Annotated in this window: 45 protein-coding genes and 1 other RNA gene (2 of these 46 only partly in view); 11 read left to right on the forward strand and 35 right to left on the reverse strand. The window is 56.9% G+C overall.

What is annotated here, in order from left to right:
* On the reverse strand, positions 1–621 hold the 5' portion of the coding sequence (locus tag A377_RS0102545; RefSeq protein WP_019894569.1) for an N-acetylglutaminylglutamine amidotransferase. 1,236 nt of this gene lie to the left of the window's left edge; 621 of the gene's 1,857 nt are visible here — the first part of the coding sequence; it begins with the start codon at positions 619–621; the stop codon falls past the left edge of the window.
* A gap of 114 nt (positions 622–735) precedes the next feature.
* On the opposite strand from A377_RS0102545, the gene coaE reads away from it, so the two are divergent.
* Entirely contained in the window at positions 736–1,365 is a 630-nt protein-coding gene (gene coaE / locus A377_RS0102550) for a dephospho-CoA kinase (protein ID WP_019894570.1), read from the forward strand.
* Between the two features lie 2 nt (positions 1,366–1,367).
* Here the strand turns inward: coaE and A377_RS0102555 are convergent, their stop codons facing one another.
* A complete protein-coding gene (locus A377_RS0102555; protein WP_019894571.1) occupies positions 1,368–2,315 on the reverse strand; it encodes a Nudix family hydrolase in 948 nt (315 codons plus the stop codon).
* Between the two features lie 186 nt (positions 2,316–2,501).
* On the opposite strand from A377_RS0102555, the gene A377_RS12930 reads away from it, so the two are divergent.
* The 4 genes from A377_RS12930 to hisC all read left to right on the forward strand — a co-directional run bounded on the left by A377_RS12930 (position 2,502) and on the right by hisC (position 11,221).
* Positions 2,502–4,772, forward strand: a complete 2,271-nt coding sequence (locus A377_RS12930) for a methyl-accepting chemotaxis protein (RefSeq protein WP_019894572.1) — start codon at positions 2,502–2,504, stop codon at positions 4,770–4,772.
* A 198-nt stretch (positions 4,773–4,970) separates the two neighbouring features.
* Complete coding sequence (locus tag A377_RS0102565) at positions 4,971–7,235, forward strand: HAMP domain-containing methyl-accepting chemotaxis protein (RefSeq protein ID WP_019894573.1); 2,265 nt, start codon at positions 4,971–4,973, stop codon at positions 7,233–7,235.
* Positions 7,236–7,427: 192 nt separating this feature from the next.
* Positions 7,428–10,022 (forward strand): methyl-accepting chemotaxis protein, encoded by a 2,595-nt coding sequence (locus A377_RS0102570; RefSeq protein WP_019894574.1) that lies wholly within the window; start codon positions 7,428–7,430, stop codon positions 10,020–10,022.
* A 140-nt stretch (positions 10,023–10,162) separates the two neighbouring features.
* Complete coding sequence (gene hisC / locus A377_RS0102575) at positions 10,163–11,221, forward strand: histidinol-phosphate transaminase (RefSeq protein WP_019894575.1); 1,059 nt, start codon at positions 10,163–10,165, stop codon at positions 11,219–11,221.
* A 529-nt stretch (positions 11,222–11,750) separates the two neighbouring features.
* Here hisC and argJ read toward each other — a convergent pair.
* From argJ to A377_RS0102645, 14 genes are all read right to left on the reverse strand, one after another.
* Positions 11,751–13,004, reverse strand: coding sequence for a bifunctional glutamate N-acetyltransferase/amino-acid acetyltransferase ArgJ (argJ, locus tag A377_RS0102580; RefSeq protein WP_019894576.1), 1,254 nt, complete (start codon positions 13,002–13,004; stop codon positions 11,751–11,753).
* A gap of 66 nt (positions 13,005–13,070) precedes the next feature.
* Entirely contained in the window at positions 13,071–15,812 is a 2,742-nt protein-coding gene (gene secA / locus A377_RS0102585) for a preprotein translocase subunit SecA (protein ID WP_019894577.1), read from the reverse strand.
* Between the two features lie 43 nt (positions 15,813–15,855).
* Positions 15,856–16,776 (reverse strand): UDP-3-O-acyl-N-acetylglucosamine deacetylase, encoded by a 921-nt coding sequence (gene lpxC / locus A377_RS0102590; RefSeq protein WP_019894578.1) that lies wholly within the window; start codon positions 16,774–16,776, stop codon positions 15,856–15,858.
* A gap of 331 nt (positions 16,777–17,107) precedes the next feature.
* Positions 17,108–18,361, reverse strand: a complete 1,254-nt coding sequence (gene ftsA, locus A377_RS0102595) for a cell division protein FtsA (RefSeq protein WP_028485205.1) — start codon at positions 18,359–18,361, stop codon at positions 17,108–17,110.
* A 104-nt stretch (positions 18,362–18,465) separates the two neighbouring features.
* Positions 18,466–19,194 (reverse strand): cell division protein FtsQ/DivIB, encoded by a 729-nt coding sequence (locus A377_RS0102600; RefSeq protein WP_019894580.1) that lies wholly within the window; start codon positions 19,192–19,194, stop codon positions 18,466–18,468.
* A 2-nt stretch (positions 19,195–19,196) separates the two neighbouring features.
* Positions 19,197–20,171 carry a D-alanine--D-alanine ligase gene (locus A377_RS0102605; protein ID WP_019894582.1) on the reverse strand — a complete coding sequence of 325 codons (975 nt, stop codon included), beginning with the start codon at positions 20,169–20,171 and terminating at the stop codon, positions 19,197–19,199.
* Positions 20,168–21,589: a UDP-N-acetylmuramate--L-alanine ligase gene (gene murC / locus A377_RS0102610; protein WP_019894584.1), complete on the reverse strand. Its 1,422-nt coding sequence runs from the start codon at positions 21,587–21,589 to the stop codon at positions 20,168–20,170. Before murC ends, A377_RS0102605 begins: the two co-directional genes overlap by 4 nt.
* 61 nt (positions 21,590–21,650) lie before the next feature.
* Complete coding sequence (locus tag A377_RS0102615) at positions 21,651–22,082, reverse strand: hypothetical protein (RefSeq protein WP_019894586.1); 432 nt, start codon at positions 22,080–22,082, stop codon at positions 21,651–21,653.
* Positions 22,083–22,219: 137 nt separating this feature from the next.
* On the reverse strand, positions 22,220–23,452 hold the full coding sequence (locus tag A377_RS0102620) for an aminotransferase class V-fold PLP-dependent enzyme (protein WP_019894587.1): 1,233 nt from the start codon (positions 23,450–23,452) through the stop codon (positions 22,220–22,222).
* A complete protein-coding gene (sufD, locus tag A377_RS0102625; protein WP_019894588.1) occupies positions 23,449–24,891 on the reverse strand; it encodes a Fe-S cluster assembly protein SufD in 1,443 nt (480 codons plus the stop codon). Before sufD ends, A377_RS0102620 begins: the two co-directional genes overlap by 4 nt.
* Positions 24,892–24,939: 48 nt before the next feature.
* Positions 24,940–25,707, reverse strand: coding sequence for a Fe-S cluster assembly ATPase SufC (gene sufC / locus A377_RS0102630; protein WP_019894589.1), 768 nt, complete (start codon positions 25,705–25,707; stop codon positions 24,940–24,942).
* Positions 25,708–25,789: 82 nt separating this feature from the next.
* Entirely contained in the window at positions 25,790–27,259 is a 1,470-nt protein-coding gene (gene sufB / locus A377_RS0102635; RefSeq protein WP_019894591.1) for a Fe-S cluster assembly protein SufB, read from the reverse strand.
* Between the two features lie 186 nt (positions 27,260–27,445).
* Entirely contained in the window at positions 27,446–28,210 is a 765-nt protein-coding gene (locus A377_RS0102640; RefSeq protein ID WP_019894592.1) for a hypothetical protein, read from the reverse strand.
* Positions 28,207–29,142, reverse strand: a complete 936-nt coding sequence (locus A377_RS0102645; RefSeq protein ID WP_157760700.1) for a zinc ABC transporter substrate-binding protein — start codon at positions 29,140–29,142, stop codon at positions 28,207–28,209. Before A377_RS0102645 ends, A377_RS0102640 begins: the two co-directional genes overlap by 4 nt.
* Positions 29,143–29,355: 213 nt before the next feature.
* Here A377_RS0102645 and A377_RS0102650 point away from each other — a divergent pair, with 213 nt between their 5' ends.
* Together A377_RS0102650 and A377_RS0102655 are read left to right on the forward strand one after the other, a co-directional pair.
* The gene (locus A377_RS0102650; RefSeq protein ID WP_028485207.1) at positions 29,356–30,123 is read left to right on the forward strand and encodes an ATP-binding cassette domain-containing protein; all 768 of its coding nucleotides are present in this window, start codon (positions 29,356–29,358) and stop codon (positions 30,121–30,123) included.
* On the forward strand, positions 30,120–30,926 hold the full coding sequence (locus tag A377_RS0102655) for a metal ABC transporter permease (RefSeq protein ID WP_019894595.1): 807 nt from the start codon (positions 30,120–30,122) through the stop codon (positions 30,924–30,926). The genes A377_RS0102650 and A377_RS0102655 overlap by 4 nt, the downstream gene beginning before the upstream one ends.
* A gap of 506 nt (positions 30,927–31,432) precedes the next feature.
* Here A377_RS0102655 and A377_RS0102665 read toward each other — a convergent pair.
* The 4 genes from A377_RS0102665 to lgt all read right to left on the reverse strand — a co-directional run bounded on the left by A377_RS0102665 (position 31,433) and on the right by lgt (position 36,399).
* Positions 31,433–33,895, reverse strand: coding sequence for a methyl-accepting chemotaxis protein (locus tag A377_RS0102665; protein WP_019894597.1), 2,463 nt, complete (start codon positions 33,893–33,895; stop codon positions 31,433–31,435).
* A gap of 257 nt (positions 33,896–34,152) precedes the next feature.
* Positions 34,153–34,728 carry a dihydrofolate reductase gene (locus tag A377_RS0102670; RefSeq protein ID WP_019894598.1) on the reverse strand — a complete coding sequence of 192 codons (576 nt, stop codon included), beginning with the start codon at positions 34,726–34,728 and terminating at the stop codon, positions 34,153–34,155.
* Positions 34,725–35,558, reverse strand: a complete 834-nt coding sequence (locus tag A377_RS0102675) for a thymidylate synthase (RefSeq protein ID WP_019894599.1) — start codon at positions 35,556–35,558, stop codon at positions 34,725–34,727. Before A377_RS0102675 ends, A377_RS0102670 begins: the two co-directional genes overlap by 4 nt.
* 1 nt (position 35,559) lies before the next feature.
* Entirely contained in the window at positions 35,560–36,399 is an 840-nt protein-coding gene (gene lgt / locus A377_RS0102680; protein WP_051083162.1) for a prolipoprotein diacylglyceryl transferase, read from the reverse strand.
* Between the two features lie 394 nt (positions 36,400–36,793).
* On the opposite strand from lgt, the gene A377_RS0102685 reads away from it, so the two are divergent.
* Entirely contained in the window at positions 36,794–37,399 is a 606-nt protein-coding gene (locus tag A377_RS0102685; RefSeq protein ID WP_019894603.1) for a hypothetical protein, read from the forward strand.
* A 110-nt stretch (positions 37,400–37,509) separates the two neighbouring features.
* On the opposite strand, the gene A377_RS0102690 is transcribed toward A377_RS0102685, so the two are convergent.
* The gene (locus A377_RS0102690) at positions 37,510–38,085 is read right to left on the reverse strand and encodes a chemotaxis protein CheW (protein ID WP_019894604.1); all 576 of its coding nucleotides are present in this window, start codon (positions 38,083–38,085) and stop codon (positions 37,510–37,512) included.
* A 144-nt stretch (positions 38,086–38,229) separates the two neighbouring features.
* On the opposite strand from A377_RS0102690, the gene A377_RS0102695 reads away from it, so the two are divergent.
* The gene (locus tag A377_RS0102695) at positions 38,230–39,108 is read left to right on the forward strand and encodes an HDOD domain-containing protein (protein ID WP_083919074.1); all 879 of its coding nucleotides are present in this window, start codon (positions 38,230–38,232) and stop codon (positions 39,106–39,108) included.
* A 14-nt stretch (positions 39,109–39,122) separates the two neighbouring features.
* Here the strand turns inward: A377_RS0102695 and A377_RS0102700 are convergent, their stop codons facing one another.
* From A377_RS0102700 to rnpB, 14 genes are all read right to left on the reverse strand, one after another.
* On the reverse strand, positions 39,123–41,144 hold the full coding sequence (locus A377_RS0102700) for a methyl-accepting chemotaxis protein (protein ID WP_019894606.1): 2,022 nt from the start codon (positions 41,142–41,144) through the stop codon (positions 39,123–39,125).
* 112 nt (positions 41,145–41,256) lie between these two features.
* Entirely contained in the window at positions 41,257–42,054 is a 798-nt protein-coding gene (locus A377_RS0102705; protein WP_019894607.1) for an SDR family NAD(P)-dependent oxidoreductase, read from the reverse strand.
* Entirely contained in the window at positions 42,051–43,142 is a 1,092-nt protein-coding gene (gene murG / locus A377_RS0102710; protein ID WP_019894608.1) for an undecaprenyldiphospho-muramoylpentapeptide beta-N-acetylglucosaminyltransferase, read from the reverse strand. The genes A377_RS0102705 and murG overlap by 4 nt, the downstream gene beginning before the upstream one ends.
* Entirely contained in the window at positions 43,135–44,394 is a 1,260-nt protein-coding gene (ftsW, locus tag A377_RS0102715; protein ID WP_083919075.1) for a putative lipid II flippase FtsW, read from the reverse strand. Before ftsW ends, murG begins: the two co-directional genes overlap by 8 nt.
* The gene (murD, locus tag A377_RS0102720) at positions 44,369–45,718 is read right to left on the reverse strand and encodes a UDP-N-acetylmuramoyl-L-alanine--D-glutamate ligase (protein ID WP_019894610.1); all 1,350 of its coding nucleotides are present in this window, start codon (positions 45,716–45,718) and stop codon (positions 44,369–44,371) included. The genes ftsW and murD overlap by 26 nt, the downstream gene beginning before the upstream one ends.
* 46 nt (positions 45,719–45,764) lie before the next feature.
* On the reverse strand, positions 45,765–46,850 hold the full coding sequence (mraY, locus tag A377_RS0102725) for a phospho-N-acetylmuramoyl-pentapeptide-transferase (RefSeq protein WP_019894611.1): 1,086 nt from the start codon (positions 46,848–46,850) through the stop codon (positions 45,765–45,767).
* Positions 46,844–48,280, reverse strand: a complete 1,437-nt coding sequence (locus A377_RS11675; protein ID WP_019894612.1) for a UDP-N-acetylmuramoyl-tripeptide--D-alanyl-D-alanine ligase — start codon at positions 48,278–48,280, stop codon at positions 46,844–46,846. The genes mraY and A377_RS11675 overlap by 7 nt, the downstream gene beginning before the upstream one ends.
* Complete coding sequence (locus A377_RS11680) at positions 48,267–49,952, reverse strand: UDP-N-acetylmuramoyl-L-alanyl-D-glutamate--2,6-diaminopimelate ligase (RefSeq protein WP_051083135.1); 1,686 nt, start codon at positions 49,950–49,952, stop codon at positions 48,267–48,269. The genes A377_RS11675 and A377_RS11680 overlap by 14 nt, the downstream gene beginning before the upstream one ends.
* A gap of 1 nt (position 49,953) precedes the next feature.
* Positions 49,954–51,783, reverse strand: coding sequence for a peptidoglycan D,D-transpeptidase FtsI family protein (locus A377_RS0102740; RefSeq protein ID WP_019894615.1), 1,830 nt, complete (start codon positions 51,781–51,783; stop codon positions 49,954–49,956).
* Positions 51,784–51,791: 8 nt separating this feature from the next.
* Positions 51,792–52,166 carry a cell division protein FtsL gene (gene ftsL, locus A377_RS0102745; protein ID WP_019894616.1) on the reverse strand — a complete coding sequence of 125 codons (375 nt, stop codon included), beginning with the start codon at positions 52,164–52,166 and terminating at the stop codon, positions 51,792–51,794.
* A 29-nt stretch (positions 52,167–52,195) separates the two neighbouring features.
* Positions 52,196–53,389 carry a cell division protein FtsZ gene (gene ftsZ / locus A377_RS0102750; RefSeq protein WP_019894617.1) on the reverse strand — a complete coding sequence of 398 codons (1,194 nt, stop codon included), beginning with the start codon at positions 53,387–53,389 and terminating at the stop codon, positions 52,196–52,198.
* An 80-nt stretch (positions 53,390–53,469) separates the two neighbouring features.
* The gene (rsmH, locus tag A377_RS0102755; RefSeq protein WP_019894618.1) at positions 53,470–54,420 is read right to left on the reverse strand and encodes a 16S rRNA (cytosine(1402)-N(4))-methyltransferase RsmH; all 951 of its coding nucleotides are present in this window, start codon (positions 54,418–54,420) and stop codon (positions 53,470–53,472) included.
* Positions 54,420–54,845, reverse strand: a complete 426-nt coding sequence (gene mraZ, locus A377_RS0102760) for a division/cell wall cluster transcriptional repressor MraZ (RefSeq protein WP_245546760.1) — start codon at positions 54,843–54,845, stop codon at positions 54,420–54,422. Before mraZ ends, rsmH begins: the two co-directional genes overlap by 1 nt.
* Positions 54,846–55,439: 594 nt before the next feature.
* Positions 55,440–55,813: RNase P RNA component class A (gene rnpB / locus A377_RS12885), an RNA gene on the reverse strand.
* Positions 55,814–55,843: 30 nt separating this feature from the next.
* Here rnpB and A377_RS0102765 point away from each other — a divergent pair.
* Positions 55,844–56,419 (forward strand): DUF2062 domain-containing protein, encoded by a 576-nt coding sequence (locus A377_RS0102765; protein ID WP_083919078.1) that lies wholly within the window; start codon positions 55,844–55,846, stop codon positions 56,417–56,419.
* Positions 56,419–57,671, forward strand: partial view of a diguanylate cyclase domain-containing protein gene (locus tag A377_RS12640; RefSeq protein ID WP_051083136.1) — the 5' portion only. Its footprint extends 646 nt past the window's final position; 1,253 of the gene's 1,899 nt are visible here — the first part of the coding sequence; it begins with the start codon at positions 56,419–56,421; the stop codon falls past the right edge of the window. Before A377_RS0102765 ends, A377_RS12640 begins: the two co-directional genes overlap by 1 nt.

A 57,671-nucleotide genomic window follows, 5' to 3' on the forward strand; every position in this document is an offset into this window, starting at 1 on the left:
CATCCACTGCCCCGGTGCCAGTTTGCGCACACCTTTGAGCACGGTATGCGGTGCCGGCACCACCCCATGCAGGGTAAACTGATGGTGCAGCCCCACCGGGTCCAGATCGATATTGACCCCACCGGCGGCCAGCAAGGCCTGGGTATTGGAGGCAAAACGCACCCCGCCTTCAACCGGCGCGTAATACAGCGGCTTGATCCCAAAACGGTCCCGCGCCAACATCAACTGATGTTGGTGATCGTCCCAAAGCGCAAAGGCGAACATGCCTTCAAACCGGGTCACGCACTCCATGCCCCACTGACGATAAGCTTTGAGAATGACTTCGGTGTCGGAATGCGAGCGAAACGCATGCCCCAGTTCGATCAACTGTTCGCGCAATGCCACGTAATTATAGATGCAGCCATTGAACACCAGCGTCAGTTCTTCGTCCACCATCGGCTGATGTCCGGCGTCCGAGAGGTCAATGATCGACAGTCGCCGATGCCCCAGCCCGACCTGATTCTGCAACCAGATCCCGCCGTCATCGGGCCCGCGCTTGGCCAGCTTTTCCAGCATTGGTGCCAGGGTGGCCTCGCTTGCCTTTTGCCCGTCCCAGTAAATTTCACCGCAAATCCCACACATGCTCTCATCCTATTGCTTATCACGACGCCCGCTATTCTAACCAAAAACGTTCTAACCAAAAACGCATTTGGTGTAGTGCTGCAATCGCCAAAGATTCGTCGTACACTAAGTCGCATGAAAGTTTATGGATTAACCGGCGGTTTGGGCAGTGGCAAAAGCACCGTGCGCGCGTTGTTTGAACAGCTGGACGTGCCCGGTTGCGACGCCGATCAGGCCGCACGCGACGTGGTGGCCCCGAATTCACCAGGCCTGGTCAAAATCCGCTCTGCGTTCGGCCCACAAGTGTGTGCGCCTGATGGCACACTCGACCGCGCCCGAATGCGCCAGCGTATTTTGGATGACCCCAACGCCAAACGCACCCTGGAATCGATCACCCACCCCTTGATCCGCCAAAGGCTGGCCGACTGCGTGGCGCAGCTCAAAACCCAACACCCCAAAGCCATTGTGGTGGAAATCCCGCTGCTGGTCGAGACCGGAAAACCGGACTTCATCGACCAGGTGATCGTCTGTGATCTGCCCGAATCACTGCAGAAACAACGCGCACTGGCACGAGCCAGAACGCAAAAAGAGGCACAGAAAAACGCAGGGAAAAACACCATGACTCCGATTCAAGTGGATGCCATTCTCAAAAGCCAGGCCAGTCGGGCAGATCGACTGGCTCAGGCCGACTGGGTTATCGACACCAGCCAACCCAAAAAAGCGGTACTCGAACAAATCAAAGAACTGCTGGCTGCCAACACCTAACCTCACATAGGCTGCGGCCAGAGGCCGGAAATGGCGGCGATGCCCTGTCCGCCGCTGGATCGGGTCTGATCCACGTCCCCAGACTTTACGCCACCCAAGGCGTAAACCGGCACCGGGCAATCTTTGACCCACTCGGCAAACTGCGCCCAGCCCAATGGCGTCATCTCCGGATGCGACGCGGTTGGCTGCACCGGCGACAGCAACACACAATCGGCCTCCAGTTCCAACGCTTTGGCCAGTTCGGCCTGGGTATGCACCGACGCACTCAACCATTTGCCCCGGCTTTGTGCTGGCCGCTCGGTCAAGGCCATCAGCGCCTGAGACGACAACTGCAGTCCGTCCGCTTCCGGCAAGGCCGCCAACCATTTGGCCGGGCCATTGATCAGCACCTGGGCCCCGTATTCATGACACCGCTCTATCGCTTCTCTGGCCCAGGCCATGAATGGCGCTTCGTCCAGATGCTTGGCCCGAAGCTGAACCAGACGCACCCCCTCTTCCAGCGCCGCGTTCAATCGGGCCAGCCCGTCTTCGAAGTCGGCGAAGCGTCCGCTGATCATCATGGTGTGCGGCAATTGCAATGCCGCCAGAATGCCTTGATTGGCAGGCGGAAACCCATACTCAGTCAGTTTCGCCAACGGACACCACTTCAGTGTCTGGCCTTCCTCACCGACAGGCGTTCCCTCAAACCGATCGGTCTGATACACCTTCAGCCGTACCGACCGCGTTTCGTACACCCAGGGAATCTCGATCAACGGCCGCCAGCCATGGGTCGCGACCCCCACTTCCTCTTTGAACTCCCGAATCAAAGCGTCCTCCGGAACTTCCCCCGGTGCGATCTTCCCGCCCGGAAATTCCCACAAACCGCCCAGATGCTGATGCGCCTGACGTTTGGCAATCAAGCAGGCGCCATCCTGCACCAACACACCAACCGCAATCTCTTTCTCCGACATCTTCCTTCCTCTCGTTTGTCTGTCCATCGTGATCTCAACATCATCTCAAATCCTGCTGAGTGCGGCAAACATGACCGGGCTCCACACCCTCACAGCAAATACATTCACAATTCCGATTCAAAACCTATACAATATTTATTTAACGGTTTTCCAAATTCAACCTTACACCAGTTACATAGGGGTAGCATGAACAACTTGAACATTTCCACACGCCTGATCCTCGGCTTTGCCCTGATCTTACTGTTAATGGTCGCTCTGGTCGTAATCGGTCTGCAAAGGGTCAATATCATTGACAATAACATGCAATTTGTCGGGCAGATGGAAGCGCCCAAACAACGCGCCGCCATCAACTTTCGAGGCAGCGTGCACGATCGGGCCATCGCCCTGCGCGACTTGGTGTTGACGGAATCCGAGTCTGAGGCAAAGCAGCATTTGAAAGACATCAAGCAATTGGCCAAAGCCTACACCCAGGCAGAAGAAAAGCTGCAAACCCGTCTTGACATGAGCGCCATTTCGGCAACCGAACAGAAACTGATCGATCGTATTTACGCCATTGAAAGCGAAGCGCTTCCTCTGACAGACAGGCTGATTGAAACCAGAATGCGCGGGGAAATTGACGCCGCCAGAGCGTTTATGAGCAAGGAAACGGCCGGGGCTTACACGGAATGGCTGGCCAGAATCAATGCGTACATTGATTTCAAGGAAGAAGCCATTGCCACTCAGGTCGATGAAGTCGAAACCGTTGCCACCACGTTTGCCCTGATCATGATCATCACCACACTGGTGGCATTGATGTTCGCCATGTTCATCACTTTTTACATCATCCGCTCCATCAGACGCCCGATCAACAATCTGGTCGAAAGTCTGACTGCGGTTGAGAACCAGGGCGATTTCAATACCCGCGCCACCGTTATGGGCAACGACGAACTGGGCATTCTGGCAGAGTCTTTCAATCGCTTTATTGCCAAAACACAAACCGCCCTGAAAGAAGTCAATACCGTTGTGGCGGACATGGCAAATGGTCGATTTGAAAAACAGGTGGAGACAGACGTTGTCGGCGACCTTGGCCGCCTAAAACAAGGCGTGAACGAATCCACTCAATCGGTGGCTGAGACGATGGGCGAGTTGCACAAACTGCTCAATGCCATGAGCGATGGCAAATTCGATGTGCGCATCGATGCCGATGTCAAAGGCGAATACCTGGAACTGGTCAATTTTGCCACCAATACCATGGAAGGCCTCGATCAGACCATCGATGGCATCATTGATGTGATGCAGTCAATGGAAAAAGGCGAATTCGATCAGCGCATCCACACCCAAGCCAAAGGCGATCTGTTGAAACTCAAGGACGGGGTCAACAATTCAATGGAGGCGATTGAAGCGGCGATCAAAGAGGTCACCGAGGTGGTGGTCGCCCAATCACACGGCGATCTGACCCAGTCGATCAAAGGCAACTATCACGGCGATCTGAAAACCCTGAAAGACTCGGTCAACAAAACCACCGACCGTCTGCTGGACGTGGTCAAAAAAGCACTGAACGCCACCCAGATTGTCAATGGGGCTTCTTCGGAAGTGTCACAGGGGTCTCAGGATCTGAGCCAGCGGGTGCAGGAACAGGCGGCGTCGGTGGAAGAAACGTCCGCCACCATGGAGCAGATGAATTCGGCGGTGCAGAACAATGCCAATCACGCCAAGGATGCCACCCGTGTGGCCCATGAGGTGCAGGAAAAAACCACCGAGGGCACGCGCGTGATGCAGAAAACCGTGGAGGCGATGTCGGCGATTCAGGAATCGAGCCACAAGATTTCCGACATTGTGACCCTGATTGATTCGATTGCGTTTCAGACCAATCTGCTGGCGTTGAACGCGGCGGTGGAAGCGGCACGGGCCGGAGAACACGGTCGTGGCTTTGCGGTGGTCGCAGGTGAGGTGCGTGCGCTGGCACAGAAGTCGGCGGATGCGGCCAAGGAAATCACCGGACTGATCAATGAAAGTGTGACCCGCATTGATGAGGGCACCAAGCTGGCGTCGGAGTCGGGTGAGATGCTCGACACCATCGACAAGTCGGTGGACGATGTGGCCAATATGATCGAGCAGATCTCAGCGGCGTCCACCGAACAGATGACCGGAATCGAACAGGTCCACAAGGCGATCAGTCAGATTGACGAAGTGACCCAGCAGAATGCGGCGCTGGTGGAAGAGACCTCGGCGGCGGCCGAAAGCATGAGCGAGCAGGCGGGGATTCTGGACAAGGACATGTCGTTCTTTAATACCGGACAGGCTGGCAGCGCGCCTCAAAGTAAGCCGGCACCGAAATCGGTGCCCAGATCGGAACCGAAACCGGCGTCCAAGCCCGCATTGCCGGCAAAGTCGTCGCCATCAGGAACAAGCCAGCCAAAACCAGAACCTGACTCCAAACCTAAGAGTCACAAAGGCGATGAGTGGGCGGAATTCTGATTCCACCCGTTCCTTTTGATTGTTGAAACCGGCCATAGGCCGGTTTTTTGTTTGGTTTTTTTCCAGTCTGGCAACAATCATGCTTGACCTGTCAGGTACAATTTGTCATCAAACCATGATATTCGCCTTCATCATTTTGGCTAGGATACACCCGCAGGCCGAACACCTGCCCTGAATCAAGCAAGAGGATTTTTTCAGATGAGCGTCAAAAACCGTATTCTGACACTGACCGGCATTCTGCTGGCATTTGCCCTCCTGGCGATCATCGCCGGTCTGGTCAACATGAACAGCAACAACAAAACGTTCAATGCGCTCTATAATGATCGCATTGTGCCGTTGGAAGATCTGAAAAACATTGCCGACGCCTATGCGGTCAACATCGTGGACACCAACCACAAACTGCGCAATGGCAATATTGACTGGGCGCAGGCGGAAAAAAACATTCGCTCGGCGGAAAAACAGATTCAGACACTCTGGTCGGGCTACATGCAAACCACCCTGACCTCAAAAGAAGCGCAACTGGCCGAAAAGGCCCAAGGGCTGATGCAGACAGCCGATCAGGCAGTCAAACGCCTATTGACACTGGTCCAACAGCGCGATCAGCAGGCCATTACCCAGTTCAGCATCGAACAGTTGTATCCGGCCATCGACCCGATTTCGGACGCCATCACCAATCTGGTCTCTCTGCAATTGCGTGAGGCCGAAAAAATGCAGCAGAGACAAAAAGCCGCCTACGACACCACTCTGACGGCGGCCATTGTGATTGCCCTTCTGGTGTTTCTGGCGGTGCTCTGGCTGGCGCGTCAGACCCTGCTGGCGATTACCCGACCGCTCAACGAATTGGTGGCCGTTTCCAAAACCGTGGTCACGGAAGGCGACTTTTCCCGACGCGTGCAAGTCTCTCGCCAGGACGAAGTGGGTCAGGCCGCGCAAGCGTTCAACCATCTGCTGGAAAAAACCGCCGACGCCATTCAGGATGCCAATCATGTGGTGGATGCCATCGCCCAGAGCGACTTTGATCAACGCATCAAACGTCCATACAGCGGTGACCTGGATCGTCTCAAGCAAGGCATCAACAACTCGGCGGAAAGCGTGAGCTTTATGATGTCGGAACTGGAACGGATTATGAACGCGCTGGCCAATGGCCAGCTTGACGCCAAAATGGACGAGCAAGTGCCGGCCAATTTCCGCAACAAGGTGGAAGGCGCTTTGAGCGTGACCAACGACGTGGTTCAAAACATTATTGCCGTGATGAACAGAATCGACGAAGGCGAATTTTCAGAGCGCGTCACCGTCGATGCCAGAGGGCAATTTGGTTCCTTGAAACAGGCCATCAATTCGTCCATGGAAGACCTCAACAAAGCCATTGATGAAGTCACGGACACGGTGGTTTCCCTGTCTCATGGAGATTTAACCCAAAAAATCAACGGCCAGTACAAAGGCGATCTGAAAACCCTGAAAGACTCGGTCAACAAAACCACCGACCGTCTGCTGGATGTGGTCAAAAAGGCGCTGAATGCGACCCAGATTGTCAATGGGGCTTCTTCGGAAGTGTCACAGGGCTCGCAGGATCTGAGCCAGCGGGTGCAGGAACAGGCGGCGTCGGTGGAAGAAACCTCGGCCACCATGGAGCAGATGAATTCCGCAGTGCAGAACAACGCCAATCACGCCAAGGACGCCACCCGTGTGGCCCATGAGGTGCAGGAGAAAACCACCGAAGGCACACGCGTGATGCAGAAGACTGTGGAGGCGATGTCGGCGATTCAGGAATCGAGCCACAAGATTTCCGACATTGTGACATTGATTGATTCGATTGCGTTTCAGACCAATCTGCTGGCGTTGAACGCGGCGGTGGAAGCGGCACGGGCCGGAGAGCACGGTCGAGGCTTTGCGGTGGTCGCAGGTGAGGTGCGTGCGCTGGCGCAGAAGTCGGCGGACGCAGCCAAGGAGATCACGGCGCTGATAAATGAGAGTGTGACCCGCATTGATGAGGGCACCAAGCTGGCGTCGGAGTCGGGTGAGATGCTCGACACCATCGACAAGTCGGTGGACGATGTGGCCAATATGATCGAGCAGATCTCGGCGGCCTCCTCCGAGCAGATGACCGGCATTGAGCAGGTGCACAAAGCGATCAGCCAGATTGACGAAGTGACTCAGCAGAATGCGGCTCTGGTGGAAGAAACCTCGGCGGCGGCCGAAAGCATGAGCGAGCAGGCCGCGATTCTGGACAAGGACATGTCGTTCTTTAATACCGGGCAGCCCAAATCGTCGGCTCAGGAAAAGTCGGCCTCAAAAGTGGCCAAAACGCCTCACAAACAGGCGGCGGCGAATACGCCCAAACAGGCGGCTTTGCCCAAGGCCAGTCCGACAGAGGCCCGGCCTGCCAAAGACGCGGGCCAGGCATCAAAGCCCAAAGAAGCATCCGCTCAAAGCGGCAGTGGTGATGAGTGGGCCGAGTTTTAACCAGGCCTGGTCAATTTGTTCTATCCATCCAAACCGGCTTTCAGCCGGTTTTTTAATGGCTCTCACGGCCAGCTGGCCTACTGCTTGCTTCTCAGTTCTCATTAGTTTTTTTAATACGAACCCTTGTTCGCTATGACAATTTGTTATAGCATGAGCAAAGATACCAATTCCTGACCAAAAAACGGGGTTATTATGTTCAAGACGATTCGCGCCAAACTGATTGCCAGTTTCAGTTTATTAACCATCTTGGTCATAGCCATGGCCGTATTCAGTATTTATGAAATTAACAAATCCGCAGACGGGTTTTCCGATTATCGGGCAATCGCCAAGGACTCATTGCTGGTCAGCAATGTTCAGAGCGACATGCTGATGGTGCGAATGAATGTCAAAGACTATCTGAACAACCCGGTCCAGAAAGAAGTGGATGAGTACACAGACTATTTTAATCGAACCAACGAATTGCTGACCGAAGCCCAGACCCAAATCCAGAACCCGCAACGAGCAGAATGGGTAGACCGCATGGACAATACTCTGGACAAATACCATGAAGCGTTTGGCCAGGTCCAGGCATACATGGCTCAGCGCAATGACATCGTCCACAACACCCTGAATGTCGACGGCCCTGAAATGGAGCAATTGCTGACCAAAATAAAGCGTACGGCCTATCGGGATGGCGATGTCCCGGCAACCATTGCCGCTGCGGACGGCCTGCGCACCCTTTTATTGGCTCGCCTCTATACCGTCAAGTTCATTGAAGACAATACCCAGGCATCGATGGAACGGGCTCTTGAAGAATTTGATGCGCTTGATGGCAACATGAAAACCTTGTTGGCCGAGGTTCAGGACCTGACCCGCCAGCAACAGCTTCAACGAGTGCTTGAATTGGAAAACAATTACGTTAAGAACGTACAGCAACTTGACCAGGTAATTAAAGACCGCAATGAGGTCATTGATAACACCCTCGACCAATTAGGGCCTGAGATTGCCGAACTGGCGGAAAACATCAAAGAGTCGGTCAAAGCCGATCAGGATCGCATTGGTCCGGAAGTGCAGCAACTGAACGACAGCATTATCTCGGTATTGATTGTGGTCGCAATTGTGATCGCCCTGTTTGCCATTGCCACCGCCATCTTTATTCCCCGTTTGATTGCCCAAGGCATTCAATCCATTCAGACCCAACTGGGCAAACTCAGCCAGACCGGTGACTTTGCCATTCGTGCTGACGAGCAGCGCCAGGATGAAATCGGGGACATGGGCAAAGCGGTCAACAAACTGCTGTCCGACATGCAAACCGCGATCAGGGAAGCCAATGACGTGGTCTGCGCCATGGCAGACGGCCAGTTTGACCAACGGGTTAAGGCCGACCTCAATGGTGACTTGAAAGCACTCAAGGACGGCATCAACGAATCCGCTGACTCCGTGGCCGAAACCATGGGCGAGCTTCGCAAACTGCTCAACGCCATGAGCGACGGCAAATTCGATGTGCGCATCGATGCCGATGTCAAAGGCGAATACCTGGAACTGGTCAATTTTGCCACCAATACCATGGAAGGCCTCGATCAGACCATCGATGGCATCATTGATGTGATGCAGTCGATGGAGAAAGGCGAATTCGATCAGCGCATCCACACCCAAGCCAAAGGCGATCTGTTGAAACTCAAGGACGGGGTCAACAATTCAATGGAGGCGATTGAAGCGGCGATCAAAGAGGTCACCGAGGTGGTGGTCGCCCAATCACACGGCGATCTGACCCAGTCGATCAAAGGCAACTATCACGGCGATCTGAAAACCCTGAAAGACTCGGTCAACAAAACCACCGACCGTCTGCTGGACGTGGTCAAAAAAGCACTGAACGCCACCCAGATTGTCAATGGGGCTTCTTCGGAAGTGTCACAGGGGTCTCAGGATCTGAGCCAGCGCGTGCAGGAACAGGCGGCATCGGTGGAAGAAACGTCCGCCACCATGGAGCAGATGAATTCGGCGGTGCAGAACAACGCCAATCATGCCAAAGACGCCACCCGTGTGGCCCATGAGGTGCAAGAGAAAACCACCGAGGGCACACGTGTCATGCAGAAGACTGTGGAGGCGATGTCGGCAATTCAGGAATCGAGCCACAAGATTTCCGACATTGTGACCCTGATTGATTCGATTGCGTTTCAGACCAATCTGCTGGCGTTGAACGCGGCGGTGGAAGCGGCAAGGGCCGGGGAACACGGTCGTGGCTTTGCGGTGGTCGCAGGTGAGGTGCGTGCGCTGGCACAGAAGTCGGCGGATGCGGCCAAGGAGATTACGGCGCTGATCAATGAGAGTGTGACCCGCATTGATGAGGGCACCAAACTGGCGTCGGAGTCGGGTGAGATGCTCGACACCATCGACAAGTCGGTGGACGATGTGGCCAATATGATCGAGCAAATCTCGGCGGCGTCCAGTGAGCAGATGACCGGGATTGAACAGGTGCACAAAGCGATCAGCCAGATTGACGAGGTCACGCAGCAAAACGCGGCGCTGGTGGAAGAAACCTCGGCGGCGGCCGAAAGCATGAGCGAACAGGCCGCGATTCTGGACAAGGACATGTCGTTCTTTAATACCGGGCAGTCTGGAGGCAGCACTGCGCACAACAAACCCGCGCCGAAATCGGTATCCAAACCGAAACCGGCGTCCAAACCAGCGTTGCCGGCTCAGTCGTCGCATTCGGTAGCAAAGCCGACCCCTAAGTCGGAATCGAAGTCGCCCGCCAAACCGGAAACCACCAAAAATGACAGTGGCGATGAGTGGGCGGAATTCTGACAAAAACCACTCGCATGCAACCAAAGCAAACCGGCCTCTGGCCGGTTTTTTATTGCCTGACGAACGCTTAAAAGATGCTCTGAACGAGTGGCTTGGTTACAATAGGCCACATCCATGTAATCGAAAGCCAAAGGACCACCATGCCGCGTTTCTGGAACCCGACCATCGATGCTTTGACCCCCTACACGCCGGGCGAGCAGCCCAAAGTCGCCAATCTGGTCAAACTCAACACCAACGAAAGCCCTTACCCGCCTGCGCCGGGGGTGCTGGACGCGATCCATGCGGCAACGGACGACGCGCTGCGTTTGTACCCCGACCCCAATGCCACCCCGCTCAAACAGGCGCTGGCCGATTATTACCGACTCTCCACCGATCAGGTGTTTGTGGGCAACGGCTCGGACGAAGTGCTGGCCCATGCGTTTCTGGGTCTGCTCAAGCATGAGGTGCCTTTGCGCTTTCCGGACATTTCCTACAGCTTTTACCCGGTCTACTGCGGACTTTATGGCATTGCCCCCCAAAAAATTCTTCTCGATCCGACCTTGGCGATTGATCCCGATGACTATCAGGGCGACTCGGGGCCGATCATTTTCCCCAATCCCAACGCCCCCACGGGGCGCTTGTTGACACTTGATCAGATTACACGGATTCTGCAACAGAACCCATCCCATGTGGTGGTGGTGGACGAAGCCTACATTGATTTTGGCGGCGAGTCGGCCACCCAATTGATTGCGCGTTACCCCAACCTGCTGGTGACACAAACCTTTTCCAAATCCCGCGCCCTGGCCGGTCTGAGACTGGGCATGGCGTTCGGTCAGGCCCACCTGATCGAAGCGCTGGAGCGGGTCAAAAACAGCTTCAATTCCTATCCAGTGGATCGACTGGCCATGGCCGCTGGCATCGCGTCTTTGCAGGAAGAAGCCTATTTCGCCGAAAGCTGTCGCAAAGTGATGGCCACCCGTCAGGCTCTGACCGAATTTTTGCAGGAAAAAGGGTTTGATGTGGTGCCGTCTCACGCCAACTTCGTGTTTGCCCGCCACCCGGAACATTCGGCCAGCGAACTGGCGCAACAGTTACGCGATCGGGCGATCATCGTGCGTTACTTTGACAAGCCTCGGATTGATCAGTATCTGCGCATCAGCATTGGCTCGGAGGAAGAGAACCGACGCCTCTGCGATGCACTAAGCGAGATTTTGGGATAAGTGTTGGCCCATCAGCGCTTGCCAGGCGTTGAAAGATCAGATATGTCAGAAATGACAGAATCCCAAGCCAGCCTTTCTGTCACCCCAACCAAACACTTGTCATCCCGACCGAACACTTGTCATCCCGACCGAAGCGGAGGGATCTTTGAAGCCCGGCCTTGTCTTAAAAAGATCCTTCGGCTTCGCTCAGGATGACAGTGTTTTATCATCCGGCGGCTTCTTTCCCCATCACAAAGATTTCGTCGTGCTTCTTAGGCCTGTCACAGGAAATGCCCCTTGCGCTGTCCGAGCGAAGCGAGTTCGCAAGGGCCCTGTGACAGGGCTTAGAATGCACAGAAAGCGTGTGCTGGGTGTGCTTTTTTGGTTCGTTTTTTACACAAGTAAACGAAGAACTCGGCGCCCGCAGGGGTAAGCCGAGAAAAAATGAACACATCCAGGATCGCATAACCATAAAGTGTCTGCACCCCAGCAAACATGATCAAAGAAACAATTCACCAGGCCTGGTCAATTTTGGGATGAATACGCCCGTTCAGGTACGGTATTCGGCGTTGATTTTGACGTAGTCGTAGGAAAAATCCGACGTCCAGACGGTCTCGGACACCGCACCGCGATGGAGCACAATGCGAATCGTGATGTCGGTCTGATCCATCACCGCCTGGCCGGCGGCCTCCGTGTAACTGGCCGCCCGTCCGCCCTGGGTGACCAGCAGAACGTCGCCCAGATAAATCTCCACCGCTTCAATATCAAAATCTGGGCTGGTCGCGTCCTCGCCCACACCGGCACGACCCACTGCGGCCAGAATCCGTCCCCAGTTGGGGTCACAGGCAAACAGAGCGGTTTTCACCAGAGGCGACAAGGCCACCGCGTGCGCAACCTGCAGACATTCCTCGGAATCCACACCCTTTTCCACCTGCACCGCCACAAATTTGGTCGCGCCTTCGCCGTCGCGCACAATTTCATGCGCCAGATGCTGCATCAGTCTGGCCAGACCGGTTTCAAAAGCCTGGTAGGCCGGACTCTCAACATCATCGATCCAGGGCATATCAGCCTGCGCCGTGGCCGTCAAGGTGCAGGCATCGTTGGTGGAGGTATCGCCATCGATGGTGATGCGATTGAAGGAACGGTCCGACGCGTTTTTCAGCGCCTGATCCAAGCAGGCCTGGTCAATTCTGGCATCTGTGGCCACAAAGCCGAGCATGGTGGCCATATTGGGATGGATCATGCCCGAGCCTTTCGCCATGCCCGTCAACAACACCCGATGACCGTCAATGTCCAGTGCCAGACTGGCCACCTTGGCGTAGGTGTCGGTGGTGCGTATCGCTTCGGCCGCGCGCTCCCAGCCGCTGATGGACAGATCGGCCAGCGCATCGGGCAACCCGGACTGAATTTTGTCCATGCTCAACGGCTCACCAATCACCCCGGTGGAAAAGGGCAAAACCGCGTCGGCCGACAGGCCCAGCTCTTCGCCCAGCCACTGACAGGTCTGCTCGGCGTCTTTGAGGCCCTGAGCCCCATTGCCGGCATTGGCATTGCCACTGTTGATCACCAGACACTGAGGCGACCCGGCGTTGAGATGGTTTCTGGCCATCACCACCGGGGCAGCGCAGAATGCATTGCGGGTAAACACGGCCGCGGTGCGCGCGCCTTCCGCCAACTGCAACACCGTCAGGTCCAGCGCCCCACTTTTTTTGAGACCACAAGCCGTGGCCCCCAGATACACTCCGGCAATCGGATGCGGCCGGGTCAGCACGCCCGTGTCTGTCTGTTCTTTGGGTTCAGCCATGCGGCTCTCCTTCTCCAGCCAATGGTCCAGTCAGCGCCAGCTCCCGGCGCGGATCCGGCAGCGGGTTTATTGCAGCCGCCCGCAACACTGTTTGTATTTTTTACCGGAACCGCAGGGGCAAGGGTCATTGCGCCCCACTTTGGGCACATCGCGACGGAAGGTACCCGGCTTCTGCTCGTCCTCCGACTCCGCTTCGGCCTTTTCTTCCGGTTGAACCGCCTGTGCAATCGACTGGGCCGCCGGATGCGTGGCTTCGAGCTGATCCGGGCGCTCGTCCAGTTGCTGTTGCTCGTAGGCATTCACGTCATCACGGCCCTGAATCTGCACCAGCGACAGCGTCTGAACCGTCTCGAACATGACTTCGTCCAGAAACGCTTCAAACATGCTGGCAGCGGTTTTGCGGTATTCCTGGAAGGGGTCTTTCTGGGCAAAGCCTTTCAGGTGAATCCAGCGACGCAGATAATCCATTTCATTCAGATGCCCGCGCCATTGCTTGTCAATGGTGCGCAGCAACACTTCTTTTTCAAAATGATGGCGGGTCTGTGGGTCCACCACCTGCATTTTTTCTTCGTAGGTAGCTTTGGCGGCCTCGACGATTTTTTCGCGCAGGGTTTCCTCATAAAGCGACTTGTCCGCTTCCAGCCAATCCTGAATCGGCAGATCCACACCGAAATCTTCGTGCAACTGTCGGGTCAGGCCCGGAATATCCCACTGCTCATCCAGGCTGCCCGGCGGGACGAATTGCGCCATCGCATTCTCAATCACCGTTGCGCGCAGGGAATCAATGATCTCGGAAACGTCCTCGACTTCCATCAGTTCATTGCGCTGGGTGTAGACCACTTTGCGCTGTTCGTTGGCAATGTTGTCGAACTTGAGCAGGTTGGCCCGCTCGTCCTGATGCATGCGCTCCACCTGTTTCTGGGCCCGTTCGATCGACTTGGAAACCATGTTGTGTTCGATCGCTTCGTCCGACTTCATGCCCAGACGCCGCATCATGCTCTTGACCTTGTCCGAGGCAAAGCGTCGCATCAGGTCATCGTCCAGCGACAGATAAAAACGGGTGACGCCGGGATCGCCCTGACGCCCGGAACGCCCACGCAGCTGATTGTCAATGCGGCGCGACTCATGCCGCTCGGAACCGATCACCATCAGACCGCCCTTGTCCAGCACTTCCTGGTGGCGTTTCTGCCAGTCGGCCTTGACCTGAGCCACCGTGGCTTCGTCCTTGTTTTCCAGCCGTTCCAATTCCATGTCCAGATTGCCGCCCAGCACGATGTCGGTGCCGCGCCCGGCCATATTGGTGGCGATGGTCACCGCGCCCGGCTGACCCGCCTGAGCGATGATGTGGGCTTCTTTTTCGTGCTGTTTGGCATTGAGAACCTTGTGCGGAATACCGGCCTTGTCAAAATGCGCTGACAGGACTTCCGACATCTCAATCGACGCCGTGCCCACCAGCATTGGCTGGCCGGTTTTGTGGATTTCCTTGACGTCACGCACCAGCGCGGTCAGCTTGCCTTCCACATCCAGAAACACCAGATCGGGCAGATCCAGACGCTGCGGCGTCTGGTTGGTAGGCACCACCACCACTTCCAACTGGTAGGTGGACAAAAATTCACCGGCTTCGGTGTCGGCGGTACCGGTCATGCCCGACAGGGTTTCGTACTGACGGAAATAGTTCTGGAAAGTAATCGACGCATAGGTCTGGCTTTCCGCCTGAATCGCCACACCTTCCTTGGCTTCGACCGCCTGGTGCAGGCCGTCGCCCCAACGGCGGCCATGCATTTTTCGGCCGGTGAATTCGTCAATGATCACCACCTGACCGTTTTCGACGATGTAGTCCGTGTTTTTTTCAAACAACAGGCTGGCGCGCATGGCGGCGGTGACGTATTTCATCAGACTGATGTGTTCGGCGTCGTAGAGCGAATCCCCTTCTTCCAGCAGCCCGACCTGGGTCATCTTCTCCTCGATCTTGCTGTGGCCTTCGTCGGTCAGGTGAATCTGCTTGCTCTTTTCATCAATGGTGTAATCGCCGCTGGCGGTTTTGGTTTCCGGGTCTTCTTCGCCCCGTTCCAGATCGGTGACCAGCGGGGTAATGGTCTGATAGAGTTCCGACTGGTCTTCCGCCGGCCCGGAGATGATCAACGGCGTACGCGCCTCATCAATCAGAATCGAATCGACTTCGTCCACAATGGCAAAGTTCTGCCCGCGCATCACCCGCTCTTCGGCAAAAATCGCCATATTGTCACGCAGGTAATCAAACCCGAATTCGTTGTTGGTGCCATAGGTAATGTCGGCATTGTAGGCGGCCTTTTTTTCTTCCGGCGACTGACCGGAAAGGATGGTGCCGGTTTCCAGTCCCAGGAAACCGTAAATTTGCCCCATCCATTCCGCGTCCCGGCTGGCCAGATAATCGTTGACCGTGATCACATGCACGCCTTTGCCCGAAAGCGCATTCAGGTAGGCAGGCAGGGTCGCGACCAGGGTTTTGCCTTCGCCGGTGCGCATTTCGGCAATGTTGCCGTGATGCAGCACCATGCCGCCGATCAGCTGGGTATCGTAATGGCGCAGGCCGGTCACCCGCTGCGAGGCTTCACGCACCACCGCAAACGCTTCCGGCAGCAGGTGTTCCAATGAGGTGCCGGACTGATACGCCTGTTTGAACTCGTCCGTTTTCGCCTGCAGGGCTTCATCCGACAGGGCCTGAAGCTCAGGTTCGAATTGATTGATCTGGGCCAGTTTTTTGTCGTATTTTTTCAGCAGACGGTCGTTGCGGCTGCCGAAGAGTTTTTTCATCAGTGTCAGTGGCATAGACTTCCAATCCAGTTAAATTTGTTCGTTTTGCAAAGCGGCATCACATCAGAATTTTGCTGCTGCCATAATGAATCGGTGGTTCGTCCTCGGAAAAAGTCACCACCTCAAACGCATCCGGGTCATGCACCAGCTTGCGTAGCAGTTCGTTGTTGAGGGCATGTCCCGATTTGTGGGCCACAAATTCGCCCAGAATCGGATGACCGGCCATATAAAGATCGCCCACGGCGTCCAGAATCTTGTGGCGCACAAATTCGTCCTTGTCGCGCAGGCCTTCCTGATTCACCACCCCGTCGTCATCGAGGCCGATGGCGTTGTGCAGGCCCGCCCCCAGACCGAGGTTGTTGGCGCGCAACAATTCCATGTCTTTCATAAAGCCAAAGGTCCGGGCACGACTGACTTCCTTGAAATAGGCCGTGGAGGAAAAATCCAGGGTCATGCTTTCCGCGGTCTGGTCAAAGGCCGGATGATCGAAATCAATGGAAAAGGTCAGACGGAAACCTTCCAGCGGTCGAAACTCCGCCCAAGACCCTTTGTCGTTCTGGACGTGAATATGACGTTTGATCCGGATAAAATGCTTGGGCGCTTCCTGCAAACGCACACCGGCCGATTGCAGCAGAAAAATAAAATGCGAGGCACTGCCATCCATGATCGGCACTTCGTCGGCGGTGATGTCGATGTAGAGGTTGTCAATGCCCACCCCAGCCAGTGCCGACATCAGGTGCTCGATGGTGGCAATTTTTGCGGGCCGGGTGGGTGTGTCTTTGACGATGGTGGTGCAAAGCATGGTTTCACGCACCAGATCCGGCGAGACCGGAAACTCGACCGCAGGCGAAAGGTCCACCCGACGAAAGACGATGCCGGTATCGACTGGGGCGGGAGAGAGCGTCATCACCGACTGGTGACCGGTATGCAGGCCGACGCCTTTGGCTTTGATGGTATTGGCTAGGGTTCGTTGCTTCACAGAATGTCTTTCATTGTTGGGTCAAGCCTGACCAGGGCGAATCACAGAGGCGCCCGGAAATGTCCAGAGGCCTTGAAAAAAGCATTATTCTAGCACAGCCCCGAATCCGGCATGACCGGATTGGGTCGCAAAAAGGGTTTGTCACCCTTAACCCGAACATTTCATAAATTTGCACCGATCTCGCTTGCCCCTTGATTCCACAAGAAATATTTTCTCAGTTGGTCGTAATCAAGGATACGACGCGCCTTCTAAAATTTCCTTGTGAAAACAAGTTCCTGCGCGACCTCAGCACAAATTCATGAATCGAAGAAACCGAAGGTAAACATTCGGGTTAGAAATTCTGACTGAACCATTGTTTCATCTGCGCCAGTATCGAGGCCCGGTTTTGAGGAGCGTCACTGGCTGCGCTGGAGTCACTCACCTGACTGGGGTGTTCGCGCGCATACATCAGCAGACCGACGGTGGTGGCATAGGCCGGACTGGCCACCTCTTCCTTCAGACCACTGACATGCTGGGGCGTGCCCAGACGCACCGGCATGTGAAACACCTCTTCGGCCAATTCCACAGCCCCTTCAATCAGACTGCTGCCGCCGGTCAATACAATGCCGGCGGCGATTTTGTTTTCAAAATCGGTGCGACGCAACTCGGCCTGAACCAGTTGGAACAGTTCTTCGTAGCGGGGTTCGATCACCTCGACCAGAGTGTGACGCGACAGACAGCGGGCAGGTCGGTCGCCCACGCTCGGCACTTCGATTTCTTCGTCTTTGGCAATCAGCTGTGCCAGCGCACAGGCATGGTTCTTTTTGATGTCTTCGGCGGCCTGCTTAGGGGTCCGCAAAGCCATGGCAATGTCGTTGGTCACCTGATCGCCCGCCACCGGAATCACCGCCGTATGGCGGATGGCGCCGTTTTGAAACACCGCAATATCGGTGGTACCGCCGCCAATGTCCACCAGGCAGACACCCAGTTCTTTTTCGTCTTCGGACAGCACGGCTTCGGAGGAAGCCAGCTGTTCCAGAATCAGATTATCGACCTTGAGCGAGCAGCGTTCCACGCACTTGGTGATGTTCTGGGCCGCGCTGACCGAACCGGTCACCATGTGCACCTTGGCTTCCAGACGCACACCGGACATCCCGACCGGTTCGCGAATGCCGCCCTGATTGTCGATCATGAATTCCTGCGCCAGAATGTGCAGCACTTCCTGATCACCGGGAATGGCGATGGTCTGGGCCGCTTCCAGCACGCGGGTCACGTCTTCGGCCTGCACTTCCTGATTGCGGATCGCCACCATGCCATTGGAGTTGAAACTGCCAATATGACTGCCAGCAATGCCCACCGACACCGAATGCGCCTTAACGCCCGACATGCGTTCGGCTTCGTCAATGGCGCGTTGAATCGAGTCCACCGTGGCATCAATGTTCACCACCACGCCTTTTTTCAGACCGCGTGACGGGTGCGTCCCCATGCCGACCACCTCAATTTCCCCATCCGGTTTGACTTTGCCGATGATGGCGGCGATTTTGGAGGTGCCGATGTCCAAACCGATGACGATATTGGTTTCTGACATTGCTTGCTTTCTTGCCATGTGCCTCTACTTCCTGATCTGATGCTTTGTTGCGAATCCTTGCACGAAACAAAAACTCGTTGCGTTGGCCGCTTAGGCCGTTATGCCGCTTGGGTCGCAACACATTATGATGCGTTTGATTCGTCGTTTTCCGACAGGCCTTGGCGCTCGGGCGCTGGCTCTGTGTTTTTGCGAATGACAAAACCGTTACTATAGCGCAAATCAAACACCTGTGCGAACTTTCTCAGGTCGGGGTCAATCCGCGGGTAACTTCGCACAAACCGGTCCAGCATGGACTGCGCATTTTCCGCTGGCAGCAACAGGGTCTGACCGCCATCCAGCCTGACCCGCCAGACCCCATCGGCCAGCATGGACAGGGCCGAAATCTGCCAATCCAAAACCTTCAACTGCGATTGTAACTGTTCGAGCTGCTCCAATACCAGTTGCGAGCGCACCGCCGGACCATCCAGACGCACATAGTCCGCAAACGACGCCATCTGAGTGGGGTAAAAAATTTCACCGAACTGATTCAGCAAAGCCTGTTCGCCCCATCTGGCTACTGGGGTTTGCTCCTCTATCCGAATTCGCAACTGATCGGGCCAGCGACGGGTCACACTGACACGGTACACCCACTCCATCCGGGTCAACCGGGCATGCAAGGCTTCGAGATCGGCTTCCCAGAAAGGCTGTCCCAGAAACGGTGCCACCCGCTGGGCCACCTGTGCCTGTTCCACCCGCTCAAAGTCGGCCTGGTAGGTGACGGTGGACAAGGTTTTGCCGGAAAAGAACCAGACCAGCAACAGTCCCGTCCCGACCAGACTCAATAACGAAAGAAGCAGGGCGCGGCGCGTCAAGATCAGCCCCCTTCTGCCTTCGTATCGGGGCCGCCATGCTCCAACGTCAACCCCAACAGATGGCAGACCAGTTGCGAAAAGGACAGCCCGGCCTGTCGCGCCGCCATCGGCACCAGAGAATGGTCGGTCATGCCCGGCGCGGTATTGACTTCAATCAGCCAGGGATTCTGCTGTGCGTCCAGCATGAAATCGACCCGGCCCCAGTGGCGACCACCCACCGCTTCAAAAGCCTGATACACCAGCGCATCCAGCTTTTTGACCAGGCCTGGTGACAAATCCACCGGACAGAGGTATTCGGTGGTGGTGGATTCGTATTTGGCGGTGTAGTCATAGAACACATGATCGGTTTTCAGTTCAATCAGCGGCAAGACCCGGTCCCCGACCACTGCGGCGGTGAATTCGCGGCCGGTGACCCACTGTTCCAGCAGAATTTCCGAATCCAATGCCTGAGCCGCTTCCACCGCTTGCGGCAACTGGTCGGCGCTGTCCACCTTGTGCATGCCGATGCTGGAACCTTCGTGACTGGGTTTGATAATCAAAGGGAAATGGTCGGGCCACGAGATCCGATCCAACGACTGGGTGGCCGACACGGACTGAAAAGCCGGTGTCGGCAGCCCCATGCCCTGCCACAGCCATTTGGTGCGGATTTTGTCCATCGACAGGGCACTGGCGGCCATGCGGCTGCCGGTATAAGGAAAATCCAATGCATCCAGAATCGCCTGAACCCCGCCGTCTTCGCCCCAGCGTCCGTGCAGCGCCACAAAGGCCCGATCAAAGCGTCGGGTCATGGCCACCACCTGCTCCACCGTCTGCACATCGACCGCTTCGGCTGCGACCCCGGCTTCACAGAGCGCTTCGGTCACGGCCTGACCGCTGCGCAGGGACACCGCCCTTTCGGCCGACACCCCGCCCATCAGCACGGCGACGCGCCCCAGAGATTCGGGTTGTGGCAACGCAAAGTCCGTGTGCTCGGTCATACCGGCAAACGCCCCTGCTGACCGGTTTCGGCCACAGGCGGGTGTTCCGACCAGTGCCGTGCCATCTGGCCAATGTCACCGGCCCCCATCATCAACACCACATCGTCATCGGCCAGCACCGTTTGCGCCAGTTCATTCAACTGGGTTTCGTCGTGCGCATGCAGATTGTCCTTGTGCCCACGCAGACGCATCGCGCGCAGCAGGGATTTGGCATCGAACGCGGGCAACGGGGTTTCTCCGGCCGGGTACACGTCCAACAGAATCACCAGATCGGCTTTGGTCAGTGCCTGGACAAAGTCATCAAACAAATCCCGCGTCCGGCTGTAACGGTGCGGCTGAAACACCAGCACCAACCGCTGTTGCGGAAACGCCTGACGCGCGGTGGCCAGTGTGGCCTGCAATTCGGTGGGGTGATGGCCGTAATCATCGACCAGAGTCACATTGTGCCCGCCGATGCCACGCTGAGGGTACACCTCAAAACGGCGACCGACCCCGCCGAATTCCGCCAGCGCCGTTTGAATCGCTTCGATCGACACGTTCAATTCCAGCCCGATGCCGATGGCCGCCAACGCATTGAGCACATTGTGCGCGCCGGGCTGATTCAAGGTGACCTCGAATTCGGGCAAATCCAGCGCCTTGACCCGAAAATGCATGCGCAGCCCGTCCGGCTGCAGGCCAAGCGCCTGGATGTCGGCAACCGACTCAAAGCCATAGGTGCGCACCTTGCGCGACAGTTTGGGCAGCATGGCCTGCACATTCGGGTCTTCCAGACACACAATCGCCAGTCCGTAAAACGGCAATCGGTGCACAAATTCGACAAAACTGCTTTCCAGGTACTGGTAGTCACCGTGATAGGTGTCCATGTGATCCTGATCGATGTTGGTCACCACCGACATCATCGGCGACAGATGCAGGAAGGAGGCATCCGACTCGTCGGCTTCGGCCACCAGATACTGGCTGCTGCCCAGCCGCGCATTGGAATCGACCTGATTGAGCTTGCCGCCAATCACAAAGGTCGGGTCGAGCCCGCCCTGAGTAAGAATGGCTGCGGCCAGACTGGTGGTGGTGGTTTTGCCGTGGGTGCCGGCAATGGCAATGCCAAAGCGCATCCGCATCAGTTCGGCCAGCATCGCGGCCCGGGGAATCACCGGAATTCGGCTGTCGCGGGCAAAGGTGACTTCGGGGTTGTCATCGGAAACGGCGGTGGACACCACCACCACATCGGTGGCTTTGACGTGCTCGGCGCTGTGGCCGATGTGAATCTCAGCGCCCAGCGATTGCAGGCGCTGCACCGTGGCATTGCGACGCAGATCCGATCCGGTGATGCGAAACCCCAGATTGAGACAGACCTCGGCAATGCCGGCCATGCCGACCCCGCCGATGCCGACAAAATGAATGTGTTGAACTTGGTCTTTCATGCGGCGTATGATACCGCGTTTTGGGTCTGCAAAGAAACAAAACCTGTCAAGAGAGTGCGCCTCAGTGCAGGGTTTCGCTGTCGGTCTGCTTCGGGTCACCGGGCTGTGCCACCGGTTCGGGAATCGCCCAGTAATGCTGGGCCAGAACCGCCGCCAGTTCCGAAGGCTTACTCAAAGGGTCGGTCATTTCCATGTGATTGAGACTGGGACTTTGGATGTGGCCATCGGCTTTGGCTTTCGCCGCCAGTTCAGCCACGGTTTCGGCGCCCTCGCCCACCAGTTCCTGAGTCTCCGGATTCCAGAAAATGACTTTTTGCACATGATCGGTGCCGGGCAAAGGGTGCAACTCCAGCCGAATCCACTCCAGCGGAGGCTTGTGCCCGTCCGGCTGCGCCTCGGTGACCGGGCTGAACTGATCGGGATAGGCCTGGTCGGCCTGAGTTTCGATGATGTTGTCGGGACCGCTAAAAGCTTGTTTGGAAGAGTTTGTCACGTTTGAATCCGCCTTGTTGATTAAGGCACCTGTCCACGGGAAACCGTCGTTTCACGCCAGGGAGCGCCTGTCAAAATCGTGATGACCGTGATGGCCTTTACCGAGATGGCTTTGAATCGCCACCACAAAATACGGATTCAGACTAACATATCCAGCGCTTCCTGCACAGAGGCCACCAGCCGATCCACGTCGTCAAAGGTGTTGTACACGCCAAACGAGGCCCGGACAGTGGCCGGTACCTGAAACTTCTGCATCACTGGCTGGGCGCAATGATGACTGGCGCGCACCGCAATGCCATCCTGATCCATCAAGGTGGCCAGGTCATGCGGGTGCGCGCCTTCGATCTTGAATGAGATCACGGCGGCTTTGTGGCGCGCCTGTCCAATAATCACCAGGCCTGGTAAGTTTTGCAGTTGCTCGGTGGCGTAATCCAGCAATTCGCGCTCGTAGGCTTCGATCGCGGCCCGGTCCAGCGACTGCATGAACCGCACCGCCGCGCCCAGACCGACGACACCGGCGATATTGGGCGTGCCGGCTTCGAACTTATAGGGCAGTTCGTTGTATTCGGTTTTTTCAAAGGTGACGGTATGGATCATATCGCCCCCGCCCTGATAAGGCGGCATCTGCTCCAGCAGCGCTTCTCTGGCCCAGAGAACGCCAATGCCGGTGGGCCCGTACATTTTGTGGCCGGAAAACACATAAAAATCGCAGCCAATGGCCTGAACGTCCACCGGCAGATGCGCTATCGCCTGAGCCCCGTCCACCAGCACTTTGGCACCCTTTTCCTTGGCCAGCCGCGCCATGGCGGTCACGTCATTGATGGTGCCCAGTGCGTTGGACATGTGCGAAATCGCCACCAATCGGGTCCGGTCGGACAAAGCGGCCTCAAAGTCGGCCAACGGCACTTCGCCCCGTTCGTTGATCGGCACCACCACCAGCTTGATCCCGATCTGTTCACGCAGAAACTGCCAGGGCACAATATTGGAATGGTGCTCCAGTTCGGTGATCAGCACTTCGTCCCCTGGCTGCAAAAACGCACGTCCATAGCTCTGTGCCACCAGATTGATCGCTTCGGTCGCGCCGCGCACAAACACCAGTTCTTTGCGCGAAGGTGCATGGATAAAGTCGCGCAGCTGATCCCGAGCCCCTTCATAAGCCTCGGTCGCCCGCTCGCTCAGGGCATAAACGCCGCGATGCACATTGGCGTTGTCGTGCCGGTAGTAATCTCGTACCGCCTCAATCACCGTGTCCGGTTTCTGGGTGGTGGCCCCGCTGTCCAGATACACCAGCGGCTGACCGTTTTCGGTTTGCGCCAGAATGGGGAAGCGGGCACGGATGGCCGCAATGTCCAGAGTGGTTTCAACGCTCATTGGTCACACCCGGCAAGGTATTGCAGAGCAGGCAGTTGCGCCAGTCGCTGCGAAACCAGATCGTGCAGCCAATGGCGCATGGCCGACTGGGCAATCGATTCCAGAGGTTCCAACAGAAACGCCCGGGTAATCATCCGCACCGCCTCATCCCGCTGAATGCCTCGCGCCTGAGCATAAAAAATCTGGTCGGCGTCGATTTCACCCGAGGCACAGCCGTGCGAGCAGGCCACATCATCGGCATAAATTTCCAGTTGCGGCTTGGTGTCCATTTTGGCTTTGGGAGAGAGCAACAGATTTTTGTTGTCCATCTGACCGTCGGTTTTCTGGGCCGCTCTGGCCACGCCGATCATGCCGTTGAACACGCCACGCGCCTGATCCTGCACCACAAATTTGTGCAGCTGGCGGCTGGTGCAATGCGGTGCCCCATGCTGGGTTTCGGTGCGCGAGTCGGTCAGTTGCTGACCGCGAACCCAGGCCAGGGTATTCTGTTCGGCATCCGCGCCTTCGCCATTGAGGCAGACGTATCCTTGCTGGCGCGACCAGCGTGCTCCCAGTGCCAGACTGTGGGTCTGCCATTGGCTGTGGGCGGCCTGATCCACAAACGTCAGACCGGTGAACAGGCTTTGCGCATTCAGGTCCTGCCAGTCGAGTTGACGCGCCACTGCGCCTTCGCCCAATGACACCTGTTGCAGCCGATTGACCCAGCTTCGGGGTTGATCTGACAGCGACACCACCTGATTGAGCCAGGTCATCTGAGCATGATGGCCCAACTCGAACTGGGTGCGCAGATTGACCAGCTTGCGGTCCTGAGTCACCACCTGAAGAATCTGCAAAGGCTGTTCCAGCACCGCATTGGGAGCCAGACGGATGGTCAGCCCCTGATCCAGCAGCATTTCATTGATGTGAACAAACACGTCGTCCACGTTGGGCTGATCCGATGGCGCCACCGGTCTGGCCGCATTGCGGGTACCATCCTGCACGCCCGCATAGCCTTTGAGGTCTTCCAACGTAAACGCCTGAATGGCATCGGCATCGGCCATTTCAATCGACAGCGAGTCGTCAATGGCGTCCAGCCCGGCCGACAGGGAATCGGAATAGACGCCGTCCACAAACACCAGCCGGATGGTGGCAAAAGGCGGCAGACAGTCGGCCAGCATCGCCTCGGTCACGGCCGCCGTTTCCGCCGGATCGCGGTCGTCATCGGGTGTGTCCGCCAAAGCAAACGGGGACTCAAACAAAGGCGTCAGACCGGTGTAATGCCAGTTTTCATGCTTGCGTGTGGGCCAGCCGGTCTGGTTCAAGCATTCTCTGGCGGCTTCCCGCCGGGCCACCAGTTTGGCACGCGCCGCATCGTCCTGATCGCGTTCATTGAGCGCCTGACTCTGTTGTTCCAGCGCCTCCAACAGCTGCCGGGCATTGGGTGGCATCTTGGGGGACATTTTGGGAGGCCTCTTTGTCTGCGTAGATTCTGTCATAGCGTTGCCTGATTATTGGCCGGATTTGTGAGACTGAATGATCTGATCATAGCCTTCGTTTTCAAGCTGCTGCACCAGCTCAAAGCCGCCCGACTGCACGATTTTGCCGTCATACAGCACATGCACAAAATCGGGTTTGATGTAGTCCAGCAAGCGCTGATAGTGGGTCACCACCAGAAAGCTGCGTTCTTTGGAGCGCAGTGCATTGACCCCGTTGGCCACGACCTTGAGCGCGTCGATGTCCAGACCGGAATCGGTCTCGTCCATAATGCAGAGCTTCGGTTCCAGCAACGCCATCTGGTACATGTCGTTGCGCTTTTTCTCCCCGCCGGAAAAGCCCACATTGACCGAGCGGTCCAGCAGGTCCGAGTGCATGTTCAGCAGCGACATTCTGGACTGGGCGTATTCATCGAAATCGAACATGTCCAACGGCGGTTCGCCCCGCTCTTCGCGAATGGCATTGACCGAGGTCTGCATAAACAGCTTGTTGCTCACACCGGGGATTTCCACCGGGTACTGGAACGCCAGAAACAGGCCTTTGCGTGCCCGCTCTTCCGGGTCCATCTCCAGCAGGTCTTCGCCATCAAAGCTGGCGTTGCCATCGGTCACTTCGTAGTCTTCGCGCCCGGCCAGCACACTCGACAGCGTGCTTTTTCCAGCACCGTTGGGACCCATAATGGCATGCACTTCGCCCGGGTTCACCTGAAGGTTCAAACCTTTCAGAATGGGCTGACCGCCTTCGGCGACCGCCGCATGTAGATTGTCAACATTCAATAACATAACGTCTCTCTCTGGTTAACCAGGCCTGGTTAAAATAGCGCTCTCCTGGCGCTTACCAGGGGGCACTGTTGCAAATAATTCCTCAGCCGACCGAGCCTTCCAGGCTCACGGCCAGCAGCTCTTCGGCTTCCTGGGCAAATTCCAGCGGCAGTTCGCTGAACACGTCTTTGCAGAAGCCGTTCACGATCATGGAAATCGCGTCCTGCTCGCTGATGCCGCGCTGCTGGCAATAAAACAACTGGTCCTCGCCAATGCGCGAGGTGGTGGCTTCGTGCTCCATCTGCGCCGACGGGTTTTCCACTTCGATGTAGGGAAAGGTGTGGGCGCCGCACTGATTGCCGATCAGCATCGAATCGCACTGGGTGAAGTTGCGGGCGTTGTCGGCACCGGGCAGAATCCGCACCAGTCCGCGATAGGTGTTGTCGGAATGCCCGGCCGACAAGCCTTTGGAAATGATGGTGCTGCGGGTGTTCTTGCCGATGTGAATCATTTTGGTACCGGTATCGGCCTGCTGACGGCGATTGGTCAGTGCCACCGAATAGAACTCGCCAATGGAATGGTCGCCTTTGAGCACACAGCTGGGGTATTTCCAGGTGATCGCCGAACCGGTCTCGGCCTGAGTCCAGGACAGTTTGGCGTGCGCGCCTTCGCAGACACCGCGCTTGGTCACAAAGTTCAGAATCCCGCCTTCGCAGTCTTCGTCGCCCGGATACCAGTTCTGCACGGTGGAATACTTCACTTCCGCCCGTTCGTGCACAATCACTTCCACCACCGCCGCATGCAGCTGATAGGTGTCACGCACCGGCGCCGAACAGCCTTCCAGGTAGCTCACATAACTGCCTTTCTCGGCAATGAGAATGGTGCGCTCGAACTGACCGGTTTTGGCTTCGTTGATACGGAAATAGGTCGACAGATCCACCGGACAGCGCACGCCTTCGGGCACATAGACAAAGGTGCCGTCCGAGGCCACCGCGGAATTGAGGGCGGCGAAATAGTTGTCGTGGTACGGCACCACCGAGCCCAGATATTGCTGTACCAGTTCCGGGTAGTCGTGCACCGCTTCGGAGAAGGAACAGAAAATGATGCCCAGCTCCGACAATTCTTCGCGTTTGGTGGTCGAAACCGACACCGAATCAAAAATGGCATCGACCGCCACATCCGAGTCGCCACTGCCATCCAGTGGCACGCCCAGCGCCGCGAAGGCTTTGGCCACTTCCGGATCGATTTCCTGCTCAGACGGTTCGTCCTCACCGACCGCACACTGGTTGCACTCCGGGGCCGAATAATAACTGTAATCCTGATAATCCAGCGGCTCGTATTCGGCTTTGGCCCAGTGGGGTTCGGGCATGTTTTTCCAGTGCTCAAACGCCTTGAGACGGAAATCCAGCATCCATTCGGGCTCGTTCTTTTTGGCCGAAATCGCGCGGACCACCGTTTCATTCAGACCCTTTTCAAAGGTTTCCACCGCGGTCCGGGTGAAAAAGCCCTCTTTGTAATGCTGATTCTTGCTCAGCAGGTCATTGATTTCCTGATATTGCGTCGCGTCTGTCATGCAAAATCTCTGGCTTGATTAATTTCTGACCATTTTAGTCAGAAATAGGCTCGGTGTCCAGAGCCTGTCGGCGTTAAAGATAAAGGGATGTCGCCACAGATCAGGCATTTTGCGAGGAATTTGCGATTTTCCGAGCCGGCTCGGGACCGACAAAACGTCGCCACCGCCAGGTTCAAGTCAGACCGATCACACCACACTGCCGTTCACCAGTGCTTTCAGCCAATCGGTATCCAGACCCGTGCCTTCCAGTCGAATCCAGTCGGTTTCGGTTCCCGGTTCTGCCGCATAGGGAGTAACCCCCTGATAGTGGCCTTCCAATGTCACACGATTGTCGTACTCGAAGGTCATAATCTCACCCCGCACCCGCAACAGACCCATGCCGAGATTGCACTGCGCCGCGTAAAGCCCGGCCAGCAAGCCATCCAGCATCGGTTTCGGCGTGGTTTTTCCTGTCAATTCCGGCAAGCGCCAATCCAGAACCTGCCAGTCCTCTGCCAGCGACTGACGCCAGGCCTGCCACTCTCGCCGCGCCGCTTCCATCGCAGAACTGGGCGTCGATTTCAACCAGCCCTGAAGGCGTGCCAGCTCCAACCCGGTCTGAGTCAACCCGGCCTGAGTCAACCACCAATAACGCGGACACGTCTCAGCGCCCTGCTGTTTTAACCAGGCCTGCCATTGGCCCTGCCGAATCAAATCCGCCTGATCGGCAAAACTCATCACCACCGCATCGGCCACAGCCAGATCCCGTACCAACCATTGTTCCGCCTCGCTTGCGGCCGTTGGCGGCAACGCGCGCGCGTCCACCACACACCAGACCCGGTCCGTTTCTTTCACCCGGTCAGGCAACTGAGGCTGACTGGCTTCCAGCCAGGTCACGGGCAAGTCCGATGCGGCCTGAATCAGGCGGGTTTTGCCACTGCCGGGCAGCCCGGTCACAAAGATGCGCATCATTGGCCTCCCAGGCAATCCGAGTAGCCGTCGGCCAACGATTGCAGCAACCGATTGTAAGGCAAGGCCGCCTCATCGGCGCGAATGGCCGACGCATCCGGCCAGAGCCCGTGCCCGAGCGGGTCCAGAGTGCCCAGACGCACGGGCAGTTCATCGATCACATAGCGTACCTGACGCTCGGGAAACTGACGGTCCTTGAACACACAGCGAATCTGTTGGCTTTGGATTTTGTCGCGCAAATGCAACACATGGCGCACACCGGGACGAATCATCGGCGACAGCTGAATCGCGCCCTGAAAATTCAGTCCGAAGGCCTGCTCAAAATACTGATAGGCGTCGTGCAACACCAGATACGGCTGGTTTCGAACCGGGGTCAACTGGGCGTCTATGGCCTCAACTTGGGTTTGCAGTGCCTGCAACAAGGCCGGTGCCGCGGATGACGCCTGACCATTCAGCTCACCCCAGGTCCGGGCAAAGGTCTGAAGAAACGCCGCCGCATTGTCTGGCGACAACCAGACATGCCCGTCTTCCGGTCCGTGGTGATCGTGGTCGTGATCAGAGGCGTGCGTCTGTCCGTCGGCTTCGGCCTCCAGTACCCGTTTACGGTAATGTTTGACCGCCGAATCGGCCATTCTCAACCATTTGGCTCCGTCGGCCTGCGCCTGCGCAAAGGCATCATTGGCCCAGGCATCGACCGGCGTACCGACCGAAATCAACACATCGGCCTGAGTCACGGCCATCCGCTGAGACGGACGAAATTCAAACCCGTGGGGCGACGTCCCCGGTGTCAGCAAAACCACCAGGCGGTCTTCCTCGGCCAGAAAAGGGGCCACCAGCGCCCCCAGAGGCGGCAGTGTCACCACCACCGTTTTGGCCCAGACAGATTGACCGACCATGATCAGCAGCCACGCGGCCAGCATTATCCCCCGTTTCACACACTTCTCCTCTACCAAAGACATGGCATATCCACGAAACCCGAACATTTCATAAATTTGCACCGATCTCGCTTGCCCCTTGATTCCACAAGAAATATTTTCTCAGTTGGTCGTAATCAAGGATACGGCGCGCCTTCGAAAATTTCCTTGTGAAAACAAGTTCCTGCGCGACCTCAGCACAAATTCATGGAATATTCGGGTAAAATCCAATCAATGAACTCAACACGATTACTTGAAGCCCACCAGGTCAGCCATTGGTTTGATGATCAGGAAGCGCTTTCCAATGTTTCTCTGACCCTGCATCAGGGGGAAATTCTGACCCTGATCGGGCCCAATGGCGCCGGCAAATCCACCCTGCTCAAACTGCTGCTGGGGTTGATGACGCCGACAAAAGGCCACATCTGGCGCAAACCCGGTTTGAACGTCGGCTTTATGCCGCAAAAAATCCAGATCGACGACAGCCTGCCGCTCAGTGTGCAGCGCTTCCTGAGTCTGGCCCGGCCCAGACACAGCGAACGCAAAAAGTTTATCACAAAGCTGGAACAGGTCGCAGACGAGTTGGGCCTGAACCAGCTGCTGACCCGGCCGGTGCAGAAAATTTCCGGCGGCGAAATGCAGCGGGTGCTGCTGGCCCGGGCCCTGCTGAAATCCCCGGACCTGCTGGTGCTGGACGAACCGGTTCAGGGCGTGGACCTTCAGGGGCAGACCCAGCTTTACGAATACATCAATGCGGTGCGCCAACGTCATCAGTGCGGCATTCTGATGGTCAGCCACGACCTGCACATCGTGATGAAAGACACGCACCAGGTGCTGTGCCTGAATCGTCACATCTGCTGTCAGGGCCATCCCCAGGCCATTTCCGCCACCGACGCTTTCAAAACCCTGTTTGGCGACGGCTTTGAGCAACTGGCCGTGTACGAACACCATCACTCCGATGCCTGTGACCACATTCACCCAACCCGCAACGAGCCGTCCGCATGACCCTGGAAACCCTGATCCACCTTCCCGATTTTCTGCTATATGCCTTTGCCGGTGGCTTGCTGCTGGCCATGATCTCTGCCCCGCTGGGCGTGTTTGTGGTCTGGCAGAAGCAATCCTATTTTGGGGCGGCGCTGGCGCATTCGGCCTTACTGGGGGTCAGTCTGGGGCTTTGGTGGCAAATGGACCTGACTCTGGCGGTGATTGCCGTCTCCATTCTGGCCGCACTGAGCATCGACTGGCTGACCCGCCACACCCGCCTGCCGACCGACACCCTGCTTGGCATCTTCGCACACGCCTCACTGGCTTTCGCTTTGATTTTCATCAGCCTCAAGCAACCGGCGCAACTGGACATCATGGCCTATTTGTTCGGCGACATTCTCAGCCTGCAGAAAGCGGAACTGGTGGGCATCGTGTTATTGGGAGTCTGGGTGACGGCCTTTTTCTGGCGGCACTGGTCGGACATGCTCAACCTGACGTTGAATGCGGATCTGGCACAGATTGAGGGCGTTCATACCCGGCAATTGCAACGGCATTATCTGTTGCTGCTGGCGATTCTGATCGGGCTGGCGATCAAAGTGGTGGGGGTGTTACTGATTACGTCGTTGCTGATCATGCCGGCGGCCAGCGCACGACGGTTTGCGCGCTCGCCCGAAGGCATGTTGATCGGTGCGATCATTATGGGAGGCTTGAGTGTGCTGGGCGGGCTGCTGGGGTCGTTTTTATGGGACCTGCCCACCGGCCCGGCGATTGTCGCCACCGCCACCGGTTTCTTCCTGTTCAGCCTGTTCAAACGTGCCCGTTGATCTGGCTCGAATGTTGACTGTTGTTTCTTCGGGTTAAGAACAGCCCGTCCACCAGATCAAACTGAAACCCCTTTTTGACCAGGCTTGGTTGTTTTTCAACCAGAACAATCAAAACGGTTCATAACCAATCGTGCCACAAGCCATGCCTGGGCAAGTTCCCATCACAAAGATTTCGTCGGCCTGCCACAGGGCTTAGAATGCACAGAAAGCGTGTGCTGGATGTGCTTTTTTGGTTCGTTTTTTACACAAGTAAACGAAGAACTCGGCGCCCGCAGGGGTAAGCCGAGAAAAAATGAACACGTCAGGGCTTGCTGAAGCAGTAAGTTGAAGCAAGTCATGAACCTTGGCGAAAACACGAAACGCATGTCATCCCGACCGAAGCGGAGGGATCTCTTGGAGTCCGGCTCCGTCTTTAAAGACCCTTCGGCTGCGCTCAGGGTGACAATGTTTTTTACCAGGCCTGGTCAAAAAACAGGCGTTTCAGCTTCGTGAAGGGCGGTCGATCCTCAGACTTCGTCCATCAATCTGTACAACAAGGCCACCACTTCGTCCGACTGTCGATCCACCTGTTCCAGCCCCGCGTCCACGGTTTCGGTGTCGTCAATGGCTTTGGCGTCCATGACCTTCTTGATGGCCGCGTGCATCTGCGCATGTTCTTCGCCCAGCTTCTGCATGGTCGGCTTGTCCGCGTACTTCTGACCTTCGCCGTAATACCATTTGCCGAGCACACAGGCCGTGGGATCGGTCGCGGTTTCATAGGTCACGCCAATGTCCATGCCATCGACAAAGGCGCGAATTTTGGCTTTCCAGGCCAAGTGCGCCTGCACCATCTTGTCAAACTGCTGGGCATCCTCTGACGACTTGGCTTTGATCGTACGGGTCTGAGTGGCCTGATCGATCTGGAATTCGCCCACCAAATCCAACAGATCCGAAGCCTGATGCAACAGATCCTGACTGCCGGCGGCGGCTTCTTCCACCAATCCGGCGTTCTGCTGGGTGGAATTTTCCATTTGCGAGACCGACTGGCTGACCGAGTCGATGCCGACCGATTGCTCATTGGTGGCGGTGGCGATGGTGGACACGCGTTCGGAGATCTCATCCATGGAGGAATGGATTTCCTGAAGCACATCGCTGGTTTCACGGACGTAACGCCCGGACTCATCGCTGATGGCCACGGAATTTTCAATCAGTTTTTTGATGTCGGCGGCCGCATCAGACGACTTGCCCGCCAGACTGCGGACTTCGCCCGCCACCACGGCAAAGCCGCGACCGTGCTCACCGGCACGTGCGGCTTCCACCGCGGCGTTCAGGGCCAGCAAATTGGTCTGAAAGGCAATGCCGTCAATCAGGGTAATGATGTCGTTGATCTTCTGACTGGCTTCGCTCATTCGATCCATGGACGCCAGCGCTTTCTGCATCACCTGACCACCCTCGGACAGCTTGTTCTGCGCCGTCTGTGTGACCTCATTGGCATGGTCCGCACTTTCCGCGTTCTTTCGAACGGTGTCGGTCATGGACGCCATCTGCTGAGCGGTCTGTTCCAGTGACTGGGTCTGCTGCTGAATGCGATCGGAAATGGACTCACTGCCATCGGCAATGCTGCGGGCCTCATCGGCCACAATGCGGGTCACGGCCCCGACCTTGCCGATCATGTCCGACATATTCTGCGTCGAGGAATTCAACGAATCCTTGAGCACCGCCATTTTGCCATGGTAATTGCCCTGCACCCGGTGGGTCAGGTCGCCCTCGCTGATGCGGGTCTGAACCATGGCCACATCCTCCACAAAGGCTTCCAGTCCTTCCAGAGTTTCATTGATCGCATCCTTGAGCGTGACCAGTTCGCCACGCGCTTCGGCGGTAACCCGGCGGGAGAAATCGCCTCGTGAAAGCGCTTTCAATGTTTTGGCAATGTCCTGAACACTGTTGTCCAGACGTTCCATCGCCACCGACAGATCGGTCATCACCCGCTCGTATTCACCACTGAAAGAGACCGAACTTGACGAAGGCATCTCAAACTTGCCGTTTCGGAGGTTGTGGGCGGTTTCGGTCAGAATCTGAATCATGGAATGCACCTGCTCCACCGATTCGTTCACCCCTTGTTTCAAGGTGGAGAAATCGCCCTGATAGTCTTTTTCGATGGTGTTGCCGAATTCGCCGTTGGACACGTCTTTCATCACGCCGTTGACGTCATCGATGGCATCGTGAATGGTGCTGAGCAGACCGTTGATCGCTTTGGAGGTTTCGCCCAGCTCGTCTTTGGAAATCACGGCCACCCGGTGATTCAGCTCGCCGGTTTCGCGGATTTTGAGCATGGTGGCACGCATGGCTTCGATCGGCTTCATAAAGCTGCGGGCCACAAAGAACCCGGCAATGGAAAACAACACCACACTGACAATCAACACCGACCAGAGGGTAGTGACCGCAAAGGATTCCTGCTCGCTCAACTCCTGGGCCGCGCGTGCATTCTGCGCCTGCTCGTACGCCTGAAAATTCTTCACAATGTCGGTAAAGGCCTGATACTTTTCACCGAACTCGCCAATCAGAATGTCCACCGCGTCTTCATAAAACTGTTCGTCGGCCATCATTTTAAAACTGCCGAACGCCCGGTTGGCCGCGATCACATTTTCCTGAATCGCTTCAAAATAGGCCTGCTCTTTTTTGTCGAGCGGCATGGCTTCCAGCTGTGCGAACACCGCACCGATCTCATCGGCGGTCTCCTTGAGGCGGGCCGCCGAACGTTCCAGAAAGGCTTCGTCTTCGGTAATGACCAGATCCCGTGAGAGCACGGCCCGCTCATCCGTCAGGTTTTTCAGCTCATTGAGCAGCGCCACCTTGACCTGGGTTTCGTTGACAATGCGGTTGATGGTCTGACTGCTCTGATCAAACACATATTGCGCGATCAGGTTGGAAGTCAGCAGAAAAAACAGTGCGCCGAACACACCGATGAACATGCGGGTTTTGATTCCCATAGAGCGGTCCTTCCTCTTTATTCACAGGCCGTGCCTTTCAACCGGCACAATCCCGGCCACAGACTCGATTCGTTTCGATTTCAAGTGCGGATGTTATTTTTATTATGAAGTGAGCAAAAACCATACCGAGTATAAAACGACAGGCTTGATCAATGCAGGCTGCTAGGCATTCTATAGAATTTCAGGCAGAAACCGGATTGAAGTTTTTTATCCAATTCTCAGGCAAACTGATATTTCGTAAAAGTGATAAGCGACGCTCAGGTCAGGCGTTGGTAGGTCACAAAATCAAAGGCATAGGAATGGCGCGCATCCGCAGAATGGTGGGTCCGATGCACTTCCTGCCAGGCCTGGTCATCCCAGGCCGGAAACGCGGCGTCGCCGTCGATTTCTGTGTCCACCCAGGTCACATAGAGACGCTGCGCCACCGGCAAAAACTGCCGATACAATTCACCGCCGCCCATGATCATCACTTCCGGTGGCTCGGCATAGGCCTGACGGAGGGTTTTCAACGCGGCTTCGGGCGAAGACACAAACACCAGTCCGGTTTCCGAAGCATTGGTCACCCGGTCGGCCGGGACCGCCGGTTTCGGCTGGCGGGTCACCACCAGATTCAAACGTTTGGGCAGCGGACGGCTGCCGATGGACTCAAAGGTTTTGCGCCCCATCACCACCGGCTTGCCCAGCGTATGACGTTTGAAATGTTTGAAATCGTCGGGCAGATGCCAGGGCATCTGATTGTCCCGACCGATCAGCCGGTTCCGATCCATGGCCGCGATCATCGCAATCGACAAGCCTTTTGCCGCGTCAGTCAGACTCTCAGGCGCTTCGTTCATACCGACACCTCGGCCTTGATCCGCGGGTGAGACTGGTAATTGAGCACCTCAAAATCGTCATACTGATAGTCAAAGAGGCTGGACGGCTGACGCTTGATCCGCAATTCCGGCAAGGGGTAGGGTTCCCGTGTCAATTGCAATTTGGCCTGCTCGATCGTGTTCCGGTACAAATGCACATCGCCACCGGTCCAGACAAAGTCGCCGACATCCAGCCCGCTCTGCTGCGCAATCATGTGCGTGAGCAAGGCATAGCTGGCAATGTTGAACGGCACCCCCAGAAACGTGTCCGCACTGCGCTGATACAATTGGCACGACAGACGACCATCGGCCACGTAAAACTGAAAAAAGGCATGACAGGTCGCCAGTGCCATCTTGCCCATGGCCACGTTTTCCTGCGGACTGAGGTTTTCGTCCGGCAGATCGGCCGGATTCCAGGCCGACACCAGCATCCGTCGGCTGTTCGGGTTCTGTCTGAGGGTGTCGATGATGGCCTGAATCTGATTGATCTGCTCGCCATCGGGCGTTTCCCAGGCCACCCATTGTTTGCCGTAGATCGGCCCAAGGTCGCCGTTTTCCAGTGCCCATTCGTCCCAGATGCGCACACCGTGTTCCTTGAGGTAGGTGTTGTTGGTGTCGCCACTGAGAAACCACAGCAATTCGTGTATGATCGATTTGAGATGCACTTTTTTGGTGGTCACCAGCGGGAAACCCTCGCTCAGGTCAAAGCGCATCTGGTAGCCGAACACCGAGCGGGTGCCCGTGCCGGTGCGGTCGCCCTTGTCGGCACCGTGTTCCAGAATGTGTTCCAGCAGCTGCAAATATTGTTTCATCTTATCCGTCCTTATGAATCCCGTTTCGATACGACCAGAGTAACAGCCCCAGGCCGGCGAGGATCATCGGCAGCGACAACACCTGCCCCATTGTGACCCAGCCCCAGGCCAGATAACCCAGTTGCGGGTCCGGCACCCGCCAGAATTCCACCAGAAACCGAAACGCCCCATAGCCGATCAGAAAAGCCCCGGACACGGCGCCCAGAGGCGGTCGCCGGAAATGATAGACCAGCAGTATGGCAAACAGCACCAGCCCCTCGAGCAAGGCTTCCAGCAATTGGGTGGGGTAGCGCAACACCCACTCGTTCAACTGCGGATCGAACAGACGCATGCCCAGCGGCGACTGGGTAATCGCGCCCCAAAGTTCGCCGTTAATGAAATTGCCAACCCGTCCGAAAAACAGACCCATCGGCACCAGCACCACCACAAAATCCGACACCGCCAACGGTGACACCCGCATCCGGTAGCGTGCAAACCACAACATGGCCACCATCACGCCCAACATGCCGCCATGAAACGACATGCCGCCCTGCCAGACTTTGAGCACATCCAGCGGTTGCTCAAGGTAATGCGCCAGATCGTAAAACAGGATGTAACCCAGACGCCCACCCAGCATCACGCCAATGGCCCCGTAAAACAGAAAATCGTCCACATGCTGGCGTGTCCAGAACGGATGCCGCCCGGCCAGAAAACGCCCGAACAACCAGAAAAACGCAAAGCCAAACAGATACATCAGGCCATACCAGTGCAGCTGAAACACGCCAATGTCCAGCGCCACCGGATCAATCTGCGGATAGGACCAGAACGGCTCGGGCAAATCGGGGCTTACGGAACTGAACACAATGGTGACTCCTGGCACAACCAACAACAACGATAAGGGCGTCGGCAAAAAAGCGATCGAATAATGTGGCCATATTATACATGTTTGGACTTCGCCTGAGCGCCGGGCCGAACCAAAGTGTGCCCCGACAACGCCAACCCTTGAAAAACCATGAATCCCCTCCCCCATATCAATGGGCGGTTTGCCGGTCATTAAATAATGTGCTAACGTGCAAACGACCATTTATTACGACGCGTTCAATCGAAAAGGGCAAACGGGCGCAAACACTGCGAACGCACTGGCCCTTTTCCTGCGTCCAAACTGACCATCTGCCAGGCTGCGGTCGGTGTCCCCCTCTTTTCAAGATGGGGATTTCCGCCACGGCCTGCGATGACAACCATCAAGGGGACACTTTATGTCTAAGAAATCGTTACGTCTGACTCAACTGTTTACCGCGGCTGCCCTGTCTGTCGCCATGGTCAGCGCTCAGGCTCAGCCCGGCATGGCACAAGGCCAGGGACAAGGCCAGCCGCAAATGAGTCAGGAACAGCAACAGATGTTGCAGAAGATGCAACAGACCCAACAGCAACTGCAACAGACCCAACAACAACTGCAAACCTATCAGCAGCAGGCCTATGAAGAGACGCCCGAACTGCAAGAGAAGCGGGATCAGTTGCAGGACAAAATCGCCCAGAAAATGAACACCGGCGGCTACAATGCGGAAGACGAAATGGCGGCTCTGAACGAAATGGTGGCCAAATATCAGGAAAGCGAGCAAGAGCCCAGTCAGAAAGACATTCAGGCTTACCAGAAGCGTCAGCGTACCTTCCAGCAGAAACAGCAGGAAGCGTTTCAGGACCCAGAAGTCCAGGAGATGTCTGCCGACCTGCAGGAACAGGTGCGCAGTGTGATGACCGAGATCGCGCCCAAGAGCAAACAGCTACTGGAAAAAATGGAAACCCAGATGCAGGAATTGCAGCAACTGCGTCAACAGGCACAAGGCATGATGGGCGGACGCTAAACCGACTCAATCGCGATCCAATCGCCTGAACCAAAAAAGCGCCTGAACGGCGCTTTTTTTATGTCTTGCTGATGATGGTTTTTACCAGGCCTGGTAAAAACCGGGGCAGATCAGGATTGCTTCATCGCTTTCAGCTGATCAAACACGCCGTCGCCGAGCATGACGTCCACATTCAGCACAATCAGCATCTGCTGGACTTCCGACTGCTCCACAACCGCCAGCCCTTTGATGAATTCGTCGTCAATGCGGTCAACGCCGGTATCAAAGCTGGGCGTTTTCTGCAGGGTATTGGGGTCCACATCTTCCACATCGCTGACGCCATCGACCACCAGACCCACGGTTTTTTCCTTGAAGCCACCGTTTTCGTCTTCGGTATGGAATTTGGTGATGATCACCACCGTGGAATCGTCGTAGGTCACATTCTGAAAATTAAAGCGTTCGCGCAGGTCGATGATGGGCACCACCGCCCCACGCATATTGATCACACCTTTGACATAATGCGGCACATTGGGCAGTGGCGTGGCATTTTCCCAGCCACGGATTTCCTGAATCCGCAGGATGTCGATGCCGTAGATTTCTTCTCCCAGAATGAATGACAGGTATTGCTCCATGTCATCACTGGCGATATTGAGCACCTTTTCTTCAACCTGCTTTTCGTCATGCTGTTGCTGTGGTTCCGCACTCATGATGCCTTCCCCTGATTTTTAGCGTCTGTTTGCCATTATGGCAAATTCCCATTTGAAAACAACCGATTTTTTGCCAACCCCTCAAGCTATAGTAAACTGGAGGCATTCCAAATTTAGGGCTTGATTGCCTGAGAGGTCCGATCCATGCATCTTCCCATGAAAGCCGGCATTGAAAACGCCACCCGCATCCTCAAACAAACGCCGATGACGGCCGTACCGCCGGAAATCTACGAGCTTGAGAGCCTGATGCAGCAGGAGGCACCCAATGCACACGATGTCGCCGACCTTCTGGCCCGAAACCCGGAAATTCTGGGCGAGTTTCTCAGTCTGACCAACCGGGTGCTCAACCGCCCCGAAGACGACTTGATTCTCAATGCCATGGCCGCCGTCAACCTGCTCGGACTGGACGAAATCCATCATCTGTTTTTAAGCACCTATCTGCAAAAGCACCTGCCGGTCAGCCTGGCAGACCGCAAATTGATTGCTCACGATCTGCGCGCCGGACTGGCTGCGGCCGAACTGTCCTACTGGGTCGGGGGCATTGGCCGCACCCAGGCCTATCTGTACGCGTTCATGCAGAACATCGGCGCGCTGGTGATGCTGCGCCATGACCCGGAAGCGTACGGCGAACGCTTTCTCAACCCTCAGATGAACCAGCCGGTCAGTGCGCACCAAAGTGAAATCGCGCATTACCAGACGGCCCACACGTTTGTCGGCAGCATCATAGCCCGTCGCTGGCATTTGGGCGACGCTCTGAGCAAAACCCTGTTGTTTCATCATCAGCCTGATCTGATCGAGCTGGAGGACTACAATCCCTCCGTGGCCAAAATGGTGGCCCTGATTCACATTGCCAATTATCTGGTGTTCCAGCATTTCTCGGACCACTTCATGGTGCGCGAACTGGAAAAATTGTATGAAGAGGCCGTGCATTATCTGGCACTGCCGGACAATGCCATCAGCGCCGCCGAAGCGGCACTGGAAAAATGGGGCCACAGCGGCCACTTACCGGACGCGGCGCACTAGCCCGAACAGTCGTTTTAAATTTTGAACTGTCGTACCAGCTCGTCCAGCTTGCTGGCCAGCTGCTGCAGGCGGTTGCTGGAGGCTTCGGTATTGCCTGCGCCATCGGCGGTGTTTTGCGACACATAATGAATCTTGTTGATGTGCGCATTCACCTCTTGCGCCAGCGCTGTCTGCGCCTGCGCCGCGGTCAGCATTTCCGAGCTCATGTGATTGATGTCTTCAATCAGAATCACCACCGGACTGAGCACCTCTTCCACCCGCATGACCGAGTCATAGCCTTGCTTGGTGGTTTTGCGGCCGACTTCGACCACACTCACCGTGCTTTCGGTGGCTTTCTGGATTTTTTCGATCACTTCTTCGATCTGCGTGGTCGACTCCTGGGTGCGCTGAGCCAGCACCCGAACCTGATCGGCCACCACCGCGAACCCGCGACCGTGCTCACCGGCCCGCGCCGCTTCGATCGCCGCATTCAGCGCCAACAGATTGGTCTGTTCCGCAATCTCGCGAATCACGTTGGTGACCGTACTGATGGTCTGGCTGTCGTGATTGAGCTGATTGACCGCTTCGGTGATTTTTTCCATTTCAGTGGAAACCTGGCGAATGGTCATGCCGGCGCTCTTGACCACTTCGCCCCCTTCCTTGACCCGTTCGGCCGCCTGCTCGGTCGAACGTGAGGTGTTGTGCGAATGGTCTTCCACGCTCTTGGCTTTTTCCGACATCGAAATCATGGATTCCGACAACTGGTTTGAGGCGTCCAGCTGTTCGTCCGTGCCTTCCTTGGTGGAATGGGTCACTTCCAGCATGCTGCGTGACGCGGTTTCCAGTTCACGCACCGTCTCGGTGACTTCGCGCAGAGTCTGCTGCATGCGACTGATGAACTCATTGAAATAATAAGCCAGACTGGCCAGTTCGTCCTTGCCGTCCACATGCAGGCGTCGGGTCAGATCGCCTTCGCCATAGGCGATGTCTTTCATCGCTTCGGCCGAACGTTTGACCGGACGCACCACCGAATCGGTGACGCGCTTGGAAATCAGCATCCCGACCAGTTGACCGAAGACCGACAGCGCCAGCAGAATGATCAGGTTGCGCAGGGTGGAATCCACCACCTCATCACTGGTTTCCTGCATCGCCAGCGCAGCGCCGGAGGAAATCTCTTCCAGCTGCGTTTCCAGTGAATGGAACAACGGCTGGATTTTATTCTGCATCAACCAGGTGTCCATGCGCCATTTGGGGCCTTCGTGGATCAGCTTGAGCTGCATGAAATTTTCGCGGTAGATTTCGTAGGCTTTCTGTGCGGATTCCACGCCCATTTCTTCTTCGAACGTCAGTTCCAGCGCATCCTGCTCGGCCAGTTCGCGCAAACCGGACTCGACCTGATCCAGATAATCCTCGGTGGAACTGACCATGTTGTCAGAGCGGAAGGCCACATAGCCGCGCACACCGCTGAGCACATTCAGCCAGTTTTTCTGCAAATCCAGCAGAATGTCCAGAATCGGTTTGCGCTCGGGGCGCAAATCGTTCCATTCGGATTGGATCATCAGGCTGATTTGCTGCTGAATGGTCACCGCGTGCGGCATCAAATTTTCGTCAACAAAGGCAAAAGCGGGGAATTTTTTGCCGCGATCGGACTGCAGGGCCTGCACCTGCTTCACATATTCCGGCAAAGCGCTCAGGCTGGTGGCAATTTTTTCCAGGTTTTCAGATTGAATGTCGGATTGACCAGCGGCTTTCTTTTTCAGCCCCGAGAGCATGGATTCGGTCTGAGACAAGCCATTGCGCACCGCGTCCAGGGTTTTGTCCTCCCCGGTCAGCATGTACTGCCCCAGGGTGCTCATGGTTTTTTCAAGTTGCATCGCCATCTGATTGGCTTGCAAGGCAATGGGCTGTCGCTCTTCCACCACTTCCTTGACGTTTTCACGCACAATATAGAGATTGACCACGGCCTGAATGGTGATCACGGCCAATACCGCCCAGATCACCCCAAAACCGAAACGCATCTTTTGTTTGATGGTGAGTTTTTTTAAAAAGTTTTCCATGAAAAAACCCGCTGTTGACTTGGGAGCCCCCTCAAATGGGGCTCTGAAAAATGAACCTGGAAGTGGTCAAGCAATCATGGTGCCAACAACGGGTTGGGGCAAACCTGACAAATCAGTCGCGACGCGGATACTGGCCCCGGGCGATCAGCCCGCCGTCCATGGTCAGGTTGGCACCGGTCATCCAGGCCGAAGAATCGCTGAGCAGGAAAGCGGTGGCCTGCCCCATGTCCTCCACTGTGCCATAACGACCGACGGGCATGGCCCCTTCCCATTTCTGCTTCATCGCCGGTTGCGACAGAATTTTCTCGGTCCGCTCCACCGGCACCACGCCGGGTGCCAGAACATTGACACGTATCCCGTACTGACCCCATTCCACTGCCTGAACTTTGCTCATTGCATCCATGCCCGCTTTGGATGCGGCATAAGCGGCAAACCATTCACAAGTCTGCTGGCCGTGGATACTGCTGTTGTTCACAATCACCCCCGGCTGGGACTGGGCACGACAAGCCTGAGCAAAGGCGGTGCTCAACAGGTATGGGGCTTGAAGATTCACCGCCAGGGTTTCGGCAAACTTTGTGCCTTCCGGGTCTTTTTCGCTCAGACACTTGGTGACAATCCCGGCATTGTTCACCAGCCCGTCCAGACCGCTGTAAATGGACCAGGCCTGGTCAAAAAAGGGTCGCAACCGATGGGTGTCGGCAAAATCCTGCTGCAGCACCGTGGCTTCGGCTCCCCGCTGTTGCACCGCCGCCAGGGTTTTCTCGATGCCTGCCTGATTGCGGTTGTAATGCAGCACCAACCGACAGCCGTTTTCGGCCAGGGTTCGGGCCATGCCCGCGCCGATGCCACTGGAGGCACCGGTAATCAGAATGCGCTTGTCGCGCAAATCGGCAAACATTGCGTTGCTCATCGTTGCTCCTTTGTGTTTTCCAATCGGGTCAGAATGCGTTCTGTGATCGCCTGAGTCACCTGTTTAGGGGCGGAGGCCCGCAACGCTTCAGAGGCCTGACGGGCCTGTTCGGGCGCCAGCCAGTGCTGCAATCTCTCGGCCAGTTGTTCCGCGGTCAAATCGGCCTGTTGCCGCACCTCTCCCCCGCCGATGGCCACCAGGGCCTGGGCATTGGCGGTCTGGTGATCGTCTACCGCAAACGGAAACGGAATCAGAATGGCCGGACGCGCCGCGCTCATCAATTCCGACACTGTGAGGGCCCCGGAACGGGCAATCACCAGATCGGCCTGGCGATACGCCGCCACCATGTCATCGATGAACGCCACCACCTCGGCTTTGACGCCTGCCTTCTGATAGGCCTGCCGGGTGGTGTCCAAAAGTGCCTGCCCGGTTTGATGTCGCACCGTCGGACGCTGCCCGGGCGGCAGCTTCGCCAATGCCTGAGGCACCAGTTCATTGATCGCTTTGGCCCCGCGGCTGCCACCCATTACCAATACATGCCCGACTTGAGAATGGGCCACCGTGGGCAGCGCTTCCAGCCCCGAACGCACCGGATTGCCCAGCACCTGCGCGTTGCGCCGACCTTCTGCCGCCTGTTCAAACGCACAGATCACGGTTTCGGCCAGAGGGCTGAGCCAACGATTGGTCAATCCCATGATCGCGTTCTGCTCGTGCAGCCACAAGGGTCGTCGGAGCAACCGCGCAGCCAATCCGCCCGGACCACAGACGAACCCGCCCATGCCCAGAATCAGATCGGGCCGGGTCTGACGGATCACGGCGGCGCTCTGCCACATCGCCTTGAGCACGCGCCAGGGCGCCTTCAACCAACCCAATAGCCCTTTGCCCCGAAGCCCCTGAATCCGAACCGGGTAAAAGGCAATACCGGCCTGTTGCACCCATTTCGCTTCCATGCCGCCTTCGGTGCCCAGCCACACGACTCTGACGTGATTCTCGGAATTCACAGACAATGCCTCGGCCAGCGCCAGGCCCGGAAACACATGCCCGCCTGTGCCGCCGGCCATGATCATCAATGTCCGTGGTTCACTCATTTGCGCCCCCGTTGTGTTTGTCCGAGAGGTGATTGGTGGAGTCTGAATCCGCCGTTTGTGGAAAGCGGCGACGGGCCTGGCGGGTTTCCATATCTACCCGCAGTACCAGCGCCAGCGCCATCATGATCATCAACACACTGGAGCCACCGTAACTCATCAATGGCAGGGTCAGACCTTTGGTCGGAAACAGTCCGACATTGACCCCGATATTGATCATGGCCTGCAATGCCACCCAGATGCCGACGCCATAAGCCACCAGTCCGCCGAAATGGGTCTGGGTCGCTTCCGTCTCAAACACCCGGTTGGCCTGATGGCCGATGCGAAAACAGCGCCACAGAATCAGGGCGTAGAGACCGATCAAGGCCACCACCCCGACAAAACCGTATTCTTCGGCAAAGATCGCAAACAGAAAATCGGTGTGGGCATCGGGCAGATACAGCAGTTTTTGCACGCTTTCGCCCATGCCCACGCCCAGCCATTCACCGCGACCCAGCGCAATCAGAGCCTGGGTCAACTGATACCCCTGTCCGAACGGATCGGCCCAGGGGTCCAGAAAATTGCTCACCCGGGCCATACGGTAAGGCGATGTGATGATCATAAACACCAGCAAGGCGGCGATGGGCACCACCGTGATCACAAAATAACGCCAGGGCGCACCGGCAATCAGCAACATCCCGGTGATGATCACCGCGATCACAAAGGTGCTGCCGAAATCGGGCTCCATCAGCAACAGGATCGCCATGGCACCAAACGGCAGCATCAACCGAAAAACCGCCTCGTACTGTTCCCGTACCGCCTGCCCGTGCCGGGCCAGATACCCGGCCATAAACACCACCACCGCCAGTTTCATGAATTCCGACACCTGAAAATTCATAAACACCAGTGGCAGCCAGCGCTTGGCCCCATTGACCTCCCGCCCAAAAATCAGCACCAGCACCAGCAGCAAAAGCCCCAACAGAAACAGCTTGCCCCGTTGCTGCCGCCACAGCGACAGAGGCATGTGCACCACCACCCAGGCCGCGATCAAGCCAAGGGTCATGGCCAGAGCCTGACGCCCCAGAAAATGGGTGGGATAGCCAAAATATTTTTCACTGATCGCCACCGAGCTGGAAGCGACCATCAGCAGCCCCACACTCATCAAAGCCGCGATGGCCCCGATCAGAACCCAATCGACCGGCCAGTCATCTGCCGGGCGTCGGGGCGCAGCAGGCCTATGGGATCGCGTGTCAGTGCGTTGCGTCATTTGGCTCATACAGTGCCTCAACCTCATGCATAAACACTTCGCCCCGCTGAGCGTAGTTGTCAAACTGATCAAAACTGGCGCAGGCCGGTGACAGCAAAACCGTGTCCCCCGGTGCGCTCATGGCCGCGGCGGCCTGGACCGCTTCCTGCAAGGTCGGCACCAGCGTTACCCGCTCAGAGGGCATGGCGCCGGCCAGGGTCTCGCGATCCTGACCAAACAGAATGACCCCGGCGACATAGCGGCGCACGGCCTTGCCCAGCTCGGCAAAATCGGCCGCCTTGTCCACCCCGCCGGCCAGCAGAAACAGACGCCCCTGATTGTCATTGGCGGTGGAAGCGATGGCGGTGACACTGGCCCCGACATTGGTGCCTTTGGAATCATTGATCCAGGTCACGCCGTCAAAACACCCGACTCTCTGAGTGCGATGCGGCAAGCCATTGAAACAGGCCAGTACCTGGGCGAACACCGCCTGCGATAACCGGAAGGGGCGACAAAGCGCCATCATCGCCAGCGCATTAAGCTGGTCGTGCTGGCCCTGTCGACACATTTCCGCCACCGGGACCACGGCTTCGCTGCCCCAGCCCAACCAGGCCTGGTCATTTTTGTATAAAACGCCATAACGCTGACTTTGTCCGGGCAAGGGCTCGCTCAACCCAAACACCAGTTTGTTGCCATCGTCCGGGTAAAGATGGGTTAGACGCGGATCGTCTGGCAAAACAGCCCAGTCGGTGTCGCTGAGCAGACTCATTTTGGCTTCAATGTAATCGGCCAGAGAGGGATAACGATCCATGTGGTCTTCGCAGACATTGAGAATGGCCGCAGACGTGCATTGCAGGGAATAGGTGGTTTCCAGCTGAAAGCTGGAGAGTTCGAGCACATAGACATCGTAGTCCCGGGCATCGCAAAGCAGGTTGAGCGCAGGCTGGCCGATGTTGCCGCCCATGCCCACCTGATAACCACCCAGCGCCAGCGCCTGAGACACCAGCGTGGTCACAGTGGACTTGCCATTGGAACCGGTGATCGCCACAATCGGCGATCCTGCGGCGCGGGCAAACAGCTCGATGTCGCCAATGACTTCGATCCCGTCATCCACCAGACGCTGTACCCAGGGTTCGGAACGGGCCAGGCCGGGACTGAGCACCAGCGTCGAGATCCGCTTGCGCCAACTGCCCGGCAGCGTCCCGGTGGCAAATGCCACTTCCGGAAACTGCGCCTGCAAAGAAGCAATCGCCAAATCGGAGCGGGTGTCATACGCCAGACAGGGCTCGCCCTGACTGGCAAAATAATTCAGCACGCTCTGACCTGTCAAACCCAACCCGGCAACTAAATACATACGGACTCTCTCGCCTTTTTTTGACCTTGTGCAACTGGCCTTCGGTTCAACGAATTTTCAGACTGGCCAACCCGATCAACACCAACAAAATGGTGATGATCCAGAAGCGCACAATCACCTGGGATTCGTGCCAGCCTTTCTGTTCAAAATGGTGATGCAACGGCGCCATCAGAAAAATCCGTTTACCGTTGCGCAATTTGTAGGAACCAACCTGCAGAATCACCGACAGGGTTTCGGCCACGAAAATACCGCCCATGATGAACAGCACCAGTTCCTGTTTGACCGCAAACGCCACCACGCCCAGAGCCGCGCCAATCGCCAGAGACCCCACGTCGCCCATAAACACCTGAGCCGGATGCGCGTTGAACCACAAAAACCCGAGACCGGCACCGGCCAGCGCCGCACAGAAAACGGCCAGTTCGCCCACACCGGGGATATAGGGAATCTGCAGATAATCGGCAAAATACACATGCCCGGTCACGTAAGCGATCACCCCCAGAGCGGCGGCAATCATCACCGCCGGCATAATGGCCAACCCGTCCAGACCGTCGGTCAGGTTGACCGCATTGGAGGTCCCCACAATCACCAGATACCCCAGTAACATGCTCCAAGCCCCCAGATGGATGAAGGTGTCTTTCATATAGGGGATCAGCAACTGGGTCTCGGATGGAACCTGAGCCAGAGCAAACAGGGCATAGACACTGATGAGGCCGACCACCGACTGCCAGAAAAATTTGGTGCGCGAACGCATGCCGTTTGGGTCTTTGAACACCACCTTCTGGTAGTCGTCCACCAGTCCGATCAGGCCGAATCCCAGCATGGTCAAGGTGGCGATCAGCAGATAGTGGTTGCCCAGATCGCCCCAGAGCAGAATCGCAATCGACATCGAAAACAGGATCATCACCCCGCCCATGGTGGGGGTACCGGTTTTGGTCAAATGGGTTTGCGGGCCATCATCCCGAATGCTCTGGCCCACTTTCAGGCGTATCAGGGCCCGGATCACTTTGGGGCCAATCCAGAAGGAAATCAGCAACGCGGTCACCACCGTCATAATGGCGCGCATGGTAATGTATTGGAACACGGTAAACCCGGAAACAAACTGAGACAGATAATCGGTCAGATAAATCAACATGAGGCGTTGCTCCCGGATTGCGGTTTTGAAGACAGAGCCCAGCGCTCGATCAAAGGCCGACTGACATTTTCCATCTGGGCCGAGCGCGACCCCTTGACCAGCACATGCTGGCAGGTTTCCGCAGCCAGTAATTGGTGGGCTGACTCGGTCAGCGCCGCATGGTCGTCAAACCATTGAGCCCGCTCGCCCAATCGCGCCAGCATGGGCTTGGTGCCTTCGCCATACAGAAGCACCCGGTCGATGTCTGCGGCGAGCAAAGCCTCGGCAATCTCCAGATGCGCGGCCTCGGCCGTGTCGCCCAGTTCGGACATCGGCCCCAGACACGCCAGCGCCCGACTGCCCCGGTGGCTTTGTTTCAGCGCCGCCAGCGTTTCAATCGCCGCTTTGACCGACGAGGGGTTGGCATTGTAGACATCATTGATCAACTTGCCGTGCGCCAGATCCAGCACCTGCATGCGCTGATCCACGCCTTCAAACCCGGCCAGCGCATCGCTGATCGTATCCCATTCCATGCCCTCTTTCAGACAGACGGCGGTACAGGCCAGCGCATTCCAGGCGTTGTGCTGGCCCAGCATCGGCAAATGCAGGGTCCGAACCACCGCCTGACCGGCCTGATCATAGCCCAGATCAAACGCCAGTCCCTGCGCCTCCTGACTGAGCGCAAGCAACTGCAGACTGGCCTGTCGGCTTTGTCCGAAAGTGATGCAATTGACGCCCTTTTGCCGACAGATCTGCTGCCAGTATTCAAAACCCTCGGAATTGCAATTAATGACCCCGTAGCCGCCTTGGGGCAAAGCCTCAAGCAGTTCGCCCTTGGTGCGCACAATGGTTTCAATCGAACCGAACCCTGCCAGATGCGCGCCCGTGGCCAGGGTCACAATGCCGCAATCGGGCCGGGCGATGTCACAGAGCTGGCCGATTTCATGCGCATGATTGGCCCCCATTTCCACCACCGCATAATCGTGTTCGGGTCGGATTCGCAGCAGGGTCAGGGGCACACCCAGATCGTTGTTGTAATTGCCCTGAGTGGCACAAACGGAAAAACGCTGGCTCAGACAATGGGCGAGCATCGCTTTGGTGGTGGTTTTGCCATTGGAACCGGTCACCCCGATCAGGGCCCGCAACGGCATCTGTTGACGGTGCCAGCGGGCCAGTGCCTGCAGCGCCAGACGCGCATCGTCCACGGTGATCACCGGCACATCGGCCTTGACCGGACGGCTTGCCACGATGGCACTCGCACCCAGTGACTGCGCCTGTTCCACATAGGCGTGGCCATCGTGATTCGGCCCCACCAGCGCAAAAAACACGTCGCCGGAGGCCAGATGGCGGGTGTCAATACTGACCCCGGTGACCGTCCGGGCGAGCGCCTGCGCATCCGTTTGGTCACATTGCCCGGCGACCGCCCGGCCTATCTGCTCAAGTGTCCACACAATCGTTTCCTCGTCTATGCTGTTGCGAGCGCTGCTTTCTTTGCTGTTCTCTGCGCTTTTGATAGGCAATGGTGACTGCCTCAGGGTCATAAAAAGAATGTTTTTCCCACCCCGTTTCCTGGGTGGTTTCGTGGCCTTTGCCCGCCACCACAATCACGTCCGTTGTCTGAGCCTGGGCCACCGCAAAATCGATGGCGGCCTGACGGTCGTGGATGACGGTGGCGTTTTGTTCTGCCTCTTCCCCCAGCACCGCACAAACGCCCTGCATAATGGCGTCCGTAATGACCTGGGGCGACTCCCGTCGTGGGTTGTCATCGGTGATCACGATTTGGTCGGCGTTTTGCGCGGCCACCTGCCCCATCTGTGCGCGCTTGCCCACATCGCGGTTGCCGCCGCAGCCAAACACCGCCCACAGTTGTCCCGTCTGGGGCAGATGGGCGCGGGCCCCAGTCAATGCGGCCTGCAGGCCATCGGCGGTATGGGCGTAATCGACCAGCACCACTGGCCCGGTCAGCCCCTCTGGCGGTGCCACCCTTTGCATCCGTCCGGGCACAGCGCTCAGGGAGGTCAAATCGTCTTCCGACAATTCGTGGGTCAGAGTTCGCACCAGCCCCAGAGCGCACATCACATTGTCCAGCTGAAACGCGCCCATCAGCCCCAGCGTGGTCGACCAGTGATCCGTCCCCAGCGCCAACGCCATTTCCCAGCCAGTGGGACAGGCCCGCGCCGATTGCAGGGTGATGGTGGCCTCGGGACAGGGCGCATGACCGTAACCGATCACTTCCGGCGCCTTATCTTGCGTCCCGGCTTGCTGTTGCAGGGTTCGCCCCAGCGCATCGTCCAGATTCAGAACCCAATATTCCGCTGGCCAATCGGTAAACAGACGCTTTTTGGCCGCCTGATACGCGCCCAGACTGCCGTGAAAATCCAAATGATCCTGCGTCACCTGCGTCAATGCCAGGGCATGAAAACGCAGCCCGGCAATCCGTCCCAGTTCGATGGCATGGGACGACACTTCCATCACCGCCGTGCGCAGATTCCGGTCCCGCCAGTCGGCCAAAGTCGCATTCAGTTCGAACGCCTCCGGCGTGGTATTGAGCGATGCCTCGCCCTGCCAGTGACCCGACTGCCAAAAACCCATGCCCAGAGTGCCGATCAGACCGACTTTGTCGCCGTGCGCACTCAGCAGTTGCGCGGCAAATTGCGCCACCGAAGTTTTGCCATTGGTGCCGGTCACCCCCAGAAGCTTGATTGATTGCGAAGGCCGGTGATAAAACCAGTTGGCCAGTTCGTTCTGACGCCTTGCGTTGAGCGGTTCGCTCAGTGTGATCAGCACCACTGCCTGCTTGTGTTTGGGTCCGGCCGATGCCCATTTTGACCAGGCCTGGTCAAAATGGGTCTGACCAACCGCATCGGTGATCACCAATCTGGCCCCGGCTGCCAGAGCCTGATCACTGAATTCGGCACCATGATGCCGTTCCCCCGGCAGAGCGACAAAACCGCCGTTTTCAGGCACCCGATCCGCCCTTGCCCGCAGGCCCGTTATCGTCCTGTCCCAATCGGGATGCCAGCCCTGTGCCTTTTCACCAGGCCTGGTCATTTCTGCAGAATACAGAGCCACTTGGGCATCCGACACCTGCAGGAAGGCGAGCAACTGCGAAAGCGCTCTCATATTACCGGGCCTGCTCGGCGGTTTCATCGTCCGAAGACAGCTGGCCCGGCGGACGGGCCACCTCTTCGACCGGCGTTTCGTCTGTCTCGTCCACCGGCTCGGCTTTGGGACGGGTGTGGGCATCGGGCGGAACCTGATAAAGACGCAGGGCTTCGCTCATCACCGACTGAAACACCGGCCCGATCAATTTGCCGCCATAATAGACCCCGCGACTGGGATCGACCACCGCCGTGGCCATGATAAAGCGCGGCTGATCCACCGGCACCACCCCCGCAAACAGGGCCGCATAGCGATTGGCCGCATAGCCGCCGCCCTGACTCAAATGCACGGTGCCGGTTTTGCCCGCCACCCGATAGCCTTCGATCTGCGCCTGAGGCGCTGTGCCCCCGGAAGCCACCACCGATTCCAGCATCCGCAACACCGTCTGTGCGGTTTCCGGCGTAATCACGGCCCGGCCCGAAGACGGGGAAGGCGGCGGCTCCTGCTTGATCACACTCAGGGGCTGAATCCGCCCCTGATTGCTGAAAATCAGATAGGCCTGGGCCAGCTGCAACAGATTGATGTTGAAGCCATAGCCAAAGGCGCTGGAAGTCTGATCCAGTTCCTGCCATTCCCTTGCCGGTTTCAGGTAGCCCATGATTTCACCGGGCAGAAACAAACCGGAATCCTGAGCAAAGCCTATGTCGTGATACATTTGCCATTGCTGTTGCGGCGTCAGGGTCAGGGCGATTTTGGCGGCCCCCACATTGCTCGAACGCTGCAGAATTTCTTTCGGAGTCAGATCGCCATGGGCATGGGTGTCGGTGATCACTTCGCCCTGTACCCGCATGCGTCCGCGACCGGTCTCAATCACCGAATCCGGTTCAATCTGCCCCTGATCCAGTGCCTTGGCCACCACAAACGGCTTGACGGTGGAGCCGGGTTCCAGACGATCGGTGACAGGCCGGTTACGCAGACTTTCCCCCAGCAACTGACTGCGGTCATTGGGATTGAACCCCGGCACCGAGACCATGGCCAGCACTTCGCCACTGCGAGCGTCCAGAATCACCGACATGGCCGAAGCGGCCTGATGTTCGATCTGCAGGCGCTTCAGGCGGTGGTACAGGAAAAACTGCAAATCCTGATCAATCGACAACAGCAGATCCTGCCCGACTTTGGCCGGTTGCAGATCCTTGACGAAATGCACCACCCGGCCGGTTCGGTCCCGTATGACCTGTTTCTTGCCCGGCTCACCCCGAAGCCACTCGTTGTAGATTTTTTCAATGCCGGCAATGCCGCGATCGTCAATGTCATTAAAGCCGACCAGATGCCCGGCCACTTCGCCCGCCGGATAATAGCGTTTATAGGCGGTCTCCACATAAACGCCCGGCAGCGCCAGTTCGCGAATGCGCGCGCCCATTTCGGGCAGAACCTGACGTTTGACATACATAAAACGCCGCTGCTTCTGCGCCAGTATCTGCGGGGTCAATCCAGGTTCGGACAGTTTCAGCCATTGCAGCAGCGTCTGATACCCCTCCTGAAACGTCTCAACCCGCTGTTTTTTTTCTGTGGACCAGTCGGCAGTCTGCTGTGGTGACGGGGCCAGCCAGGCTGAGACGACCTGGGGGTCCAGCCATACGGTATTGACCGGCGTACTCAATGCCAGCAGGCGTCCATGCCGGTCCAGTATGTCCCCGCGTGGCGCGGCCATGTCCAGCACCCGGACCTGACGCTTGTTGCCCTCCGACTGCAGAAAATCGGCCTGAAGGATCTGCACATAAAATGCACGCGCACCCAGCGCCACAAACACCGCCAGCATCAGCCATAAAATCAATCGGTCGCGTGGAAGCATTCGGGGGATCATGGTGCGGCATCCCTGACGAGACCCTGCGAAATACCAGGCAACGACAACACGATTGTCTGGCCCCGAGTGTCGGGCAAGCGCGAACGCAACTGCAATTCGGTTTTGGCTTTGCGTTCCACCCTGGCCAGAGCGGTCAAATGATGTTTTTCCAGAACCAGACGGCCACGATCATGAATCAACACCTGCTCCTGGACAATGGCTTGCGCCAACCGGGTTTCCAGATGGCGCACATGATGCTGGACCAGCACCACCGCCAAAGCGGAAACCAAAACGACCGCTGAAAGTCCGCCCACGAGCAGACCCCGTCCGCTGAACCGTGTCAGCGAAACGAGGCCGGGGAGTCGTGGCGAACCGTCAGCGGTCGTCATCATGGACCTGGTCTGCTCAGGTCGGCGTAAAATCAATCAACCTGGCGGCGCAAAAAAGCCGGAATGTCCAGGTAATTGGAACCTTTGTCTTGGGTCTGAGCATGAGAACCGTTGACCGCCATTTTTTCACGGCTGATTTCCGGTTCTCTGCGGGCCGCAATACTGGGTTCGACCGGTTTTGACGAGGTCATGGCCTGTTTTTCTTCGGCCTTGGAAGCCTCCACCGCCTGCAGATTGGGGGTGACTTTTTCCGGTTTGGCCTGAGCGTCCTGCGCTTCGGACAAGCCGGTTGCCACCACCGTGACCCGGATTTCATCCGACATGGCTTCGTCGATTGAGGTCCCGATGATCACTTTGGCATCCGCCGAAGCCACCTGGTCAATCACATCCCCGACTTCGTTGAATTCACCCAGAGTGAAATCCAGCCCGGACGTGATATTGACCAGCAGGCCACGTGCGCCGGACACAGAAATGTCTTCCAGAAGCGGATTGGCAATGGCTTTTTCTGCGGCCTTGATCGCCCGATCTTCGCCGGTGGCATGCCCCACGCCCATCATGGCAACGCCCCGTTCGCTCATGACTGTGCGCAAATCCTCAAAGTCGACGTTGATCATGCCCGGACGGGTCACCAGTTCGGAAATGCCCTGGACCGCACCGTGCAACACTTCGTTGGCGTAATCAAACGCTTTGGCCAGCACAAAATCGCTGCCCAGCACTTTGAGCAGTTTGTCATTGGGCACGGTGATCAGTGAATCCACATGCTCCGACAATTCGGCAATACCGGCTTCGGCCACTTTGGCCCGCCGTTCAAACCCGAACGGACGACTGACCACGCCCACGGTCAGAATCCCCATGTCGCGTGCGGCCTGTGCCACCACTGGCGCAGCGCCGGTGCCGGTGCCCCCGCCCATACCAGCGGTAATGAACACCATGTCCGCGCCTTTCAGCGACTCCTTGACCTGTTCGATGTTTTCCTTGGCCGCTTCCATCCCCTTTTCCGGGTTGGCTCCGGCACCCAGACCATTTTCACCCAATTGAATGCAGGTGGTCACAGCCGAGTTTTTCAGTGCCTGCACATCGGTGTTGGCACACATGAATTCCACGCCCTCAACCTGAGAACGCACCATATAATCCACGGCATTGCCGCCGCCGCCACCCAGGCCAATGACCTTAATGGAGGGCAACCCGGCCTGATCGGCCGTGGTTTCCTTAAGTTCAAACTGCATAGACATTGATACTCCCCTTTATCAACCGATGAACGCCCGCTTTTGCGGACAAAAATGACTACCGACAACCGGCCCAAATCTTAGAGCTTTTGAGCCACCCTCAAAACCGCACTGCGAGCGCGCGGATTACGCTGGCACTCCGTCTCAGATGGAAAAACCGGCTTGCCAACTTTTTTCAATACCGGCGCCACCACCTCGATTTCGATGGGCGACGCCGGAAACAAATCTTTTGGTGTCGAATGATCGCGAATGAACCGCTTGACCATCCGATCTTCCAACGAATGGAAACTGATGACCGCCAGACGCCCGCCCGGTGCCAGCACCGAGAGTGACTGATCGAGCACCTGCTCCAGACCTTCCAACTCACGATTGACCGAGATGCGAATCGCCTGAAAGGTCCGAGTGGCCGGATGCTTGTGACGTTCTTTTCTGGGGCTGGCGGCTTTCACCACCTCCGCCAATTGCGTGGTGGTCTGCAGCGCTTCGGTGCCACTGACCTCTTTGATCGCCCGGGCAATGCGTCCGGCAAATTTTTCTTCGCCGTATTCCCGCAACACCTTCATCAGCGTTTTCTCTTCCACCTGGGCCAGCCATTGTTCGGCGCTCAGTCCGGCCTCCGGGTTCATGCGCATGTCCAGTGGCCCTTCGCGCATAAAGCTGAAACCACGCTCGGCTTCGTCCAGTTGCGGCGAAGACACGCCAATGTCCAGAAACACCCCGTTGACCCGCCCGGTCCAGCCCCTTTGCTCACAAAGTTCAGCCAATTGATCAAAGCGGGCATGGGCCATCTCAAACCGGGGATCGTCGCCCATGTGCGCATTGGCCCAGGCCACCGCTTCGGGATCCTGATCGATTCCCAGCAAGCGCCCTTTTTCGGACAGCTCGGCCAGAATCGCCTGACTGTGACCGCCCCGCCCGAATGTCCCGTCAATGTAAATCCCATCCGGGACCAACGCCAGCGCCTGCACACTTTCTTCCAACAGAACCGACGCATGGTGGCCAGCGGCCGCATGGCTTCCAGACGGTGCCATCACAGACTCAGGTTCGACAGCGCTTCCGACATGTCGCCCCCCTGAGCATCGGCCAGCATGTCCGGCCGACTCTCATCCCAGGCCGCTTGCGACCAGAGTTCAAATTTGTTGCCCTGACCCAGCAGGATGGCCGATTTGTCCAGCCCGGCATGCTCGCGCAACAGGCCCGGCAACAATACCCGGCCCTGCGAATCCATTTCCATTTCCGAAGCATGGCCCAGCAACAGGCGCTGCACCAGCCGGGCTTGCGGGTCCATATTGGGCAGGCTGATCAGCTTGCGTTCAATCGCTTCCCATTCATCCAAGGTATAAATCAGCAGGCAAGGGCTGTGCAAGTCAATGGTGGCCACCAGCTCATTGTCGCTGGCCTCCTCAATCGCGGCACGATAGCGCTTGGGGATCGCCAAACGACCCTTCGCGTCCATATTGATTGCGTTGATACCACGAAAAAACAACATTTATTTCCACTATTCGCCACTTGCCACCACTTATCGCCACTATATTGACTTTCCGAACCCCTGTCAAGCAATCGAACGGGATTGATTTAAGAAATTCTTATTGCAGACCAACAACTTAGCGCTGACAGCAAACCGGACGGGATTCGGAAAAAAGAAAAAATAACATCTGTTTATTCATACGGTTACACACATAACCAAACAATGCATTTGAACTGAAAAAAATAAGCAATTGAAAGAATGGAAAGTTTACAGAATCAAACGCAGAGTTAAAAAACCACAACATCTAGCGGTTAGTAGAAAATTAATCGCTATATATTGAAAATCAGAAGACAAGTCCATCGAGATAAAGAATTCACCAGGCCTGGTGAAAAGAGCAGGAGAACCTAACCCGAATATTTCACAAATTTGCACCGATCTCGCTTGCCCCTTGATTCCACAAGCAATATTTTCTCAGTCGATCGTAATCAGGTAGATACGACGCTTCTTCGAAAATTTCCTTGTGAAAACAAGTTCCTGCGCGACCTCAGCACAAATTCATGAAACATTCGGGCTAAAAGAAAAAGGGCAAGAAGGTCTGTAAGCCGGGTTCTGTCCTGTTGCCAGGTAGCAACCATTCATCTGGGCGTGCCATCACTGACAGCCTCAAGCGACCTACCCGAAAACCCGGTGCGAGCCACACCGTGCCCGTGCGAAACGGACCCGTTTTCCTATTTGGTCTTGCACTGAATGGGGTTTGCCCTGCCGCAGACGGTTACCCGCTGCGCGGTGCGCTCTTACCGCACCTTTTCACCCTTACCGGTTGCCCGGCGGTTCGTTTTCTGTGGCACTTTCCGTCGGCTCACGCCGCCCAGCCGTTAGCTGGCATTCTGCTCTGCAGTGCCCGGACTTTCCTCGAACTCGATTTGACTCAAGCCCGCGATTGCCCGACCTTCTTGCGAAGGCTACTCTACCCGAAAGCCGCGATCATGTCCATTTTGTTACAAACACGTGCGCCCGGTTGGTACAATGACTTAATGGTTCGTTATCTCAAATTGCAAATGCACCGAATCGGCCGCAAAGTCCGGCAATCGGCCCTACTCAACCGCTATTTCCCGCGCTTCAAGGACCGGGTGTACTGGGCGGGCAACCGCATGTCTTTTGCACGGGCGGGGTTCATCGGTGCCTTCTGCATGATGCTGCCCATTCCGTTTCAGATGTTGCTGGGCTCGATTCTGGCCTATTATGGCCGGGCCAATATCCCGCTGGCCACAGCACTGGCCTGGATCACCAACCCTCTGACCATGGGCCCCATCTGGTATGGCGGCTATCAATTCGGCACCTGGTTTCTGAACGTCCCCGACGTGCATCCGAGCATGCAAAACCTGGCCATTGGCTCACCCATCTGGTTTGAACAGGTTTTCCCATTGATCTGGCAGCCGTTTTTTCTGGGCAATCTGATGCTGGGCGTGATTTTTGGCAGCCTGCTGTTTGCGCTGATTGCTTACCTGCATCCGGTGCGTTTCCTGTTTAATGCCCTGTCACGACGCCGGAGTCAGCGCTGATGTATCTGCAGTTTTATCAACAACGCATCCTCCTGACCTCGATTCTGATCATGCTGTTCACCGCCATCGTGGTCGGGTTGAGCGTGGCCCTGCCCCTGTTTCAGTCGGCACAACAGGGCATCGACAAAGCCACCCGCATCAGCGTCCAGGCCCACACCAACTCACTGGATCATCTGCTGCAGGGCTACCACAACATCGCCGAACAGTTCACCAGCCGGACCGAAATCCGCAAGCGGCTGGTCGCCTACAGTCAGGGAGACCTGTCACTGCAGGCCGCGGTTGACTTTTCACAGCCTCGACTCGCCGATGCCGCCCGCAAAATTCCAAGTCTGGCCGCCTTCTACCGCCTGGGGCCCGAGGGCGAAATCATCACCCGCAGCCATGAGGGCGAACTGGGGTTTGATTCGGTCAGCGAACTGTTCCCTGATATCGAAGGCGCGTCGCTGTCTTTTCGGCAAAACCCCAATCTGCACAAGCAACTGGCGCCCATCGGTTTTTACTTTACCGACACCTCTCTGCTGATTGTGGCCACCGCGCCCATTCGCGATCCGCAAAAACAGGTGGTCGGGATGGACGTGCTGATCTTTGCGCCGGATCAGTGGCTGGATCGATTGCAATCGCCCGAACACCTTCATCCCAGCACTCGTCTCTATCTTTACAACCCGCAAAATCACCAGGCCTGGTCGATTCGCAACCATCAGGCCCAGCCGCTTGAAAGCGGGGATTCGCTGCTGACCACCTTGAAGCAGCACCCCAATCAGTCCTACCTGATGCCAATGGACCAGCAGGAGCACACCCTGTTTCAAAGCCCGCTGGAACAGGCTCCCTGGGACCTGATAGTGGCATTGCCGCAGTCCACGCTCTACCACGAAGCCTATGACGATCTGCTCTGGGCACTGGTGTCGATTGCGCTGATGATGCTGATCGGCGGGATTCTGACCCATCAGGCCATTCAGCCACTGATCAAACGCCTCAGTCGTCAGGCCGAAGAGATTCAGGCCTCGGAAAAAGCGCTGAGACAGGCCGCCAGTGTGTTCGACAACACCAAAGAGGCGATTGCCATCACCGACGCCGATTTTCGCCTCAGCAAAGTCAACCATGCCTTTGAACAGTTGCTGGCCAGTTCCGATGAGCTGGCCCGCTACCGCTCCCTGACCCGGTTGATGACCACCGAATCGGCCGACCCGGATCACCTGCGCAGCATTCTGGAGCAAGTGGAAGCGCGCGATCACTGGCAGGGCGAAATCTGGTA

The organism is Hydrogenovibrio halophilus DSM 15072 (genome assembly GCF_000384235.1).
GTDB lineage: Bacteria > Pseudomonadota > Gammaproteobacteria > Thiomicrospirales > Thiomicrospiraceae > Hydrogenovibrio > Hydrogenovibrio halophilus.

Bases quoted from the DNA above. Each gene is read 5' to 3' on its own strand.
- ftsZ (WP_019894617.1), bottom strand. From the start codon at position 53,389: ATGCAGTTTGAACTTAAGGAAACCACGGCCGATCAGGCCGGGTTGCCC.
- A377_RS0102670 (WP_019894598.1), bottom strand. From the start codon at position 34,728: ATGAACGAAGCGCCTGAGAGTCTGACTGACGCGGCAAAAGGCTTGTCG.
- sufD (WP_019894588.1), bottom strand. From the start codon at position 24,891: ATGTCCCCCAAGATGCCACCCAATGCCCGGCAGCTGTTGGAGGCGCTG.
- A377_RS0102650 (WP_028485207.1), top strand. From the start codon at position 29,356: ATGAACTCAACACGATTACTTGAAGCCCACCAGGTCAGCCATTGGTTT.
- A377_RS11680 (WP_051083135.1), bottom strand. From the start codon at position 49,952: ATGAGAGCGCTTTCGCAGTTGCTCGCCTTCCTGCAGGTGTCGGATGCC.
- A377_RS0102605 (WP_019894582.1), bottom strand. From the start codon at position 20,171: ATGACCGAGCACACGGACTTTGCGTTGCCACAACCCGAATCTCTGGGG.
- sufC (WP_019894589.1), bottom strand. From the start codon at position 25,707: ATGTTATTGAATGTTGACAATCTACATGCGGCGGTCGCCGAAGGCGGT.
- A377_RS0102700 (WP_019894606.1), bottom strand. From the start codon at position 41,144: ATGGAAAACTTTTTAAAAAAACTCACCATCAAACAAAAGATGCGTTTC.
- A377_RS0102765 (WP_083919078.1), top strand. From the start codon at position 55,844: ATGTCCATTTTGTTACAAACACGTGCGCCCGGTTGGTACAATGACTTA.
- A377_RS0102665 (WP_019894597.1), bottom strand. From the start codon at position 33,895: ATGGGAATCAAAACCCGCATGTTCATCGGTGTGTTCGGCGCACTGTTT.
- murC (WP_019894584.1), bottom strand. From the start codon at position 21,589: ATGAAAGACCAAGTTCAACACATTCATTTTGTCGGCATCGGCGGGGTC.
- A377_RS0102740 (WP_019894615.1), bottom strand. From the start codon at position 51,783: ATGCTTCCACGCGACCGATTGATTTTATGGCTGATGCTGGCGGTGTTT.
- secA (WP_019894577.1), bottom strand. From the start codon at position 15,812: ATGCCACTGACACTGATGAAAAAACTCTTCGGCAGCCGCAACGACCGT.
- hisC (WP_019894575.1), top strand. From the start codon at position 10,163: ATGCCGCGTTTCTGGAACCCGACCATCGATGCTTTGACCCCCTACACG.
- mraZ (WP_245546760.1), bottom strand. From the start codon at position 54,845: ATGGACGCGAAGGGTCGTTTGGCGATCCCCAAGCGCTATCGTGCCGCG.
- ftsW (WP_083919075.1), bottom strand. From the start codon at position 44,394: ATGAGCCAAATGACGCAACGCACTGACACGCGATCCCATAGGCCTGCT.
- murD (WP_019894610.1), bottom strand. From the start codon at position 45,718: ATGTATTTAGTTGCCGGGTTGGGTTTGACAGGTCAGAGCGTGCTGAAT.
- A377_RS0102690 (WP_019894604.1), bottom strand. From the start codon at position 38,085: ATGAGTGCGGAACCACAGCAACAGCATGACGAAAAGCAGGTTGAAGAA.
- A377_RS0102675 (WP_019894599.1), bottom strand. From the start codon at position 35,558: ATGAAACAATATTTGCAGCTGCTGGAACACATTCTGGAACACGGTGCC.
- A377_RS0102620 (WP_019894587.1), bottom strand. From the start codon at position 23,452: ATGAGCGTTGAAACCACTCTGGACATTGCGGCCATCCGTGCCCGCTTC.
- ftsA (WP_028485205.1), bottom strand. From the start codon at position 18,361: ATGGCAAGAAAGCAAGCAATGTCAGAAACCAATATCGTCATCGGTTTG.
- A377_RS0102565 (WP_019894573.1), top strand. From the start codon at position 4,971: ATGAGCGTCAAAAACCGTATTCTGACACTGACCGGCATTCTGCTGGCA.
- A377_RS0102655 (WP_019894595.1), top strand. From the start codon at position 30,120: ATGACCCTGGAAACCCTGATCCACCTTCCCGATTTTCTGCTATATGCC.
- A377_RS0102685 (WP_019894603.1), top strand. From the start codon at position 36,794: ATGTCTAAGAAATCGTTACGTCTGACTCAACTGTTTACCGCGGCTGCC.
- murG (WP_019894608.1), bottom strand. From the start codon at position 43,142: ATGAGTGAACCACGGACATTGATGATCATGGCCGGCGGCACAGGCGGG.
- ftsL (WP_019894616.1), bottom strand. From the start codon at position 52,166: ATGATGACGACCGCTGACGGTTCGCCACGACTCCCCGGCCTCGTTTCG.
- rsmH (WP_019894618.1), bottom strand. From the start codon at position 54,420: ATGGCACCGTCTGGAAGCCATGCGGCCGCTGGCCACCATGCGTCGGTT.
- A377_RS0102695 (WP_083919074.1), top strand. From the start codon at position 38,230: ATGCATCTTCCCATGAAAGCCGGCATTGAAAACGCCACCCGCATCCTC.
- A377_RS12930 (WP_019894572.1), top strand. From the start codon at position 2,502: ATGAACAACTTGAACATTTCCACACGCCTGATCCTCGGCTTTGCCCTG.
- A377_RS0102705 (WP_019894607.1), bottom strand. From the start codon at position 42,054: ATGAGCAACGCAATGTTTGCCGATTTGCGCGACAAGCGCATTCTGATT.
- argJ (WP_019894576.1), bottom strand. From the start codon at position 13,004: ATGGCTGAACCCAAAGAACAGACAGACACGGGCGTGCTGACCCGGCCG.
- sufB (WP_019894591.1), bottom strand. From the start codon at position 27,259: ATGACAGACGCGACGCAATATCAGGAAATCAATGACCTGCTGAGCAAG.
- A377_RS0102555 (WP_019894571.1), bottom strand. From the start codon at position 2,315: ATGTCGGAGAAAGAGATTGCGGTTGGTGTGTTGGTGCAGGATGGCGCC.
- mraY (WP_019894611.1), bottom strand. From the start codon at position 46,850: ATGTTGATTTATCTGACCGATTATCTGTCTCAGTTTGTTTCCGGGTTT.
- coaE (WP_019894570.1), top strand. From the start codon at position 736: ATGAAAGTTTATGGATTAACCGGCGGTTTGGGCAGTGGCAAAAGCACC.
- A377_RS0102570 (WP_019894574.1), top strand. From the start codon at position 7,428: ATGTTCAAGACGATTCGCGCCAAACTGATTGCCAGTTTCAGTTTATTA.
- A377_RS0102640 (WP_019894592.1), bottom strand. From the start codon at position 28,210: ATGATGCGCATCTTTGTGACCGGGCTGCCCGGCAGTGGCAAAACCCGC.